The sequence below is a fragment of the Vreelandella sp. H-I2 genome, from assembly GCF_052959335.1.
The window spans coordinates 171,732-228,377 of record NZ_JBRAMC010000003.1 but is presented as its reverse complement, the minus strand read 5'-3'; the positions used below and the strand labels follow the sequence as shown (position 1 = coordinate 228,377).

Annotated in this window: 54 protein-coding genes and 1 tRNA gene (2 of these 55 running past the window's edge); 30 read left to right on the top strand and 25 right to left on the bottom strand. The window is 53.0% G+C overall.

Translation table 11 applies throughout. From position 1 onward, the window contains the following. The 8 genes from ACUVOF_RS08905 to nth all read left to right on the top strand — a co-directional run. Positions 1-1,364, top strand: partial view of a sensor domain-containing diguanylate cyclase gene (locus ACUVOF_RS08905; protein WP_447044013.1) — the 3' portion only. 175 nt of this gene lie to the left of the window's left edge; 1,364 of the gene's 1,539 nt are visible here — the last part of the coding sequence; the start codon falls outside the window, past its left edge; it ends in the stop codon at positions 1,362-1,364. Continuing rightward, positions 1,361-1,942, top strand: a complete 582-nt coding sequence (gene rsxA / locus ACUVOF_RS08900; RefSeq protein ID WP_113267954.1) for an electron transport complex subunit RsxA — start codon at positions 1,361-1,363, stop codon at positions 1,940-1,942. The genes ACUVOF_RS08905 and rsxA overlap by 4 nt, the downstream gene beginning before the upstream one ends. Before the next feature lie 12 nt (positions 1,943-1,954). Continuing rightward, on the top strand, positions 1,955-2,566 hold the full coding sequence (gene rsxB, locus ACUVOF_RS08895) for an electron transport complex subunit RsxB (protein WP_447044012.1): 612 nt from the start codon (positions 1,955-1,957) through the stop codon (positions 2,564-2,566). Next, positions 2,550-4,205: an electron transport complex subunit RsxC gene (rsxC, locus tag ACUVOF_RS08890; RefSeq protein WP_447044011.1), complete on the top strand. Its 1,656-nt coding sequence runs from the start codon at positions 2,550-2,552 to the stop codon at positions 4,203-4,205. Before rsxB ends, rsxC begins: the two co-directional genes overlap by 17 nt. Beyond that, positions 4,202-5,242, top strand: a complete 1,041-nt coding sequence (locus ACUVOF_RS08885; RefSeq protein ID WP_447044010.1) for an RnfABCDGE type electron transport complex subunit D — start codon at positions 4,202-4,204, stop codon at positions 5,240-5,242. The genes rsxC and ACUVOF_RS08885 overlap by 4 nt, the downstream gene beginning before the upstream one ends. Beyond that, positions 5,239-5,874 (top strand): electron transport complex subunit RsxG, encoded by a 636-nt coding sequence (gene rsxG, locus ACUVOF_RS08880; RefSeq protein WP_447044009.1) that lies wholly within the window; start codon positions 5,239-5,241, stop codon positions 5,872-5,874. Before ACUVOF_RS08885 ends, rsxG begins: the two co-directional genes overlap by 4 nt. Next, positions 5,871-6,572, top strand: coding sequence for an electron transport complex subunit E (locus ACUVOF_RS08875; RefSeq protein ID WP_447044008.1), 702 nt, complete (start codon positions 5,871-5,873; stop codon positions 6,570-6,572). Before rsxG ends, ACUVOF_RS08875 begins: the two co-directional genes overlap by 4 nt. Before the next feature lie 66 nt (positions 6,573-6,638). Next, positions 6,639-7,277 carry an endonuclease III gene (nth, locus tag ACUVOF_RS08870; RefSeq protein ID WP_447044007.1) on the top strand — a complete coding sequence of 213 codons (639 nt, stop codon included), beginning with the start codon at positions 6,639-6,641 and terminating at the stop codon, positions 7,275-7,277. Here nth and ACUVOF_RS08865 read toward each other — a convergent pair. Then, positions 7,274-8,344 carry a tRNA-queuosine alpha-mannosyltransferase domain-containing protein gene (locus tag ACUVOF_RS08865; protein ID WP_447044006.1) on the bottom strand — a complete coding sequence of 357 codons (1,071 nt, stop codon included), beginning with the start codon at positions 8,342-8,344 and terminating at the stop codon, positions 7,274-7,276. The genes nth and ACUVOF_RS08865 overlap by 4 nt on opposite strands. A gap of 205 nt (positions 8,345-8,549) precedes the next feature. Between ACUVOF_RS08865 and ACUVOF_RS08860 the strand changes: the two genes are divergently transcribed. Genes ACUVOF_RS08860 through ACUVOF_RS08845 form a run of 4 tightly spaced genes read left to right on the top strand, consistent with a single transcriptional unit; the run spans position 8,550 to position 13,946 of the window. Continuing rightward, positions 8,550-8,924: a response regulator transcription factor gene (locus ACUVOF_RS08860; RefSeq protein ID WP_113267962.1), complete on the top strand. Its 375-nt coding sequence runs from the start codon at positions 8,550-8,552 to the stop codon at positions 8,922-8,924. Beyond that, on the top strand, positions 8,921-10,984 hold the full coding sequence (locus ACUVOF_RS08855; RefSeq protein ID WP_447044005.1) for an exonuclease domain-containing protein: 2,064 nt from the start codon (positions 8,921-8,923) through the stop codon (positions 10,982-10,984). Before ACUVOF_RS08860 ends, ACUVOF_RS08855 begins: the two co-directional genes overlap by 4 nt. Next, complete coding sequence (locus tag ACUVOF_RS08850; RefSeq protein WP_447044004.1) at positions 10,981-11,190, top strand: hypothetical protein; 210 nt, start codon at positions 10,981-10,983, stop codon at positions 11,188-11,190. The genes ACUVOF_RS08855 and ACUVOF_RS08850 overlap by 4 nt, the downstream gene beginning before the upstream one ends. A gap of 2 nt (positions 11,191-11,192) precedes the next feature. Further along, positions 11,193-13,946 carry an ATP-binding protein gene (locus ACUVOF_RS08845; RefSeq protein WP_447044003.1) on the top strand — a complete coding sequence of 918 codons (2,754 nt, stop codon included), beginning with the start codon at positions 11,193-11,195 and terminating at the stop codon, positions 13,944-13,946. Positions 13,947-13,971: 25 nt separating this feature from the next. On the opposite strand, the gene ACUVOF_RS08840 is transcribed toward ACUVOF_RS08845, so the two are convergent. From ACUVOF_RS08840 to ACUVOF_RS08830, 3 genes are all read right to left on the bottom strand, one after another. Then, entirely contained in the window at positions 13,972-15,099 is a 1,128-nt protein-coding gene (locus ACUVOF_RS08840) for a DUF294 nucleotidyltransferase-like domain-containing protein (RefSeq protein WP_447044002.1), read from the bottom strand. A 47-nt stretch (positions 15,100-15,146) separates the two neighbouring features. Continuing rightward, on the bottom strand, positions 15,147-15,491 hold the full coding sequence (locus ACUVOF_RS08835; protein WP_447044001.1) for an HlyU family transcriptional regulator: 345 nt from the start codon (positions 15,489-15,491) through the stop codon (positions 15,147-15,149). Between the two features lie 78 nt (positions 15,492-15,569). After that, positions 15,570-16,790, bottom strand: coding sequence for an argininosuccinate synthase (locus tag ACUVOF_RS08830; protein ID WP_447044000.1), 1,221 nt, complete (start codon positions 16,788-16,790; stop codon positions 15,570-15,572). Positions 16,791-17,046: 256 nt separating this feature from the next. Here ACUVOF_RS08830 and rnt point away from each other — a divergent pair, with 256 nt between their 5' ends. Beyond that, complete coding sequence (rnt, locus tag ACUVOF_RS08825; protein WP_447043999.1) at positions 17,047-17,715, top strand: ribonuclease T; 669 nt, start codon at positions 17,047-17,049, stop codon at positions 17,713-17,715. A gap of 173 nt (positions 17,716-17,888) precedes the next feature. Further along, positions 17,889-19,148: a 6-phosphofructokinase gene (locus ACUVOF_RS08820; RefSeq protein WP_447043998.1), complete on the top strand. Its 1,260-nt coding sequence runs from the start codon at positions 17,889-17,891 to the stop codon at positions 19,146-19,148. A gap of 84 nt (positions 19,149-19,232) precedes the next feature. Here the strand turns inward: ACUVOF_RS08820 and ACUVOF_RS08815 are convergent, their stop codons facing one another. Continuing rightward, positions 19,233-20,951 (bottom strand): protein kinase domain-containing protein, encoded by a 1,719-nt coding sequence (locus ACUVOF_RS08815; protein WP_447043997.1) that lies wholly within the window; start codon positions 20,949-20,951, stop codon positions 19,233-19,235. A gap of 283 nt (positions 20,952-21,234) precedes the next feature. Here ACUVOF_RS08815 and ppa point away from each other — a divergent pair, with 283 nt between their 5' ends. The 8 genes from ppa to purH all read left to right on the top strand — a co-directional run bounded on the left by ppa (position 21,235) and on the right by purH (position 30,274). After that, entirely contained in the window at positions 21,235-21,765 is a 531-nt protein-coding gene (gene ppa / locus ACUVOF_RS08810; protein ID WP_113267970.1) for an inorganic diphosphatase, read from the top strand. Between the two features lie 180 nt (positions 21,766-21,945). Then, positions 21,946-23,805 (top strand): protein-disulfide reductase DsbD, encoded by a 1,860-nt coding sequence (gene dsbD / locus ACUVOF_RS08805; protein ID WP_447043996.1) that lies wholly within the window; start codon positions 21,946-21,948, stop codon positions 23,803-23,805. A gap of 395 nt (positions 23,806-24,200) precedes the next feature. Next, complete coding sequence (accB, locus tag ACUVOF_RS08800) at positions 24,201-24,668, top strand: acetyl-CoA carboxylase biotin carboxyl carrier protein (protein WP_447043995.1); 468 nt, start codon at positions 24,201-24,203, stop codon at positions 24,666-24,668. A 31-nt stretch (positions 24,669-24,699) separates the two neighbouring features. Beyond that, positions 24,700-26,040: an acetyl-CoA carboxylase biotin carboxylase subunit gene (accC, locus tag ACUVOF_RS08795; RefSeq protein WP_113267972.1), complete on the top strand. Its 1,341-nt coding sequence runs from the start codon at positions 24,700-24,702 to the stop codon at positions 26,038-26,040. Positions 26,041-26,188: 148 nt separating this feature from the next. Then, on the top strand, positions 26,189-27,103 hold the full coding sequence (prmA, locus tag ACUVOF_RS08790) for a 50S ribosomal protein L11 methyltransferase (RefSeq protein ID WP_447043994.1): 915 nt from the start codon (positions 26,189-26,191) through the stop codon (positions 27,101-27,103). A gap of 98 nt (positions 27,104-27,201) precedes the next feature. After that, complete coding sequence (gene dusB / locus ACUVOF_RS08785; protein ID WP_447043993.1) at positions 27,202-28,254, top strand: tRNA dihydrouridine synthase DusB; 1,053 nt, start codon at positions 27,202-27,204, stop codon at positions 28,252-28,254. After that, positions 28,251-28,607, top strand: coding sequence for a DNA-binding transcriptional regulator Fis (gene fis, locus ACUVOF_RS08780; protein ID WP_447043992.1), 357 nt, complete (start codon positions 28,251-28,253; stop codon positions 28,605-28,607). Before dusB ends, fis begins: the two co-directional genes overlap by 4 nt. Positions 28,608-28,657: 50 nt before the next feature. After that, a complete protein-coding gene (gene purH / locus ACUVOF_RS08775) occupies positions 28,658-30,274 on the top strand; it encodes a bifunctional phosphoribosylaminoimidazolecarboxamide formyltransferase/IMP cyclohydrolase (RefSeq protein ID WP_447043991.1) in 1,617 nt (538 codons plus the stop codon). A 118-nt stretch (positions 30,275-30,392) separates the two neighbouring features. Here the strand turns inward: purH and ACUVOF_RS08770 are convergent, their stop codons facing one another. Continuing rightward, positions 30,393-31,850: an NAD-dependent succinate-semialdehyde dehydrogenase gene (locus ACUVOF_RS08770; protein ID WP_447043990.1), complete on the bottom strand. Its 1,458-nt coding sequence runs from the start codon at positions 31,848-31,850 to the stop codon at positions 30,393-30,395. A gap of 119 nt (positions 31,851-31,969) precedes the next feature. Further along, complete coding sequence (folE, locus tag ACUVOF_RS08765) at positions 31,970-32,521, bottom strand: GTP cyclohydrolase I FolE (protein ID WP_447043989.1); 552 nt, start codon at positions 32,519-32,521, stop codon at positions 31,970-31,972. 328 nt (positions 32,522-32,849) lie between these two features. Between folE and ACUVOF_RS08760 the strand changes: the two genes are divergently transcribed. Continuing rightward, positions 32,850-33,431 carry a hypothetical protein gene (locus ACUVOF_RS08760; protein WP_447043988.1) on the top strand — a complete coding sequence of 194 codons (582 nt, stop codon included), beginning with the start codon at positions 32,850-32,852 and terminating at the stop codon, positions 33,429-33,431. Positions 33,432-33,464: 33 nt separating this feature from the next. Here the strand turns inward: ACUVOF_RS08760 and ACUVOF_RS08755 are convergent, their stop codons facing one another. Together ACUVOF_RS08755 and ACUVOF_RS08750 are read right to left on the bottom strand one after the other, a co-directional pair. Continuing rightward, entirely contained in the window at positions 33,465-34,439 is a 975-nt protein-coding gene (locus ACUVOF_RS08755; RefSeq protein WP_447043987.1) for a serine/threonine protein kinase, read from the bottom strand. Between the two features lie 60 nt (positions 34,440-34,499). Then, positions 34,500-35,198, bottom strand: a complete 699-nt coding sequence (locus ACUVOF_RS08750) for a double zinc ribbon domain-containing protein (protein WP_447043986.1) — start codon at positions 35,196-35,198, stop codon at positions 34,500-34,502. A gap of 98 nt (positions 35,199-35,296) precedes the next feature. Here ACUVOF_RS08750 and ACUVOF_RS08745 point away from each other — a divergent pair. From ACUVOF_RS08745 to ACUVOF_RS08735, 3 genes are all read left to right on the top strand, one after another. Then, positions 35,297-35,381, top strand: a tRNA-Leu gene (locus ACUVOF_RS08745). A gap of 493 nt (positions 35,382-35,874) precedes the next feature. After that, positions 35,875-36,366: a TIR domain-containing protein gene (locus tag ACUVOF_RS08740; protein WP_447043985.1), complete on the top strand. Its 492-nt coding sequence runs from the start codon at positions 35,875-35,877 to the stop codon at positions 36,364-36,366. 2 nt (positions 36,367-36,368) lie between these two features. Further along, entirely contained in the window at positions 36,369-37,802 is a 1,434-nt protein-coding gene (locus ACUVOF_RS08735; protein WP_447043983.1) for an SIR2 family protein, read from the top strand. 104 nt (positions 37,803-37,906) lie between these two features. Here the strand turns inward: ACUVOF_RS08735 and ACUVOF_RS08730 are convergent, their stop codons facing one another. Next, positions 37,907-38,563 carry an SOS response-associated peptidase gene (locus tag ACUVOF_RS08730; RefSeq protein WP_447043982.1) on the bottom strand — a complete coding sequence of 219 codons (657 nt, stop codon included), beginning with the start codon at positions 38,561-38,563 and terminating at the stop codon, positions 37,907-37,909. A gap of 132 nt (positions 38,564-38,695) precedes the next feature. Between ACUVOF_RS08730 and ACUVOF_RS08725 the strand changes: the two genes are divergently transcribed. From ACUVOF_RS08725 to ACUVOF_RS08710, 4 genes are read left to right on the top strand one after another with little or no spacing between them, the layout of a single operon-like run. Next, positions 38,696-38,926: a DUF1654 domain-containing protein gene (locus ACUVOF_RS08725; protein ID WP_447043980.1), complete on the top strand. Its 231-nt coding sequence runs from the start codon at positions 38,696-38,698 to the stop codon at positions 38,924-38,926. Then, positions 38,923-39,372, top strand: coding sequence for a LexA family protein (locus ACUVOF_RS08720; protein ID WP_447043979.1), 450 nt, complete (start codon positions 38,923-38,925; stop codon positions 39,370-39,372). The genes ACUVOF_RS08725 and ACUVOF_RS08720 overlap by 4 nt, the downstream gene beginning before the upstream one ends. After that, the gene (locus tag ACUVOF_RS08715) at positions 39,369-40,643 is read left to right on the top strand and encodes a Y-family DNA polymerase (protein ID WP_447043978.1); all 1,275 of its coding nucleotides are present in this window, start codon (positions 39,369-39,371) and stop codon (positions 40,641-40,643) included. The genes ACUVOF_RS08720 and ACUVOF_RS08715 overlap by 4 nt, the downstream gene beginning before the upstream one ends. A 48-nt stretch (positions 40,644-40,691) precedes the next feature. Continuing rightward, the gene (locus tag ACUVOF_RS08710) at positions 40,692-41,249 is read left to right on the top strand and encodes a hypothetical protein (protein ID WP_447043977.1); all 558 of its coding nucleotides are present in this window, start codon (positions 40,692-40,694) and stop codon (positions 41,247-41,249) included. Between the two features lie 172 nt (positions 41,250-41,421). On the opposite strand, the gene ACUVOF_RS08705 is transcribed toward ACUVOF_RS08710, so the two are convergent. The 15 genes from ACUVOF_RS08705 to ACUVOF_RS08635 form a co-directional block, all read right to left on the bottom strand. Continuing rightward, entirely contained in the window at positions 41,422-41,712 is a 291-nt protein-coding gene (locus ACUVOF_RS08705; protein WP_447043976.1) for a hypothetical protein, read from the bottom strand. Between the two features lie 257 nt (positions 41,713-41,969). Next, positions 41,970-43,796 carry a phage tail fiber protein gene (locus ACUVOF_RS08700; protein WP_447043975.1) on the bottom strand — a complete coding sequence of 609 codons (1,827 nt, stop codon included), beginning with the start codon at positions 43,794-43,796 and terminating at the stop codon, positions 41,970-41,972. Positions 43,797-43,799: 3 nt separating this feature from the next. After that, a complete protein-coding gene (locus tag ACUVOF_RS08695; RefSeq protein WP_447043974.1) occupies positions 43,800-44,621 on the bottom strand; it encodes a hypothetical protein in 822 nt (273 codons plus the stop codon). Next, positions 44,612-45,964 (bottom strand): hypothetical protein, encoded by a 1,353-nt coding sequence (locus ACUVOF_RS08690; protein WP_447043973.1) that lies wholly within the window; start codon positions 45,962-45,964, stop codon positions 44,612-44,614. Before ACUVOF_RS08690 ends, ACUVOF_RS08695 begins: the two co-directional genes overlap by 10 nt. Further along, positions 45,961-51,576: a hypothetical protein gene (locus ACUVOF_RS08685; RefSeq protein WP_447043972.1), complete on the bottom strand. Its 5,616-nt coding sequence runs from the start codon at positions 51,574-51,576 to the stop codon at positions 45,961-45,963. Before ACUVOF_RS08685 ends, ACUVOF_RS08690 begins: the two co-directional genes overlap by 4 nt. Before the next feature lie 107 nt (positions 51,577-51,683). After that, complete coding sequence (locus ACUVOF_RS08680) at positions 51,684-52,283, bottom strand: hypothetical protein (protein ID WP_447043971.1); 600 nt, start codon at positions 52,281-52,283, stop codon at positions 51,684-51,686. Between the two features lie 60 nt (positions 52,284-52,343). Continuing rightward, on the bottom strand, positions 52,344-52,736 hold the full coding sequence (locus tag ACUVOF_RS08675) for a DUF1799 domain-containing protein (protein ID WP_447043970.1): 393 nt from the start codon (positions 52,734-52,736) through the stop codon (positions 52,344-52,346). A 116-nt stretch (positions 52,737-52,852) separates the two neighbouring features. Next, complete coding sequence (locus tag ACUVOF_RS08670) at positions 52,853-53,194, bottom strand: hypothetical protein (RefSeq protein WP_447043969.1); 342 nt, start codon at positions 53,192-53,194, stop codon at positions 52,853-52,855. Between the two features lie 70 nt (positions 53,195-53,264). Continuing rightward, the gene (locus ACUVOF_RS08665) at positions 53,265-54,227 is read right to left on the bottom strand and encodes a phage tail tube protein (protein WP_447043968.1); all 963 of its coding nucleotides are present in this window, start codon (positions 54,225-54,227) and stop codon (positions 53,265-53,267) included. Further along, positions 54,220-54,414, bottom strand: coding sequence for a hypothetical protein (locus tag ACUVOF_RS08660; protein ID WP_447043967.1), 195 nt, complete (start codon positions 54,412-54,414; stop codon positions 54,220-54,222). Before ACUVOF_RS08660 ends, ACUVOF_RS08665 begins: the two co-directional genes overlap by 8 nt. Positions 54,415-54,476: 62 nt before the next feature. Continuing rightward, positions 54,477-54,875, bottom strand: a complete 399-nt coding sequence (locus ACUVOF_RS08655) for a phage tail terminator protein (protein ID WP_447043966.1) — start codon at positions 54,873-54,875, stop codon at positions 54,477-54,479. Beyond that, entirely contained in the window at positions 54,872-55,474 is a 603-nt protein-coding gene (locus ACUVOF_RS08650; RefSeq protein WP_447043965.1) for a phage tail protein, read from the bottom strand. The genes ACUVOF_RS08655 and ACUVOF_RS08650 overlap by 4 nt, the downstream gene beginning before the upstream one ends. 14 nt (positions 55,475-55,488) lie before the next feature. Further along, positions 55,489-55,788, bottom strand: coding sequence for a head-tail joining protein (locus ACUVOF_RS08645; protein WP_447043964.1), 300 nt, complete (start codon positions 55,786-55,788; stop codon positions 55,489-55,491). Continuing rightward, positions 55,788-56,084, bottom strand: coding sequence for a hypothetical protein (locus tag ACUVOF_RS08640; RefSeq protein WP_447043963.1), 297 nt, complete (start codon positions 56,082-56,084; stop codon positions 55,788-55,790). The genes ACUVOF_RS08645 and ACUVOF_RS08640 overlap by 1 nt, the downstream gene beginning before the upstream one ends. 67 nt (positions 56,085-56,151) lie before the next feature. Further along, on the bottom strand, positions 56,152-56,646 hold the final stretch of the coding sequence (locus tag ACUVOF_RS08635; RefSeq protein WP_447043962.1) for a major capsid protein. The gene runs 552 nt beyond the window's last position; only the last 495 of its 1,047 coding nucleotides appear in the window; its start codon lies off the right edge, out of view — the gene reads right to left on this strand; the stop codon is at positions 56,152-56,154.

The window sequence follows — 56,646 nt, the reverse complement described above, 5'->3', positions numbered from 1 at the left end:
CTTACGAATTTATCCAAGGCAATTACCCCGGCTATACCGATACAAATTTTAGCCAGCAGATGTTTGAAGAAATGCGCTACCAGCTAATGGTGTTTTTTAACGCAGAGGGCCAAGTCCATTTTATAGCAGGCATTAACCCTGCTACTGACCTTTACACTACCTGCCATACCATGGAGCGGGAGTGCGGTTGGGCGGAAGGGTTAATCCGACCTATGCAGGCCTCTATTGAGGAAGACCCGCAGCAAGGAAAAAGCAACCTCTATGCTGGCTCACCTCCCTTGATGGTGGCTTCTAACCCCATTTTGCGTACTGACGAAAGTGGCCCACCGCAAGGCTGGTTATTTAAAGTGAGGCCAATGGATGATGCATGGCGTGACATCATAGAAGACTACACGGGGTTACCAACTACCCTTTCTATGGTTGATGCGCCTATAGACAAAGAGGTTGCCGTTACTATTAAGGGCAATATCATCCAGGCGCAGCGCTATCTACCTACCTATCCACATAACGAACAAATCGAGCTAGGAACCCACCTTAATCGCACCAGCTATTTAGCCAGTTTAGAGACCTTTCGATACGTGCTTTTGTGGACAGCATGCTTAATGCTTTTGGTCATTGCCCTTGTCCTGTTTCTACTCGAGCGTATTATCCTGAAGCCACTGAGAACCCTTACCCAATTTACCCAGCAAGTCAGTGTCGACTCGGCCGATTCGGCCAACCTGATAAAGCGCAACGATGAAATTGGTGTATTAGCGCGTACCTTTCAGCAGCAGTTTAAACACCAAAAACAGCTTAATGCCGAGCTAATCGAGCTTTCTACCCATGACGCATTGACTGGCTTACCCAATCGCCGTTTGTTCGACCAGCGGCTGCAAGAAGTGATTAATATCGCCTTGGTCACCGGCCAACCCTTGTCGGTGATGATGCTCGATATTGATCATTTCAAATTATTTAACGACCATTACGGCCACCCAGAGGGCGATACGTGCTTGCAACGAGTAGCGCAGACAATGCATGACGTCGCCACTAACCAGGGTTTTTTTATCGCACGTACGGGCGGTGAAGAGTTTAGTGCCATGCTGCCTGCCACTTCAGCTACCCAGGCGATTGAAAAAAGCGAGGCTTTGAGTCATGCCATTGATCAATTAAAGTACCCGCACCAAGTATCGCCTGTGGCACCGCATGTCACCGTCAGCATTGGGATTAGTCAGTTTGACAGTACGGCACTTATGACCCCCACCGCTTTAATGACAGCTGCGGACCAAGCATTATACGCTGCCAAAGCCGCTGGACGGCATTGCTCCGTGGTTTATACACCTTCGCTAGCCAATACCCCATTTTCTTCTCATAATACGCCGCCATGAGTGAGCTATTTATCATTTTGATCAGCACAGCACTGGTCAACAATTTCGTGCTGGTTCAGTTTTTGGGCTTGTGTCCCTTTATGGGGGTCTCTAATAAATTAGAGTCGGCTATGGGTATGTCCCTGGCCACCACCTTTGTACTGACCCTGGCGTCAGCGGCCAGCTTCGTGGTCTACCACGGGCTGCTTGTGCCGCTGGATGTCGCTTATCTTCGCACCATTAGTTTTATTGTGGTCATCGCCGCTGTGGTGCAGTTCACTGAAATCATGGTGCGCCAGCTAAGCCCACTGTTGCATCAAGTACTGGGCATTTTCCTACCGCTCATCACGACTAACTGCGCAGTGCTGGGGGTCGCTTTGCTGTCGCTAAATCGCGAGTTGAGTTTTTTTCATACCCTCCTTTATGGGTTGGGCGCCGCGCTGGGGTTCTCGCTTATTTTGGTACTGTTTGCGGCCATGCGCGAACGCATTGCCGGGGCAGATATCCCCAAACCGTTCCAAGGTGCCGCTATTGCCATGGTGACCGCTAGCCTGATGTCGCTGGCATTTCTCGGCTTTTCCGGATTAGTACAAGGGTGAAGGCAGCGCGTAATGAGTAATACATTCGATGCTATCAGCATTCTAAGCGCCATCGCGGTACTCACCGGCTTGGGCATCGGTTTCGGTGCTCTTCTGGGGGTCGTTAGTGAACGCTTCAAACGTGAAGATAACCCACTGATAGAGCAAATTGATGCGTTATTGCCGCAAACCCAATGTGGCCAGTGCGGCTACCCAGGCTGCCGACCGTACGCAGAAGCCATTAACCAGGGTGACTCACTCAATAAATGCCCGCCAGGGGGCGAGGCGACTATCCAGGGGCTTGCCGATTTATTAGGTCGCGCAACCGAGCCTCTCGACGGTGAAGCCCAAAGCGAAGCGAAGGTGGCTTTTATTCGCGAAGCAGAGTGCATTGGTTGTACAAAATGCATTCAAGCCTGCCCGGTCGACGCGATTATTGGCGCTGCCAAATTAATGCATACCGTGATTGAAGATGAATGCACCGGCTGCGATTTGTGTTTGGACCCCTGCCCCGTCGACTGTATTGATATGCTGCCGCGAACGGCGCCACTCAGCCGCTGGCAGCCGGTTATCACACCGCCATCCAATGTTATTGTCAGTGACCGACAAGCTACGCCAGGAGGTGTTCATGTCGAGCGCCTTTGATTTTCCGGGTGGCATTTACCCTCCCGAGCGCAAGCTGCGCTCAAATCAGGCTGCACTGATTGAGGCGCCACTGCCAAAGCGAGTGGCTCTTCCACTGCAACTACATAGTGGCCAGCCCGCCACCCCCTGTGTCGCGCCGGGTGACTTGGTGAAGGTGGGCAGCGTGATTGCTAAGCGCGAAGGCATGATTTCCAGCCACTTGCATGCCAGCATCAGCGGCACGGTAGCCGACGTTAGCACCACCCAAATCACGATAGAAGGCGACGGGCGGGATGAATGGCAGCGCCTGCCTGGCCTCGACTGGCGCTATTCCGCTCCCGTTGAGCTGCTTGAGCGCTTAAACGAGAGCGGCCTTGTCGGCCTAGGCGGGGCCGGCTTTCCTACCCACATTAAAGCGCTTGCGGTGGAACAGCATCCGATTCACACCCTCGTGATCAATGCTGCTGAGTGCGAGCCTTATATTACTGCCGACGATATCACCTTGCGCCATTACGCTAGTGAAGTACTCGAAGGCGCGCAGATAATGGCCAAACTGTGTAACGCACGGCAGATCATAATTGGCATCGAGGATAATAAGCCCGCGGCCATTGAAGCCCTGAGGAGTGCACTACCGTTTAGCCAGCCGGCCCTGGTTGAGCTAAAAGTGATTCCCACTCGCTACCCCAGCGGTGGCGAGCGTCAACTGATAAAAAAATTGCTTGATCTGACAGTACCCAGTGGCGGCTTACCCGTCGATGTGGGGGTGCTTTGCCATAACCCCGGCACGCTTCTCGCGGTACTCCAGGCCATTCGCGACGGACAACCGCTGGTTTCCAGAGTGGTGACCTTGACGGGAGAAGCGGTTGCCAGCCCCGGCAACCGCTGGGTCCGCATAGGCACCTCCATAAACGAACTGCTGACGCACGCGGGGCTAAACCAAGCAACATTAAGTCAAGTGATTCAGGGCGGTCCCATGATGGGAACGCCGCTGCTGACACTGGATGCGCCGGTCACCAAACTCACCAACTGCCTGATCGCCGCAACCATTGATGAACTTCCGCTGGCACCAGAGGAATCGCCCTGCATTCGTTGTGGCGAATGCGAAAGCGTGTGCCCAGTAGCACTGTTGCCTCAGCAGCTTCACTGGTACGCACGCGCTAAAAACGACACCAAGATGGAGCACTACCATCTATTCGATTGTATTGAATGCGGTGCCTGTAGTTACGTTTGTCCAAGCCATATTCCGCTGGTTGATGATTATCGCGAGGCGAAAAGCCGTCTACGCCTGCAGCGTATTGAGGCGGAAAAAGCAGAGCACGCCAAGCACCGCTTTGAATTTCGTCAAGCGCGGCTTGCTCGCGAAGAGGCCGAAAAACAGGCGCGCAAGGCAGCTCGCCAAGCACAGCAACAGCGTCCTTCCAGCAACACCTCGGCAAGCAGTGAGAAAGTGGATTTACGCGGACTGCGAATTGCCCATGCCGCTGCCAAAGCGTCGGTTAAAAAAGCCGAAAAAAACCTTTCACGTGTGGCCCAGGAAGACCCTAAGCAGCCCCTTGATGATCTGGAAATGCAGCTTGCAACCGCGCAGGAGAACTTACGAGCAGCCGAGTTGCAGCTTGCTAAAGCACGCGAGCAGCAGCCCAGCAAGGAATCGCCATGAGTATGATGCACGCTTCACAGGTAAACGGTGGTAACGCCGCTTCTACCGTGCCCCCCACGGCGAGCTTAATGCGTTGGGTGTTTGCAGCAACCCTGCCGGGCATCGCCACGATGAGCTATTTCTTTGGCCTTGGCGTGCTCAGCAACGTGCTGTTAGCAGCAACGTTGGGTGTTGCACTTGAAGCAGCCGTGTTGCGAGTGCGCAAACGACCAATACGAATAACGATCAATGACTCAAGCGCCCTACTCACAGGTGTTCTGCTTGGCGTTTCGCTACCACCAGCCAGCCCCTGGTGGCTGATTTGCGTGGGCATGGTTGCTGCGATTGTAGTCGCCAAACAGTTGTATGGAGGTTTAGGTCATAATCCCTTCAATCCTGCCATGGTGGGTTATGCGCTGCTATTGGTGTCTTTTCCTGCCTATATGACGCTATGGGCACCACCCCAAAACATTGTGCCCACCGAGTTATGGTCTCAAATGACCGGCACGTTGCCAGCCGCTCAGCTGGATAGCCTGAGCGGTGCCACACCACTCGATGCTTTTAAGCACAAAGGTGAAGCGGTGCTTGCCAGCGAGTTCTGGGCAGCCAATCCATTGCCTGAAGGTACCCTCGGAACATGGCAAATCATCAGCTTAGCCTGGCTGCTGGGCGGTACGCTCTTATTGTACAAACGGATTATCAGCTGGCATATTCCCACCGCCATGCTCGGTAGTGTCATAGTGCTGGCCACGCTGTTTTATCTCAGCGACCCAAGCCACTTTGCTTCACCGCTTTTTCACCTGCTCACCGGGGCAACCTTGTTTGGGGCGTTCTTTATCGCCACCGACCCTGTTTCTGCAGCCACCAGCCGACGCGGTAAACTTATTTATGGCGCTGGCATTGGCGTGTTAGTCATCATTATTCGTACCTTTGGCGGCTACCCGGATGCAGTGGCGTTTGCGGTATTACTGATGAATCTGTGCGTGCCGCTGCTAGACCTTTATAGCGTGCCGCGCCCCACCGGCATATCAAAAACCTCGCCAGGAAAGCAGCCATGACGCTACACCAGGCCATGCTACGGGGGGCACTCGCGCTGGGGGCCTTTGCACTGGTAACGGCGGGCAGCATTGCATTAACGCGCGCGTTAACCGCCGAACGAATAGCGACGCACCAGTTGGCTTACCAGCACCGCCAACTTCAAGAAGTATTGCCCGAAACGTTAGCCAATATTCCCATTACCGACGTTTTGGAAAGCACCTTTACCCTTCCCAACGCAGAGGCGCTGGGGCTAGAAAAAGATACCCAGGGCTGGTCGGTAAGCGACCAGGATAGCAGTGCGGTGATTTTTCCAGTGGTGACACGGCAGGGATACAACGGCGAAATTCGGCTACTAATAGGCATTGATGAGCAGCAGCGTATTAGCGGAGTACGCGTCACCCAACATCAGGAAACGCCTGGATTGGGTGATGACATAGAACGCAGACGCAGCGACTGGATCACCGGTTTTGATGGCCTGGGATTAGATAGTTTGTCACCGTCAGGCTGGGCAGTGGCTAAAGACGGCGGTCATTTTGACGCGTTTACCGGTGCGACGATTACGCCCAGGGCCGTGGTAAACGCCGTATATAAAGCATTAGAGTACGCCGCCGAAACACCGCTACCGATTTCTTCTCAGGAGCCTACATCATGAGCCAGTGGCGCGAACTCGCCCGAAGCGGTCTTTGGTCGAATAACCCAGCTCTGGTGCAATTGCTAGGGCTCTGCCCCCTGTTGGCTGTCAGCGGCAGCATCGTCAATGCGCTCGGGCTAGCGCTTGCCACGCTGATGGTGATGGTGGGTGCCAGTACGGCTATTTCTTTGATTCGTCATCAGGTACCCACCGCCGTACGCCTGCCCGCTTTCGTGATGGTCATTGCTGCCTTTGTTACTTGCGCTGAATTGCTAATGGCCGCCTACGCCTACCCGCTCTACCAGGTACTGGGCATTTTTATTCCGCTAATTGTCACCAACTGCGCCATCCTCGGCCGTGCGGATGCCTTTGCCTCCCGTCAACCAGTGCTGCCTGCCGCCATCGATGGCTTGATGATGGGATTAGGGTTTGGCGCAGTTCTGGTATTGCTGGGCGCCCTACGAGAGTTGCTCGGCCAAGGCACGCTGTTTAGCGATATGTCGCTGCTGTTTGGGCCGCAGGCCGCTAATTGGCAGCTCACCATTGCTGACGATTATCAGTTTCTATTTTTCGTACTGCCGCCAGGGGCTTTCTTTGTGGCTGGCATGCTAATCGCCCTAAAAAATGTCATTGATCAACACAGCGTTGCTCGCGCTCGCCCTGTTACAGCTGCACCTCGCATTGAACGCCGCGTGCGAGTTACCGGTACGATTAAATAACGGCTTTTAAATAACGGTTTTTAAATTACTGCATTTGAATAACTGCATCTTAAAAAGAGACAAACCATGAATGCCCAAAAGCGTCATGAAATTTTTGCTCGCCTTCAGGCAGAGACTCCCCAACCCACTACCGAGCTCAACTGGAACACCCCCTTTGAGTTGCTGGCTGCCGTGCTGCTTTCGGCTCAAGCCACCGATGTAGGAGTCAATAAAGCCACAGCACGCCTTTATCCTGTCGCGAATACGCCTCAAGCGATCATTGATTTAGGTATCGACCAGCTTAAAGCGCATATCAAAACCATCGGCCTTTACAATACCAAGGCCGAAAATTTGATGAAAACCTGTCACATTCTAGTCGACCAGCACAGTGGCGAAGTGCCCGATACCCGGCAAGCGTTAGAAGCCTTGCCGGGTGTAGGCCGCAAAACCGCCAACGTGATTCTCAATACGGCCTTTGGTCACCCCACTATGGCAGTGGATACGCATATTTTCCGAGTTTCTAACCGCACCGGCATCGCTAAAGGCAAGAATGTGGTCGAGGTGGAGCAAAAACTGCTACGTCATGTGCCCAAAGGGTTCCTCCAAGATGCTCACCACTGGCTGATACTCCACGGGCGTTATACGTGTATAGCGCGCAAGCCACGCTGCGGCAGTTGTATCATTGAAGATCTTTGCGAATATAAAGAAAAAACAGAGATCGCTTAGCGAGCAAGTAGCAATTTTCTATATTCTTCGCGCCAAGCTGGCCACTCCCATGGCTTGGTATCTAGCGGTTCAGGACGCGCTGCAGGATCGGTTAGCCACCGATGCAGCCGCTCATACAGCCCTGCTTGAGTGCCGTCATAGCGATAAGCAGGCGGATAAAGCGCCGGAAAACAGAGCCGATCAGGCACCAGCGGCAGCGCGCCACGCTGTGCCGCTTCCATAATCGCCAAGCCCTGAAATTCATGCCATGTGGTTGAGACCACGATACCCGCGCTATCCAACAACTCTCGATACGTGTCTTCAGGTTGCGGCCCCCACGCAACGATATGCCTAGATAAACGTTGTTCAGCCTCAGCAAAAATAGCAGGCACCTGGCGGAAGCGCTGCCCCAGCACCGCAAGTTCAAACGCTACACCGGCTTCGCTTAAAGCAAACAGTACCGCGAAGAAATCGTCAGGGTTTTTGTCGTACTCCCAACGATGATTCCAAACAATACGCTGAGGCACTGTTTTTTGAATAGCCGTTTGCTGGCGAGATGTTGAGCTCTCAGAAATGGGTACTGGTAAAACCTGAGACCGCTCGCGCAGCGCTTCAAGTGGCTTCGCCGCAGGCAGGTTCTCAGGCATCTTTTTCAAGAAGCCACGCGCGCCATCAATAAAGGAGTCACGGTTGTAAGCGCTGTTAAACACCACATTATCCGCCGCTAGCGCCGTATAGAGATTGACCATTTTGGCTTCCACTTGCGACATCTGGTCGCTCGACTCAGGATAGGCGAACTGGTTTTCATGAAAATAAACGACCTTCTTCGCTCGACCAAGATGTGGAAAAAGCCCAATCAGTGTCGCTAGGTCGACCATTGAGGTAGCTAGCACGACATCATACGACTGGTTGAGGATGGCATGCTCTTTTAACATCCAGCTCAACGGATTGCCGCGAATACGCCAAGAAAAATGACGTGGTGGCAGGGCTAATAGTGTCCATGACACCTCATCCAATTGCTCCATTAAACTTTGCGCCCAATAGCGGTGGCTTACCGCTTCATAGGCTGATAATAGTAATACGCGCACTAAGAGCCCTACCTTGCTAATCAGTGAACCGCCATAACACCGTCAGCCATGGCAAAGTGGCAAGTAGTGTAACAAAGCATGTCGGTTTGCTCGCTGATGGCTATCTCACTGCCGAGCATTCGGCCAAGGTCGTCTTGGCTGACTGTCTCGATCTATCTAGACTGCAGGCATGTATCGCTAAAACAAATAAAAGCAGGAGAGTGTCATGGCTAAAGTGCTCGTCGTCGATGACGAACCTAATATTGTTTTATCGTTAGAGTTTTTGATGGAACAAGCAGGGTTTGAGGTCGTCACTGCCGAAGATGGTGAACAGGCACTGGCACGAGTGAAGGATGACCAGCCGGATCTACTCCTACTCGACATCAGCCTACCGGGCATTAGCGGTTTTGATGTGTTAGAGCGACTACGCAGCGAAGAAGCTACTGCACAACTACCCATTATTATGTTGACCGCACACGGGCGTGACGTAGAGCGCGAAAAAGGTATGGCACTAGGCGCAGATGACTACATCACCAAACCCTTTTCTACGCAATCGCTGGTGGAGAAAGTTAAAACACTGCTCATTAAGGAGCAGCCATGACACGAGGTGGGCTGCCCAAGCGCCAGCGCCTGATCGGCCTTTGGCTGTTGCTTAGCGGCGTCAGCCTACTGGGCGGTGCTGTGTTTGCCGCCTGGCTGGATACTCAGCTTGCCCCCACAGGCGCCACCCGAATAGCGCTGTGGGTAGGCAGCTTCTCTGGCGGTGCAACGATATTTCTGGTTGGTTTGTTGCTTGAGCGCATGTTGTTTACACCGCTGCGCCATTTACAGGTGCAATTAGCGCGTTTAGTCGCCAATCCCGATGCCCGTGATGAACACCCACCCGAAGGTTGGCTAAAAGGTCTGGGACCCGACTTACGTCGAGTGCGTGAAAGCTGGCGCGAGGATCGCAGCCGCCTAGCCACTGCCCATGCTGACGGTGCTCGTAGCGCGGCACGCATACGCCAGGAGCTCGAAACGCTGCTGCAAGTGCTCGAAACCCCGCTGCTACTCTGTGATCATCACCGCCGTGTGATGCTATTTAACCAGGCCGCAGAAGACTTTTTTGTCGGCAATACCGGGCTTGGCTTAGGGAAACGCCTGGAAGCCCTACTGCCCGTAGCCAGCTTGCAGCAAGCACTCAGCCAGCTGCCTAACGACGGCTCGCCTAGAGAACTTCTCGCTCCTTGTGATAACCGTTGGCTAAAAGTCATCCTGCGTCGAGTGCCAGGTAGCGACCGCGAAACGTTGTTGACCTTTAGCGACGCAACGGCGTCGTGGTCAAGCGAAATGGGCGTCAGAGCAGAGCTTGCCGATATGCTGACCCCGCTTCGCCAGCATACCGCCAGTTTGACCAGCGCCGCCGATGCGCTCATCCAGCTACGCGATCAAAACGACGCCAGCACATCTTCGTTGCGCCAACGCTTTGAGCGCGTCATCCATGAGGAAGGCGTCACATTAGGTAACAACGTAGCTAAAATTGGCCAACTGCTCGATGATATGCAGCACCAGGGCGAGCGCCTAACGCCCATGTGGTCCAACGACTTCTGGCAAGCACTGGATGAGCGCCTTGATCCCGAACACCGTTTAATCACACCGGTGGGCATGCCTGCTTGGTTTAAAGGCGACGCCCCGGCCTTGATTGCGCTATTTGATTCATTGGTTAAGCATCTCAATGCCTATCTTCCTGACAATGGGTTTGAAGGAGAGTTATGCCTGGGTAATAAACGCGTTTATCTCGACCTTATTTGGCGCGGTAAAGCGATACCCGAGCATGAACTCGCCGAGTGGCGCCAGCAGCCACTAACCTCGCTGCCGTTAACACCCAACGTTGCCGATGTACTGCGCCAACACGCCAGCGACATCTGGAGCCTAGCCGACGATGATGGCGTGCACGCCCGCCTGCGCCTTCCGCTTCCCGCGGTGGAGCGCGTCGGTGCCCCGCGGGAAACCGCTCCACCACGGCCTGAATTTCATGACTTCGGCATTGCCGACCTTCCGCCGCCGGACGAAGCGCTCGCCAGCCGTTCCCTGCGCAGCTTGGAGGTTGTGGCGTTTGATACCGAAACTACCGGCCTTGAGCTACGCCGCGGTGACACGGTCATTAGCCTTGGCGCCTGCCGCGTGGTTAACGGGCGACTCCTGGCAAGCGAAGCCTTCGATCAAAAGGTAGATCCCCAGCGGCCGATCCCGCCTGCCAGCACTGCGATTCACGGCCTTACCGATGCCGATGTGATCGGTGCACCACCGCTGGATATCGTGCTGACCCGCTTTCGCGACTATGTGGGAGAAGCCGTATTACTCGCTCATAATGCCGCCTTTGACCTACTCGCCATCAGCCATAAAGGAGTCGCCTTTGACATTCCCGTCATCGATACTCTACTGATTTCTCGTGCGTTGGACGAAGCCCTTGATGGCCATGATCTGGATAGCCTAGCCCAACGCTACGATCTGGCATTCCCGCCAGGCACCCGTCACACTGCACTGGGTGATGCCCGAGTGACCGCCGAGCTCTGGCTTGCTCTGCTGCCACGTTTAGAGGCCCGCGGCGTAGATACCCTGGAACAGCTGCTGACGCTGCAGGCCAATGCCTTTGACCGCCAGGATGCCAGTGCCTTATGAAAAGCTCAGGTCAAAAATCGCGACAAACCGAACGCTTAATGGCCTTGGTAGCGATTGCCTTACTGCTTTTCTGTCCACCACTGATTATCGTGGTAGACCGTCTTCCTTCATTTAACATGAGCTGGCTACCCCTTTATCTATTTTGCGCTTGGGCCGTTGTCATCGGCCTAACGGCTTGGTTAATGGAACACCGGGCGGGCCGCTAAGCATGCGTACTGACGCTATTATCCTGGGCACCGCCTTTGGCTATTTAGCGCTACTGTTTGTGGTGGCCGCCTGGGGTGATCGGCGGGCGGAGCAAGGTCGATCACTGATTGGCTCGCCCACGGTGTATGCGCTTTCCATTGCCGTTTACTGCACCGCCTGGACGTTCTACGGCAGTGTCGGACGAGCCGCCGAGTATGGCCCCAGTTTTTTATTAATCTACCTGGGGCCCACCCTGGCGATGCTGTTGGCTCCCTTTGTGGTTCGCAAGATGGTGCGTATTGCCGCACGCCAGAGAATCACCTCTATTGCTGACTTTATCAGTGCCCGCTACGGTAAAAGCACCGGCCTTGGGGCGCTCGTCGCCTTAATGGCTCTAATAAGCATTACCCCTTATATTGCCCTGCAGTTAAAAGCCATCACCGTTAGTCACGCAGTGCTGATTAACTATCCGCGTGCCGCCGACACCACCTTGGTCGATGAACACTTTTGGATGGATAAGTCCCTTTGGGTCGCCCTGGTACTAGCGGTCTTTATTATCCTGTTCGGCACCCGCCATCTGGATGCCAGTGAACGTCACGAAGGCATGGTGGCGGCTATAGCGGTGGAATCCATCGTTAAGTTAGTGGCTTTTATGGCCGTTGGCCTATTTGTGGTCTTTGTGATGTTTGAAGGCCCCGCCGCGCTGTTTGCTCAAGTAGCGGCAACCCCCGCGCTAGCCGACAGCATGCGGTTGGAAAGTGTCCCTGGTGGCGTCACCGGCTGGGTGGGCATGCTGGTGCTGGCCTTTTTAGCGTTTTTAACTCTGCCCCGCCAATTCCAGGTATTGGTGGTCGAGAATGTCGATGAACAGCACTTAGCCCGAGCGAGCTGGCTCTTCCCTCTCTACATGCTATTGATCAATCTGTTCGTAATCCCCATTGCGCTGGCCGGCTTGTTGCTAGGCTCAAGCGCTGGCGATCCGGACAGTTTTGTCCTGACGCTGCCGCTCTCAGCAGGCCTGGAAGGATTACCCCTTTTAGTGTTTATTGGCGGCCTCTCAGCGGCAACAGGAATGGTAATCGTCGAAACGATCGCGCTCTCTACCATGGTGAGCAACCAACTGATAATGCCGCTGCTGCTACGCTCCAAGCGGCTGCACCTGAGCACCAAAGGCGAACTAGCAGGCTGGCTATTGGGCATCAGACGCATCGCTATCGTGCTGATTTTACTCCTTGGCTATCTTTACCATGCATTAATCGGCGACTCCTATAGCCTAGTGACCATTGGGCTGGTTTCCTTTGCCGGGGCGGCACAGTTTGCCCCAGCGCTACTGATTGGCCTTTACTGGCGTGGTGCCACTCGCCAGGGCGCCACTACCGGCTTAATCGCTGGCTTCTTAATCTGGTGTTATACCTTGCTGTTACCCGGGTTTGCCCAATCGGGTTGGCTGGATGCGTCACTGTTGATAGAGGGCCCATGGGGAATTGCCTGGCTGATACCCTATGGCTTATTCGGGCTCGCAGAGTGGGATATTTATACCCATTCACTGTTATGGAGCATGTTAGCCAACGTAGGACTCCTAGTGGGCGTATCACTGTTTACGCGCCCTACTCGGCTTGAGCAGACCCAGGCGGCGCTGTTCACCGAAGCGATGCACCCCAACCTGCAAACCACGTCGCTATCGACATCGCTATGGCGCGGGCAAACGACTCAGGGGGCGCTAAAAGAATTACTTATTCGCTATTTAGGCAGTCAAACTACCCGCCGAGTGTTTAGCCATAGCAACAAAAGTACCTATTCTGCTGATGAGCCCGCTACCGCCGAGCTGATTACACGTGCCGAGCAGGCACTCGCGGGTTCGCTGGGCAGTGCGTCAGCACGCGTGTTGATTAACTCGGTTGTCCGCGGTGAGGCGCTGGATATCGAGTCGATTCTTAGCATCCTGGATACCACCTCGCAAACGTTGGAATACAATCGTCGTTTGGAGCAGAAGTCCCAAGAATTGGTGCAAATCGGGGAGGAGTTACGCAGTGCTAATGAGCGCCTGCGCGAGCTAGACCGTCTAAAGGATGAGTTTGTGGCCATGGTGAGCCATGAGCTGCGCACTCCACTCACGTCCATCCGTGCTTTTGCTGAGATTTTACGCGATAGCGGGCAACTACCAGAGGACAAACGCCAGCACTTTCTTGGCGTCATTGTTCATGAAAGCCAGCGGCTATCTCGATTAATAGAAGAAATCCTGGATCTTGCCCGCTTGGAAAGCGGTCGTTTAACGCTGAACCCAGTCCCCCTCGATCTTGCTGCCCTCACCCGTCACAGCATTGATGCCATTGCGCATCTCCATGAAGAGCAAGGAATCGAGTTAATCGTCAGCTTAGAAGCGGACCCAGCAATGGTGATTGGCGACCAAGACCGCTTGGAGCAAGTAATCATCAACCTGCTTGATAACGCTGGCAAGTTTGCCGATCGCCATCAACCAAAAGTGCACGTCACCCTTTATCGCCATCGTCACCACTTCCGTTTAAGCGTAGAGGATAACGGTGCTGGCATTAGCGACGAAGAGCGTGAACGCGTGTTTGAGAAATTCCATCAAATACAGCAAGACGACGATATTCCAAGGGGACGGCCAAGAGGCAGTGGTTTAGGGCTGCCGATTAGCCGGGGTATCATCGCCCACTTGGGCGGAAGGCTGTGGGTGGAAGATGCCAAAACGCTGGGGGGCGCCTGCTTGACACTTGAGTTGCCCGATGCGCCGGATGAGGCAAATTCTGCTTAATCAGCCATTGCTTTCACAGCCACCTCTAGGCTTTTATTACTTGCTGAGCAAACGCTCGAATCTGCTGAAGGTCGAATTTAAGCAACAGGCGCTGGTCTTCGCGCAAACGGCGCAGATCAACCCAGCCATCGGCGGCTTGGCCACGAGCTTTGTTATATCGTTGCTGATCCAGAATGTGCTGTTGCAGGCGTTCAAATGCCACAATGAGTAGCTCTGCTTGAGCAACCGGGAGTACCTTCTCCTCCCGGCTAAGCATGACCAAACGCTCTCGAGTCGCTATAGTGCGCAGACCTTGTCGAACGCAGAGCAAACGCGCGGCGCTAATCAACGGCATCAAGCCTTGATGCTTTAGGTTAATAGCGTGGCCATGGGGTGCATCGAAATGTGGGCTCGAAGCGACTCGTCCAAAGCGATCCAGCGCTACCGGCAACTCCTCTAGTAGCGCCGCCATTTCAGCCATAAACAGTGATGCTTTCGGGAGTATGGAAGCGATGTGCTCGCCCAGTTGCACCGCAAGCGCTGAACTACCAGCGACCGGCGAAAAATCGAGCAGTATATTGGTCTGCTGAACGCGTTTCACCCGCCGGTCAGCACTCCATATTTCTAGTTGTGCTTGCCACTCACTTAACCGTTTTCGCCACATCGGCCAGCGCGCCATGACATGCCCATGGCAGAGCGGGATACCGGCCTTATCCAGACGCTGAGTAAATCGCTCGCCTAGTGACTGAAAAAAACCATCGATCTCGACGTGACGATGGTCAGGGTAGTCATCTATGATCAGCGCATTATCCTGGTCGGGGCCAAGCAGGCTCTCAAAGCGCGCCGCCGAGCCTAATAGCAGCACACAATAATCCACGGGAGGTTTCCCCCACCCCTGCGCCTCCATCTCGCTTAACGATAGCGCAATTGCCTGGCGATAAAGCAACGCATTGTGGTCACTGATAATTTGCGCAATACGCCAAGCAGGCAGATCGTAATGCGCCAGTGTTTCGACCAACGGCAGTTGCCACGCATAAGCGTCGGCTAATGAGATCTGAGGAGAAGACAGCTTTGAGAAAAGATGCTGTAACGGCGCGTTGAGTGCCTGAGTATCTAGGTAGCCATGCTCGTTAAAGAGAGCACGCCAGGGTGAGGCTTGGTGTACAACACGCATGCGCCTCTCCTTCATTCAATATTGCATTGTTCAATATTGTATTGGCTTTACTGCCCTTTTTCGCTATCGCTTTCGCTGGCGCGACGCGGGTCAGGCGCAAACATTGCCTCACCCACTTCATCAATATAGCGCTGGGATTTAGTGACCATCATGGTATCGCAAGCTTCGCGTGCGGGCAGCATGTCGGAACGCTCAAAGCGATGTTCGAGCATTTCACCAGAAGCGTCAGGCTTGCGGATCCAGCCGCTTACACGGTACTGGCCGCTCTTATCGTCCGGCTGAGAGACAATCTCGTAGCCCTTATATTCCACAGGTTCAGCAGCCTTAGTGGTCGCGCCTGAAGGGGCTTGTCGCTCGCTACCAAAGAGACCGAAAAATAGTTTTTTTAACATAGTGGCTCCTCTGCTTGTAGGGCGGCGATTCGTACTCGCCGCCCTAGCAAGATGTGGGCTTTTTATCAGCTAATGTTACTAGCTTTGTTTACGCCCTTTACCTGCAGCAATACGCAAACGCAGCGCGTTCAGCTTGATAAAGCCTTCGGCATCTTTCTGATTGTAAGCGCCAGCATCGTCCTCAAACGTAGCGATTGATTCATCAAACAGCGATTCATCAGACTTGCGGCCGACCACGGTAGCGTTACCTTTGTAGAGCTTCATGCGCACCACACCCGCGACATTCTTTTGGGTTTCGTCAATCGCTGCCTGCAGCATACGACGCTCAGGGCTCCACCAATAGCCGTTGTAGATCACTTCTGCATATTTCGGCATTAGCTGATCTTTCAAATGGGCCTCTTCGCGGTCCAAGGTCAGCGACTCAATGGCGCGGTGAGCACGCAACATAATGGTGCCCCCTGGCGTTTCGTAGCAGCCACGTGACTTCATACCCACATAGCGGTTTTCAACAATATCCAACCGACCAATGCCGTTGTCGCCACCTAGCTTATTGAGTTTTTCGAGCACTTCATGGGCTTTTAGCGATTCGCCGTCGATGGCGACGATATCACCCTTTTCAAACGTCAGCTCGACATAAGTCGGCTGATCGGGTGCGGCTTCAGGCGAAACACTCCAACGCCACATATCGTCTTCTGCTTCGGCCCACGGGTCTTCCAAAATACCGCCCTCGTAAGAGATATGCAGTAAGTTGGCATCCATGGAGTAAGGCGATTTTTTCTTTTTATTAGAAAAATCGACCGGAATTTTATGCTCTTCGCAGTACGCCATCAGCTTTTCACGCGAGGTTAAATCCCACTCACGCCAAGGGGCAATCACTTTTACGCCCGGCTTAAGCGCATAGCCGCCAAGCTCAAAGCGTACTTGGTCGTTACCTTTACCCGTCGCACCGTGAGAAATAGCATCGGCACCGGTTTCATTAGCGATTTCGATCAAGCGTTTGGCGATCAATGGCCGGGCGATAGACGTACCCAGCAGGTACTCACCTTCATAAATAGTGTTAGCGCGGAACATCGGATAAACGTAGTCACGTACGAACTCTTCGCGTAGATCTTCGATATAGATCTCTTTGACGCCAAGGGCTTGTGCCTTGGTACGCGCTGGTTCGACTTCTTCGCCCTGACCGATGTCGGCAGTAAAAGTCACTACCTCGCAGTTGTAGGTTTCTTGCAACCACTTAACGATAACGGATGTGTCCAGGCCGCCTGAATATGCCAGCACAACCTTTTTGACATCGGACATTCTTTGCTCCTCGTTGATCATAAAACGTTCATTTGTAAAAAAAACACTCACCACTCGCGCTAGGCTGGTGCGATAGCGCTTTGAAATCGCTCTTTGATACAGAGCTTGAGTATAGCGTTCTCATTGCTCAGCGAACACCGTCAACGACGCCTGGGGGCTAAAGCTGCTAGAATCACACCATTCAAAGCGGTGGCTTACCGCTTCTGTCGATTGATGACTCGCTTTACTATTACTCGCTTTAAACAAGGAGAGCTGCATGAGCGAGGCAATTGCCCGCGAATTAATGGCCCAACGTTTTCGCAGTTACCTGCCGGTGGTCGTTGATTTAGAAACAGGGGGATTTAATGCCCAAGGTGATGCCGTACTCGAGATTGCCGCCGTTACGCTGACCATGGACCCGGAAGGCAACCTGCTTCCAGATGCCACCTATGCTTACCATATTATCCCCTTTGAGGGAGCAAACGTTGAGCAGTCGGCACTTGATTTTACGGGCATTAATCTAGACGATCCGCTGCGCAGCCAGGTAGCGCTAAGCGAAGCTGAAGCACTGGGTGAAATTTTTCGACCCATACGAAAATCCATCAAAGCCCACGACTGCACGCGCGCCATTTTAGTCGGCCATAATGCAGCATTCGATCAAGGCTTCTTAAACGCAGCCGTCAATCGGTGTGGCATTAAGCGAAACCCTTTTCACCCTTTTTCAAGTTTTGACACGGCCTCGCTTGCAGGCCTGGTATATGGTCAAACGGTACTTGCGCGGGCCTGTCGTGCCGCTGGCATTGAATTTGATAACAAAGCGGCTCACTCCGCCCGTTACGACACCGAGCGCACCGCTGAGCTATTTTGCGCTATGGTCAATCGTTATAAAGATCTAGGTGGCTGGCAGCTTGCCCAGCGCGAACAAGAAATGGACGGCACCGAATGAGTCAATAAGGCAACGATAGTGCTACAGGTGCAGCCCTCTTGGCTTTACGCTACACTTCGTTACCTTGCGCTAACACACGTCAGAGCATCCTGCCAAGCTATTTGCACTTATGCTTGGCTAACACTTATTGCGACCCTTTTACTCTACCCATTTTCAGGAGATGAGACGTTTCCATGGCCCAGCATAATGCCTTTTACGCCCAATCCGGTGGCGTCACCGCCGTGATCAACGCCAGCGCCTGCGGCGTTATCGAAGCCTGCCGTCAAGCACCCGATCAAATTGGCAAGGTTTACGCCGGTCACAACGGCATTATCGGCGCTTTAACGGAAGACCTGATTGATGTTACCCAGGAGAGCGATGAGTCCATTGCAGCACTGCGACATACGCCGGGGGGTGCTTTCGGTTCCTGCCGCTATAAGCTGAAAGACATTGACACCCACCGCACGCAGTACGAGCGTTTAATTGAAGTATTCAAAGCGCACGATATTCGCTACTTTTTTTATAACGGTGGCGGCGACAGTGCCGATACCTGCCTAAAGGTTTCTCAACTCTCCGAAAAGCTTGGCTACCCACTCACCGCAATTCACGTGCCTAAAACCGTGGATAACGATCTGCCCATTACTGACAACAGTCCTGGCTTTGGCAGCGTTGCCAAGTACATTGCTACTTCTACATTGGAAGCGTCGTTAGATATTGCGTCCATGTGCGCCACCTCTACCAAGGTGTTTGTGCTTGAGGTAATGGGCCGACACGCGGGTTGGATTGCTGCTGCCGGTGGCTTAGCGGGCCAGGCGGAGGGCGAGCCCCCGCATATGATTATCTTCCCAGAAATCCCGTTTAACCGTAAAGCGGCCATGGCGCGGGTTGAAGAGAGCGTTAAACAATTTGGCTACTGCGTCATTGTGGTGTCTGAAGGTGCACGCTACGAAGATGGCACTTTTTTGGCCGATGCAGGCAATACCGACGCCTTTGGTCATCGCCAGTTAGGCGGCGTCGCGCCAACGCTAGCGGGGATGATCAAGCAGGATTTAGGCTACAAGTACCACTGGGCGGTCGCTGATTATCTCCAGCGCGCTGCGCGCCACCTTGCCTCTAAAACCGACGTTGAACAAGCCTATGCAGTGGGCCGTGAAGCGGTAACATTGGCATTGGCGGGCAAAAACGCCATGATGCCAGCCATTCGTCGTATTTCTCAGTCGCCCTACCATTGGGACGTTATTTCTGCCCCGCTTTCCCAGGTAGCCAACAAAGAGAAATTTATGCCCCGCGACTTTATCAGTGAAAATGGGTTTGGCATTACCCAGCCTTGCCGGGACTACCTCTCCCCGCTCATTCAGGGCGAAGATTTCCCGCCGTTTGAAAACGGGCTACCTAAAGTGGCTAAGTTAAAATTAGCCAAGGTCGAACGCAAGCTGCCTACGTTTACGCTATAAGCCGCTAACGCAGCAAAACTAAAAATAGCTGCAATAAAAACGGGGCGATGACATTATTCATCGCCCCGTTTAATAAGCTTAACGTTAACGCAGCAGCCAGGAAAGCACGAGCAGCAGCAACAAAATTCCCGCCACCCCCTGCCAAAAACGCCGCGGTTCCTGACGACTTTCTTCCCCTCGGTTTGTCGCTCGACCAAGCGGCACCCTAAGTGCATGCAAGAATTCGGACATACGCCTAAACCGCAGTGCCCGCTGAGGGTCCAGGGCGCGACGTAAAGCATCATCTAATGCCGGTGAAATTTCTGGATTAGTGGTACGCGCACTTCGATAGGTCAACTCTTCGAGATCTGTATGACTACGCAGCCGATTGGGGGTCAGCGTATAGGGCAAAGTGCCCGTTAGTAGCCAGTAGGTAGTAGAGGCAAGCGAGTATTGATCACTGCGCCGGCTAACACTGTCGGCCAACGCATACTCAGGAGCGGTGTGCTCATTAAAACCAATCTGCCGGAGCAACTCGCCTGAGTGCCGATGCCCTTCGCCATCACGCATATGGCAGGCACTAAAATCGGTAAGCACCAGCTTGCCGTGTGGGTCGATTAAAATGTTATCGGGATTGATCTGTTGATGAATGATTTCCCGGTGATGCAGCGCCTGCACCGCCTTGCCGAGTTGATTCGCGATATCCAGGCGCTGAGTTAAGCTCGCTTGAGGATGCCGTTCCGCCCACTGGCGCAACGTCTCGCCTTCAATATGTTGCATCAGATAATAGAGATAACGGCGTGGCCTTGACGGCTCCATCACCTTGACGACAAACGGTGAATTGACCCGCTCTACCACCCACTGCTGAAGTAGGAAGTGCTCTAGGTAGGCGTTGCGCAACGAAAGCTCTGGGCTGGGCGCCTTCATCACCATTTCACGTTCGCTATGCACATCGCGAACACGATATACACGCGACTGCGCTGTTCGAGATAGAACAGCGAGAACTTCCAGACCATCTAAACGCTCACCCGGCGAGAGCTCAGGCGGAATAGGCAAGTCACCATAGAGCTGCCCTGGATGTTCGGTGACCTCTTCAGGTAACTCATCGATTCTTACCAATTGAAAGCAGAACTGATCACCGCCGTAGCCTCGCTCTTGAGCACGCTGCTTCGCCTCATTAGCTAAGCGCTCACAGGCGGCATCCAGATCACTGGCGTCTTGGCGAATCAAACGTACATAATCGGAGGGAAGCAGCGTGCCGCGCACGCCCTGTGTGGTGAACAGAAATAGGTCGCCCTGCTTAAGGGTGATGTGGGTGTAATCGATATCAACACTACCGTCCATGCCCAGGGCCCGCGACGGGTAACGGTAGCCACCCAGATCGGTAACATGGTCGCGACTTAATTGCTCAAACTCAGCGCCGCGCAAACGAAACACTAGCGTATCGCCCATATGAAACAGATGCGCTTCGCGGCCACGAAACACCATCGCTGACATAGATGAAACGAAACTACCCTCTTTCACATGCTGGCTTTGGCTGTAGCACCAGCTATTAAGCGCACGCAGTACACGGGTGGCTGACGTTTTAACATCCCAATGATCAGGGGTTGAGAAGTAGTCGGCCAGGAAACCCCGCACGCTTAAATCACCGGCTTGCTTGGCCATGGTATTGCGTGAAATGGAGTCGCTGATAATTGCACAACCCCCTTTGGCGCTTAGTAGCGGCGCTTCTGGAAAGCGAACCGACATAGAACTTCGGTGCAGACGCCTGTCGGGTGCGACAAACGCTTGACCATAACTGATGAGCAACTGGGCGTGCGACAAGTCATCCTCCTAGGCTGCCGACTCGATCGAAAGACATCACTTTCCTCCACTACTTTCCTCCAACAGCGCTTATGATACACGCAGCCGGGTAGATAGGATGCTCACCAAACGTCTCTATCGTTTTCTTAGTCTTTTAAAGTGGCCCGGTTTACCACTGTCGGCCAACCTATGTCGCATTGGTAATCGGGCAGTCATGTTCGTATAATTCTTCGCCATCAACGACTCTAAATCGATTGCCTAATCACTGCACGACTCTAGCCACAGCACTATCAAGGAATCAACGATGAACTTCGATAATATCCCCGCTGGAAAGGATCTCCCTAACGACGTTTACGTGGTGATCGAAATTCCAGCCAACCACGATCCGATCAAATACGAAATTGATAAAGACATGGGCGCATTACTGGTTGACCGCTTTATGGCCACCCCCATGTTTTACCCTGCCAACTATGGCTTTATCCCGCACACCCTGGCAGATGATGGCGACGCTCTAGATGCGCTGGTCGTTACCCCGCACCCGGTTCAAGCTGGCAGCATTATTCGCGCTCGTCCGGTAGGTATTTTGAACATGACCGACGAAGCCGGTGAAGATGCAAAACTAATCTGCGTGCCCCACGCAAAACTTAGCTCGCTCTACGACGACATCCAGGAGGTCACTGACCTGCCTGAGCTGCTGCGCCAGCAGATCGCCCACTTCTTTGAGAACTACAAAGATCTTGAAAAAGGCAAATGGGTGAAAGTCGAGTCTTGGGAAGGTGCCGACGCGGCGCGCAAGGCAATCGAAAAATCTGTTATCGCCTACGAAAAAGCGTAACAGTTCTGGATTTGCTGTTTTGCAGCTAATGAGGCCGCCTATATAGGCGGCTTTTTTTTGTTACCAGGATTAACACACCATTAGCGACCGCGTCACCTCACCGCAGCTTATACGCGTAGGGTCTAAGGTTGCGGTATGCTATTTGCCTTTGCTTGCGATGCCATTGATTAAGGACGCACCGTGTTACTTCTTAAACGTCTGAGCCTGTTTCCTTTACTTGTTTTTATTCTTGGCTGGCTACCGCTGAGTGCGCATGCCCAGTGGTTTGGCTCATCCAGTAGTCAAGACGAATTTTTACCGGTCATGGAAGCCTTCCAGCCAACCGCTTGGCACGATGGGGAGAGGCTTTTTATTGGCATCGATATCGCTGATGAATACTACCTTTATCGCCATCAGCTTGCGGTTACCAGCCAAACTGAACGCGTCTCGCTGGGCGAGCCCAGCCTCCCCAAAGGCACCTTCACTAACGACGAGTTCATGGGCGATGTATACATCTTCCGGAATCAGGTGGTGTTCGAAGTTCCGCTGGAAGCGCCTTATTCCGGCCCTCTTAACATTACGCTAACCTTTCAAGGCTGTGCAGATGCCGGTCTCTGCTATCCGCCGGAACAAACGAACCTACAGGCCAGCGAAACACAGCCCCCCAGCCAATTTGCCAATTGGGACACCGAAAACAGCACAGCCACCGACGAGGTTGCTAACGCGACACAAAGTGCTTTCACCGCGCCCCAAAGTGAAGACAGCCGTTTTAGCGCGTTAATCAGCGATACCAGCCTGCCACTGGCATTAGGGCTGTTTTTTATCGCGGGTTTAGGATTAACCTTTACCCCCTGCGTATTACCGATGATCCCGATTCTCTCATCGATGGTAGTGGGCCAGAACCCCACACGCCCGCGCGCCTTTGCACTCTCTCTAAGTTATGTACTGGGTATGGCGCTGACCTACGCATTGGTCGGTGTATTAATGGGGCTGTTTGGCGCAGGTCTTAATCTTCAGGCCCGCTTGCAGTCGGCGCCGGTCTTAATCACTTTTGCTGTGCTATTCACGCTCTTTGCACTAGCGATGTTCGGGGTATTTAACCTTAACCTTTCGCCTCGCTTGGCTAACCGCATTGATGCTTGGCAAGCTCGGGCGCAACGCAGTGGCCCGGCGGGACTAGCCGTAGCAGGTGCCCTTTCAGTGTTAGTCGTATCGCCCTGCGTGACTGCGCCTTTAGCGGGGGCGCTGGTGTTTATCTCCTCGACTGGCGATGCGGTCATAGGCGGTACGGCGCTGTTGGCACTGGCGCTTGGTATGGGCGTTCCCCTGCTCTTAGTCGGCACCTTTGGTGCTACGTTATTGCCACGTTCAGGCGCTTGGATGAATGGCGTAAAAATTGCTTTTGGGCTGCTGCTCTTGGGCGTGGCGATTTGGATGATAGAGCGCTTGGTGGCCGCCCCCGTCGCACTTTTATTATGGGCAGCGTTGGCGATTGGCACGGCCCTTGTCTTAGGAGCGTTGAATTTCAATCAGCCCCAAGGGTGGCCACGGGCACGCCAAACGCTTGGCATCATGCTGTTAGCGTGGGGGGTAGTGCTGATATTTGGGGCCGCGCAAGGGAATAACAATCCTCTGCGCCCCCTGGCTGCCACGGCCAGTTTTTCTGGCCAATCCCAGCAGGAAGCACTCGATTTCATTGAAATAGATAACCTAATCGCACTCGAAAAGGCAATTGCTGAAGCCGATAGCATTAACCAGCCAGTATTTGTTCACTTTACTGCCGACTGGTGTATTTCATGCAAGCTTCTGGAGCGAGACGTCTATCCCGACCCGCGCGTCACTGCTACGCTAAATGATTACACGCTGATTGCCGCCGATGTCACCCATACGGATTCACAAAGCCGTCAGCTGCTTGAAAAATTCAACCTGTTTGGCCCTCCCAGCCTCCTCTTTTTTAGCCAGGGAGAAGAAATTCGCAATGCGCGTATACAGGGCGAAGTAACAGTCGATCAGTTACTTGAACACCTCGAATCGGTTAGCCAGTGGCTAGCAAGCAGCTAAGTTCTCACAGACTATTTTAAAGACAATCTGAAAGACTATTTTAAAGACTATCTCAAAAGCACATTGCAGCGCAGGAGCGGACTAATGTCGCGAATATCGTCAAACAGTTGTTTAATTTGCGGCTACACACTGTTTTTTGCGCTGGCTCAGGCTGTTGCTGGACATCCTCGCACTTTTTCGGCAAACTTCGCTCCCATATTAGCTAAAAACTTCCTTTTTTGGGGGTGAGAACAGGGTAACGTTCGCTAACATGCAGCGTTCTCTTCGTTTTTAATTCTGGTTTACTGCGCTTTTTTATAAGTACTGCGCAGCGTCGCATAGGCCCGCCGTTAGGCTGGGTTCGCTCTGTGACTATTTCTCACAACCTACTTTTACGACATTGATAGGGCCATGCCATGGATATCCGCAAAGTTAAGAAACTGATTGAGCTGCTCGAAGAATCTAATATTAGCGAGATTGAAATTCAGGAAGGCGAAGAGTCAGTCCGTATCAGCCGCCACCCTAACGGCGCTTCGTGGCAGCCACAACCGATGCCACACTATGCGCAGCAGCCCAGCTATGCACCTTCTGCAGGCGCTCCAGTAGTGTCCTCTACTACTGAAGCAGAGCCTCAAGGCGCCAGCTACCGTGGCGAAGCGGTTAACTCGCCGATGGTAGGCACCTTTTACCGCAGCCCAGCGCCAGGTGCCAAGTCGTTTGTGGAAGTCGGTGATAGCGTCAAGCAAGGCGACACTATATGCATCATTGAAGCCATGAAAATGATGAACCAAATCGAAGCTGACCGTGACGGTGTGGTGGAAGCCATCCTAGTGGAAGATGGCGAACCAGTAGAGTTCGATCAACCCATGATCGTTATCGCTTAATCTTTCATTTTCAACACGGGTGGATTCTCCCATGCTGGACAAGGTACTTATAGCGAACCGCGGCGAGATTGCCCTTCGTATTCTACGGGCCTGCAAAGAACTGGGCATTAAAACCGTAGCGGTACATTCCAAAGCTGATCGCGAACTCATGCATGTTCGCCTGGCGGATGAAGCCGTGTGTATTGGACCGGCATCGTCAGCGCAGTCTTACTTAAATATCCCGGCATTGATCAGTGCAGCCGAAGTCACTGACTCTTCCGCCATTCACCCGGGCTATGGCTTTCTGTCTGAAAACGCCAACTTTGCTGAACAGGTTGAGCGCTCTGGATTTACCTTTATTGGCCCACGCGCCGAGACGATCCGCCTAATGGGCGATAAAGTCAGTGCGATTCAATCAATGAAGGAAGCCGGTGTTCCCACAGTGCCTGGCTCTGATGGTCCTTTGGGCGATGATGACGCCACTAATTTAGACACCGCACGTCGCATTGGTTATCCAGTGATCATTAAAGCAGCCTCTGGTGGCGGTGGCCGCGGGATGCGCGTGGTGCACTCTGAAGGTCATCTGCTATCGGCGATTACGGTTACCCGTACCGAAGCGCACGCCGCCTTTGGTGATGGCACGGTTTATATGGAGAAATTCCTTGAAAAGCCGCGCCACGTAGAAGTGCAAGTGCTTGCTGATGGACAGGGCAACGCTATTCATCTCTATGACCGTGACTGTTCGCTGCAACGCCGTCACCAAAAAGTACTTGAAGAAGCCCCGGCTCCTGGACTTGATCCTGACGCCCGCGCCCAAGTCCTTGAGGCGTGCCGCCAAGCGTGCATTAAGATCAATTATCGTGGTGCTGGCACCTTTGAGTTTCTGTACGAAGACGGTGAGTATTTCTTCATTGAGATGAATACCCGCGTTCAAGTTGAACACCCTGTGACGGAAATGGTGACCGGCGTAGATATCGTCAAAGAGCAGCTACGCATTGCCTCTGGTTTGCCGCTGTCGATTCGCCAGGAAGATGTGCAACTTAATGGACACGCCTTTGAGTGCCGGATTAACGCCGAAGACTCACGTACTTTTATGCCTTCCCCTGGCAAAGTAACGTTGTTTCACGCACCGGGTGGCCTAGGTGTTCGTATGGATTCGCATCTCTATACCGGCTACACCGTACCGCCTCATTACGACTCTCTGATTGGTAAGCTAATCACTTGGGGCGCTGATCGTGAAATAGCTCTGACGCGGATGCGCAATGCGCTCGACGAGTTACTGGTGGAAGGCATTAAAACCAATATTGACCTACAAAAAGATTTGGTTCGTGACAGCTACTTCCGTCAAGGCGGCGTCAACATTCACTACCTGGAAAAGAAACTCAGCGCTTAATACCGCCCTTACGCCCTTTTCCAATACTAAGTTAAGTGTAATGCCCAGCGGGGTGGCCATGCCCACCCCGCGCTTGTCTTTACTGTTCTTATCTCTACTGTACTTGCCTCTACTGTACTGTCTTTAATTCGTCTTGCGGAGAATCTTCATGCCCTGGCTTCAACTCAAAGCTCATGTCGCCCCCGAGCAGGCAGAGTTCCTCGAAGAGCTGTTGCTTGACGAAGGTGCGACAGCAATCGGCCTTCAGGATGCCCACGATGATCCGGTATTTGAGCCCGAGCGCGGCACGACACCGCTGTGGGAAGACACTATCCTTACCGGCCTCTACGACGACCTAGAGGGCATCGCAAGCATGCTGGAGCGTATTGAGGCAGCGTGGTCTGAGCAGATGCCAGGAGAACCCTGCCCGGCCATCGAGTATGAGTTGCTAGCAGACCGCGACTGGGAGCGCGAGTGGATGGATGATTTTACGCCACTACGCATGGGACAACGCCTTTGGATCGTACCCAGCTGGCATGAGCCCCCTGAAGCCGATGCGGTGAATTTAATTCTCGATCCTGGCCTTGCCTTTGGTACTGGCACGCACCCGACCACAGCGTTGTGCCTGGAATGGTTGGATGAATTGGCAGTTGCAGGCCACCTAGCACAGCAAACTATTTTAGACGTCGGCTGCGGTTCGGGCATTCTTGCCATTGCTGCACTTAAGTTGGGCGCCAACCATGCCGACGCGACTGATATTGACCCTCAAGCACTGCAGGCCAGCCGCGATAATGCGGAGCGTAACGGCATTGCCGAGGAAGATTTAAATCTTTATTACCCTGAACAGTTAAACGATGGTGGCGGCTATCCCATCGTAACTGCCAATATTTTGGCTGGCCCATTGGTCGAATTAGCACCGATGATTGCAGGGCACGTGGCCCCAGGCGGCCGTATCGCACTATCCGGTATTTTAGCCAACCAAGCCGACGATGTTCATCAGGCCTATGCGGCGCAGGGAATCATGATGAATGAACCGTTGATCCGTGAAGGCTGGGTGCGGCTAAGTGGCCAACGTCCGCGTTAAAGCGGCAATCCGCCTTCACCCTGTCGCCGAGTAGGCGTATCATACGCCTCCTTGAACGCACCTACTCGCCGCCAGCACAGTATATAAAGCCCGACGCCATGACTTTAACCGCACGACCAGCCACCCCAGGCCCAGCCACTATTGGTCCGTTTACATTACCTAATCGGGTAATTCTCGCGCCCATGGCCGGCGTTACCGACCGCCCTTTTCGTCAGCTATGTCGACGGCTGGGTGCTGGCTGGGTGGTGGGCGAAATGGTGACGGCGGATCCTAGCCTCTGGCATACACGTAAGTCTCAGCTGCGCATGGATCACCGTGGCGAGCCTGACCCGCGCGTGGTACAAATCGCTGGAGGCGACGCTGAGATGCTCGCTCAGGCGGCACGCTTGAATGCTGAGCTAGGCGCACAGATTATTGATATCAATATGGGCTGCCCCGCCAAGAAAGTGTGCAATAAAGCCGCTGGGTCTGCGCTGCTTCGCGATGAAACCCTGGTCGCCGACATTCTCGACGCTGTAGTATCAGCGGTCGATATTCCAGTAACGCTGAAAATTCGTACGGGCTGGTGCGCTGATTCGAACAATGCGCTGCGTATTGCCAGGCTTGCCGAGTCAGCAGGCATTCAAGCGTTAGCCATACATGGCCGTCATCGCCAGCAGCGCTATACTGGACAGGCAGAGTACGACACGATTGCCGAGATAAAATCTCGCCTCTCGATACCCATGATTGCCAACGGCGACATAACAAGCCCCGAAAAAGCCGCCGAGGTACTCGCGTATACAGGTGCTGATGCAGTAATGGTTGGCCGTGGCGCTCAAGGCAACCCATGGATCTTTCAACAGATTAGCCATTATCTTCACTATGGAGAAAAGATGGCTTTGCCCACGCTGGCGGAGCGTCAGCAGGTACTTCTTGGGCACGTGGAAGCGTTACACGATTTTTACGGTACGACCATGGGAGTGCGCATCGCGCGTAAACATGTTGGCTGGTACATCAATGATGACCCCCGTTTTACGCAGCCTCAGCAGCGCACGCTTAAGCAGCAGTTCAATGCGTTAGCGTCACCTGAAACGCAATTTGATTGGATCAACGACGTAATGGCCCCTGGCGCCGCCATGCGTCTGCTAGCCAAAGGAAGCTATGCTGCATGACTGAACGCGATCTTCTCTCTAGCGACGACTACCCCAGCGACGCCTATCCCAGCGAGAGCTATGCCCCTCTAGCGGGCACGCTAGCTGACCCTGCCATTGCTAGCTCGCCGCCACAGCCCCTTCGCGAGGCAGTAGAAATGGCTATGCGCCGCTATTTCGAGCATCTAGACGGCAGTCAGGCTACCGACCTTTATGCCATGGTGATGGCTGAAGTCGAGGCACCTCTACTCGCCTGCGTCCTAGAGCACACCGACGGCAACCAGACCCGGGCTGCTGATGTCCTTGGCCTGAACCGCGGCACCCTGCGCAAAAAACTCAAGCTGTACGGACTTATCGAAGGTGACGCCCCGTAACCCTGGGGCGTCGTTGTTTTTAATTCTCGACTCTGCACAAGAGCACTCTAATGGCTGATAACCCTCTAATGGCTGATAATCCCTCTCAGACTGATAGCAATACCGCTCCCGTTCGCCGTGCGCTTTTGAGCGTTTCTGATAAAACCGGCATTGTGGAGTTCGCCCGCGGACTCACTGAGCACGGGGTTGAACTTCTCTCCACTGGAGGCACCTTTCGTCTATTGCAGGAAAACGCCATTGCGGTGAAAGAAGTCTCTGAGCACACCGGCTTTCCAGAAATTATGGATGGCCGCGTTAAAACGTTACATCCGAAAATTCACGGCGGCATTCTGGCCCGTCGCGGCCAAGATGACACGGTCATGGTCGAAAACGACATCACCCCGATTGATATGGTAGTCGTCAATCTCTATCCCTTTGCTGCCACCGTTGCCAAGCCAGATTGCACGCTTGAAGAAGCCATCGAGAATATCGATATTGGGGGCCCTACCATGGTCCGCGCCTGCGCCAAAAATCACGCCTACACCACTATTGTGGTCAATAGCAGTGATTACGCCCGGGTACTTGGCGAGCTGGCCGCCCAGGATGGTCACGTTAGTCGCGCCACACGTTTCGACTTAGCGGTAAAAGCATTTGAGCACACCGCGGGCTACGATGGTGCGATTGCCGATTACCTAGGACGCAAGGTAAGCACTGCCGATGAGGTATTCCCACGCACCTTCAATCTGCAGCTAGATAAGAAGCAGGACATGCGTTATGGCGAAAATCCGCATCAGCAGGCAGCCTTCTACGTCGATCCCCAGGCAAGCGAACCCAGCGTTGCTACGGCAAAAATGCTTCAGGGCAAACCACTCTCATATAACAACGTGGCCGATACTGACGCCGCCTTTGAATGTGTGAAAGCCTTTAGTGAGACGGCCTGCGTTATTGTTAAGCACGCCAACCCCTGCGGCGTGGCCATTGGCGCCACCGCCTTAGCCGCTTACGACAAAGCCTTTGCCACCGACCCTACTAGCGCGTTTGGCGGCATTATCGCTTTCAATACGCCACTGGACGCCGAAACCGCCCAGGCGATTATTGACCGCCAGTTCGTCGAGGTGATTATTGCTCCCGGCATCAGCGACGAAGCCGCCGCCATCGTGGCTAATAAGCAAAACGTTCGCTTGCTGGATGTCAGTGCTCACTGGCCCGGCGAACAGCAGCCTGCGTGGGACTTTAAGCGCGTAAACGGCGGCTTGCTGGTACAAGAGCGCGACGACAGCATGGTGACCCGCGACGACCTGACCGTGGTCAGCCAGCGCGCACCCAGCGAACAAGAACTACGCGACCTTGCTTTTGCTTGGCGGGTGGCCAAATTTGTTAAATCCAACGCCATTGTGTATGCCAAAGAGGGCCAAACCGTGGGTGTTGGCGCAGGGCAAATGAGCCGAGTGTATTCCGCTAAAATAGCCGGTATTAAAGCCGCTGACGAAGGGCTTTCTGTTCCCGGCTCAGTGATGGCGTCTGATGCGTTCTTCCCCTTCCGCGATGGCATCGATGCTGCCGCAGCGGCAGGTATTACTGCTGTTATTCAGCCAGGCGGTTCCATGCGTGATCAGGAAGTCATCGACGCCGCCAACGAAGCAGGCATTGCCATGGTATTTACCGGCATGCGCCACTTCCGCCACTAAACGTAAAATTTTCAATATATTACTAAACGGTAATAAAAAAGCCCCACCGGCACTCTTTGGGTAAGAGCGGCCGCTGGGGCTTTTTACATTATTATTTCAATAAAAGGGAGAGAAAGGTTTAGCCAAGATCAATACACAGATACTTGGTTTCCAGATACTCTTCCAAGCCCTGGTGGCCACCCTCGCGACCCAAACCTGAGGCTTTCACACCTCCAAACGGCGCAGTGGCATTGGAAATAGCTCCCGTATTGATACCCACCATACCGTACTCCAGCGCCTCGGCTACGCGCCATACGCGGGCAAGGTCTCGGGAATAGAAATAGGACGCCAATCCATACTGGGTATCATTGGCCATTTCAATCGCGGTTTCCTCATCGTCAAACGGGAAGACAGCGGCTAGCGGGCCAAACGTTTCTTCGTGAGCCACCTTCATCTTATCGGTTGCAAAACTGATCAGTGTCGGTGTGAAAAAATTACCGCCCAACGGATGCGGATGGCCGCCTAAAAGTAACTCAGCACCATGATCAATGGCATCCTGTACATGCTCACTGACTTTTTTAACGCCATTTTCATCGATCAACGGCCCGATATTAATATTCGGCTTGGTACCATCGCCTACATGCAGCTCACTGTTCATGGCGACCGCCAGCTTTTCACAAAAAGCGTTAATCACGCTGGACTGCACTAAAAAGCGGTTAGTACAAATACACGTTTGCCCGGCATTACGGAATTTGGCGGCCATAGCCCCTTCTACCGCAGCATCTAAATCGGCATCTTCAAAGACGATAAAGGGGGCATTGCCACCCAACTCCAGCGAAATCTTCTGCACGTGCTCAGCCGCTTGCGCCATCAGCTTCCGGCCCACTTCGGTAGACCCCGTAAAGGTGATTTTGCGCACTTTCGGTGACTGAGTCATGGCTTGCGCAATATCGCTCGCGCTGCCTGGCACCACGTTAAATACGCCGCGCGGAATGCCGGCACGCTCGGCCAACAACGCCAGGGCGGTGGCTGAAAAAGGTGTTTGGCTAGCGGGCTTAACCACGATGGTACATCCTGCCGCCAGCGCAGCCCCGGCTTTACGCGTGATCATAGCGGCGGGGAAATTCCAAGGGGTAATCGCGCCAACAACACCGACAGGCTGTTTAGTAACGACGATACGTTGATTGGCTTTACCCGCGGGAATCGTTTCACCGTAAACACGCCGTGCCTCTTCGGCAAACCAGCGTATAAAGCTAGCCGCATAGGCAATTTCGCCCGCCGCCTCTTTGAGTGGTTTGCCCTGCTCGTAGGTCATAAGCATCGCAAGATCCTGCTGATGTTCTAGCATTAGATCGTGCCACTTCAGCAGTAAATCGGCGCGCTCTTGGGCGGTGAGGGCCCGCCACGCGGGTAGCGCAGCATCCGCCGCATCAATCGCCCGCTCGGTCTCGGCTTTCCCCAACCGAGGGATATCGCCAATCGACTCCCCGGTTGCGGGGTTCAATACCGTAATCTGCTCGCCGCTATCCGCTGCAACCCAGCTGCCGTCTATATAGGCAAACGGACAATACAGCTGCGTTTCTTTAAGCGCTTCCATGTCAGACTCCTGACCACAATAATGGTCTTATAGGCTCATTAACATCTTCATGCTAGGACGAAACACCCCTTTAGACCAAGTATGCGGCGTGCTTTACTAGCCAATTACCCAGGGCGGATTCAGCTAATGAGCATTAAAAATTCATGTCGGGTCGCTTGGTTGCTACGAAACCCACCCAGCATTACCGATGATGTCATGCTGGAATTTTGTTTTTCTACTCCGCGCATCATCATGCATAAATGACGTGCCTCAATAACCACAGCAACCCCTTTGGCCTGGGTGACTTCCTGAACTGCTTCAGCGATTTCACGCGTTAGGTTCTCTTGGATTTGCATGCGGCGAGCATACATATCGACGATGCGAGCAAACTTAGATAGCCCTAGCACTTTGCCGTTGGGCAGATAAGCAATATGGCATTTACCAATGAAGGGCAAAAGATGATGCTCGCACATTGAGTAGAGCTCGATGTCTTTTACCAGCACCATTTCATCCGTTTCTGATTCAAACACCGCACCGTTAATAATGGTTTCTAGCGACTGCGAATAGCCGGCATTCAAAAACTGCATGGCCTTGGCCGCACGTTTTGGTGTATCTCGCAGCCCTTCACGATTAGGGTCTTCGCCAAGTGCTGAAATTATCTGGCGATAGTGCTCGGCGATATCATCGGACATATTTAGCCTCATCAATAGCTATCTCAAAAACGATGCGCAATCGCACTCAAGCGGCCACTTCGGCCTATAGCCCTGTGCGCATAAAATCATCATTAAAGCGACGTTAAACAACGTCATCTCTACTTATATTATACAAAAGATATACCTTACAAAATTACCGCACAACAGTTTATAAATAGTGTGCGTATTTTACCGCAAATAGCCCGCCAATGGCTCCTTACCTGCGGCAGAGCGACGCGTAGCTCACTTTGCAACCCAGGAGCCTGTGCTATGATAAATTGTTTTAGTTTACAGCCTTTATTGCAGGCGCCAACATTGAGAGTTCACTATGTCATTTAAGCCAACACCATTTTGGTTAACCGCTATCGTGGCCCCTTTTCTCGCTACGCCCCTATACGCTGAGGAAGCGGAAGCGGAAGCCACGTTTTCTGTGCCTAATGAAGCGACCGTAGGTGTTGAGGTTGTTGAGGAGCTTGCGTTTGAGTCAAGCCAGGCACGCCTTAATGAGATTTTACTGCATCCTACTCAAGCAACGGGGGCTTCGCACTCGCTACCTGAATATTGCGTCATTGTAGGTAATGCGCAATTAGTGGATGAACGCATTCGCGTTACCACCCAAGAAGCCACATGCATTGAAACCCATGACGATGACAGCGATATATTCACAGGCGAGTTTAGTGCCAGCGCGTATGCAGAGGATGGTCAGTACGGTATCGCTTGCACAGATACCCCCTGTACCCTTTCACCTGGGCAAACGTTCCTCCTTACCCTGGATGAACCCGTTGAAATTAAAGAGCTAGACAATCCTTCCGCAGAACTCAATGAGCAACGCCGCCAAGTTAACGGAGAAGGCATCGACAACCCTGTGCCTCGCGAAGAAGCCGTGCCTGATCCAGGTTTACAAGAATGAACCAGAGCCAACTAACGCTGCAATAAAGCTGGCTTATGCCAACCAGCGTGGATGTTCTAATTGCAGGCACTGCTGTTCTAGTTGGCGGATATGCTGATCCCAATAGCCACTATCCGCCAGCCAGGGAAATGCGCGTGGAAAAGCGGGATCATCCCAACGCGAGACCAGCCACGCTGAGTGTCTAATCAAGCGATAACTTCGTAGCGGCTCGATCAACGACATCTGCTCAGTAGGAAATGAGCATGTTTCTTCATACCCTTCGGTAATTTCACTCAGATAAGATCGCCATCCCTGAGGATCATCAGTGGGTAGTAGCATCCAGATATCCTGTATGGCTGGCGCTGTGAGACAGTCGTCAAAATCGACAAGAGTAAATTGCTCGTCAAGACCCAGCACATTGCCCAAATGACAATCTCCGTGGCAACGAATCATATTGCTGGCGGGCACATTATGTTTGGTAAGGTGCTGATACACTTTAGCAATCACTCGGTCATAGGCCCTGCGCTGATGACAAGTCATCCAATGGCTAGCTAGCACGCGTTGCTGTGCATCCAGGATGCCACTCGCCATTTCTAAACGAGGACGATGCTGAAAGGCTTTTTTAGCCGACACTTTATGTAGCCGCCCTAGCACCTCACCCATTGCAAACAAGTGCGATGGATTATCTAACTCGGGCGCCTGACCGGGGCAATGAGGAAACAGCGCAAATCGATAAGTCTTAAAATAGTGTAATGACTCGCCCGCCTGATCACGCCAAGGCGCCACTACCGGCACCTGATGATCAGCAAGCTCCTGTAGAAAATCGTGTTCCTCCTGTATCGCCATATCCGACCAGCGGTCAGGGCGATAAAACTTTACGATCCAATTCTTGCCCTCGTCATCACGAAACATCAGCACACGATTTTCGTAACTATTCAATGCAAAGGGCTCGCCTGCTGGCCAAACATTGAGCGACTCTACTGCAGACATTACTAAATCGGGCGAAAGAGAGCTAAACGGGTGTGACATAGGTCACTCCTGGGTTGGCAAAAAGGCTTTTGAATATGCTAAAGGGCTATTCTATCAACCCTAACCTAGAGGTGTCCGTGCAGCCGCCCAAATATCAACACGCTGCGCACCTGCCTCTAGCGCAGCACTTGCTAATGCATGCCCTGTGGCGCCCGTGGTGACTACATCATCGACTATCACTAAATGCGCTGGCGGCGGCGATTCAAATACAAAAGCACCCGCCAGGTTGGCAGCCCGTTGTTGGCGATTCAGCGTTCGCTGAGAGCGAGAATCTTTTATTCGCCTTCCAGTAACGATAGGCATACCAAGCTGTTGGCTGAGCTGCTCGGCTAACCAGTGTGATTGATTAAATCCTCGCGTGCGGGCATGCGAAGGGTGCATCGGTACCGACACTAGAGCGTCACCCATGACTGTCGGCGGGGTTAATAACATTAAATTGCATAACAGTGTGCCCGCCCGCGGGGAGGCATGGAACTTAAAATCATGCACTAGCACTTTAATCCCCCCTTGGTACAACAGCCCAGCCTGCGTGGTCGAAAACGCTGGTAGTTCTATTAAGCAATGCCCGCATAAGGGAGTTTCATGCGCCACTGGTTCGCCGCATTGTCGGCAGGCATGAACGTTCCACGGCAACTCATCCAAACAGGTCGCGCACCACCCTCGCCCTGCTAGCGCCGGCGCTAAACAAAAGGCGCAATAACCTGGCATGGCTTGCTTGATCCAATGACTTCCCCGCTGCAGCCATTGTTTTAAAACCATGCTTCCTCCTCGCTGTTAATGTTGTAATTAACGATGCATAAAAATGGAAATCTATGATTGACTTCTACTACAAAATTGATAGTATACGCATCGTCTTAGCGGATGTGGTGGAATTGGTAGACACGCTAGATTTAGGTTCTAGTGCCGTAAGGTGTGGGAGTTCGAGTCTCCCCATCCGCACCAATTACTTGTTATATTTCAATCTCTTAACTTTATCCCCTTCCCTGATTTAGTCACCATACAGCCTGTTTTGGGCATAATATGGTCAGCTTTTTGGTCCGTTTTTTTATCCTTCAGTATACTCCCTCCAGCTTGTCTAATTGATCCAATCATTTCAATTTCTACTTGAAACGAATATTCGCTGAAGCTTTTTATCGATTGTTGCTTATATTAATTGGCATTCTATCTGATTGCATTCGCCCCCATCTGCCTGATCCCAAGCTCCCATGCAGCGAGTCAAGCAACAGTATTTTTGGAATCCCTCCAGCTAGCTCATCCTGACCGTGCATGTGATTCACGCGCGTTCTATTTTCTTTTGTCTGTGCTGGGACAAATGAACAATGAAAGTAATACTTTTGGCTTGCTTTCTTAAATTTTATTTGCAAACAAACATCTTGAAAGCTAAAAATGAAGGATACCTAAAATTTTTGTTCCGCTAATTTTGAGGAAACCTCACATGGCTCGGAAAGTATTTTATAGCTTTCATTTTCAGAACGATTATTGGAGAACATCACAAGTTAGGCAGATTGGTGCATTAGAGGGAAACCAGGTTTTAAGCTCAAATTCTTGGGAAGAAGTAAAGCAGAAAGGCGATTCAGCCATAAAAAAATGGATCGATGATAATCTAAAAGGTAAGTCATGTCTCATAGTTTTAGTTGGCGAAGACACTGCAGATAGAAAATACGTTAAATATGAAATACAAAAAGCATGGGAAATGAATAAAGGCATTGTCGGAATACGCATAGACAAGCTTCTTGATAATTCTTCATTGCAAGGCATTCCGGGCCCAAATCCATTTAATAGTTTTAATCTAGACGGAACACTCCTATCTCAAATCGTTAGGTTATATGATCCTAATGGCGCTGATAGCAAAGCAGCTTATAATTCAATTTCCTCTAATATTGAAGGCTGGGTTGAAGAGGCCATAAAAATCCGGAATAAATATTAAATATGAGTAACAAAGATCGCTTTTTAAAAGACTTTTCCAGAGCAGTATCTGATGATGCTGCTGCAGTTTTTGTTGGTGCCGGCGTATCTATGGGCGCCGGCTACCCTTCATGGAAAGAACTTTTACAAGAAATAGGTGATGAACTAGAAGTCAATACTAATGATGTATACGATTTAGCAGCACTTGCACAATGGAGTGTATCAAATTCAGTAGGTAGAACTCGAATAAACACCGTTATAAGGGATCATATTGATATAGACCACCCTATACCTGACGTGTTGCACTCCCTGGCACGCCTCCCAATCAGAAATATATGGACAACTAATTATGACAAATTAATAGAGAGGTCTTACTCAGAAATAAATAGACCAGTAGATGCTATTTCTACTACTGATCAATTAGCTTTAAGGCCTAAACCGGGTGCGGTAAGATTATTTAAAATGCATGGTTCAATTGACAATATTGAACAAGTTGTAATATCAACAGATGACTATGAACTTTATAAATTGAAAAGAGGAGCATTCTTACCACTTTTACATGCGCACATGAGCAGCTTCTCAATGTTATTCATGGGCTTAAGTTTTACTGATCCTAACATCAAGCATGTGCTTTCATTAATTAGAGAAAATTTTGCTGATTCTCCTCCCGAGCATTTCGCTATAGTTCGCCCACCTCAAAAAAATGATTATGAATATGAAAATGAGTTCAATGCTCGGTTAACTCAGCATAAATATTGGGCTAAAGACTTAAAGAGATATGGGTTATTGGTAGTTGAAATTGATGATTATAGCGAAATAGATGGCATAATGTATCAAATCGAGAGACGTGTAGCTAGCCAAAGAATTTGGATAAGTGGCAGTTGTCCAACTAATGATTTTGACAATGAAAAACAAAAGTACATTTCACAGGTTAGCAGCGAAATAGGTACTGAACTTGGTAAAAAAGGTCTCTCTCTTGTTACTGGATTCGGTCTTACTGTTGGCTCTGCTTCGATGGCTGGCTTCTTACAAGCTCTACAAAAGAAAGGGATCTGGGATTTAGAACGCAGGCTCATAGCTCGCCCTTTTCCTCAACCCCTTTTGGGCTCTGAACCAAACAGATCTCAGTGGACTATGCTCAGGAAGGAGATGGCTCGTTTATCAGGGGTCGTCATCGTAATAGGGGGGATGAAGCTAGAGGACGGTCAAATTGTAATTGCAACAGGTGTCATTGAAGAGATTCAACTTGCTAAGGAACAAGATGCATTCATATTACCAATTGGTTCCACAGGTGGTGCTGCAGAGAAAATAGCGAAAACTCTAATAGAAGACCGCTCTTACCCGCATATACCTAGCAAAGCGGATCTAAAAGAGCTATTAAAAGACATCACTCCTAATGCAATAGCGATAAAGATTATAGATATACTAAATAAAAAAGGGTTTCTAGGCCAGAAATGAAACGACAACTTAAGATAGAAAATGATTCTTATAATTAGGTTAATAAGAATTAAATATATTGTTAACTTCAAGTCTATGCCCATACTCGTTTAGTGATGAAAAGTTTAAGCCGGATTTATCAACTCCTCCCCTTGCCCCTCAGCCGGCTTATTGACTGCCGTGCTCACAGGCCAATGCTCAATCAGATCGGCATTGATGTGATGAACTAGGCTGCGAATGGCTTCCCGATCGGTCACATCAGGTGCCAGCCAGTGCTCCAAACTATCGTCATCCAGTATCAGTGGCATGCGGTCATGCACCTCTGCAGCACTCCCCCTCCCGGGCTCGGTGACAATCGCACAGCCCATGCTGCCATCATCACGCTCGGCGAAGATGCCGGCAAAGAACAGCGGTTCTCGATCCTTGCGGCAGATGTAATGCGGCTGTTTGGGCTTTGAATCCTTGATCCACTCATACCAGCCGTCTGCAGGTATCAGACATCGATACTTTGCAAATGCGTTTTTGAAGTAGCCGTTGGTCGCCACCGTCTCTACCCGGGCATTGATGGGCTGGTTACCATTGCCTTTTGCCCACTTCGGGCGATACCCCCACCACATCTCACCAACGATTGGCGCCTCGTTTTCTGAGACCTGATGAATCGCAGCAATCCATGTACCTGGTGCCACGTTATAGCGGGGTGCTGGCTGGCGTTCAGGCATAGTGGCACCGACCACGTTGGCCAGCTTATCTAGCGGGGTGAATAAAGCGAATCGTCCACACATGCTTGAATGATAGCTGAAAAATAGCAATTCGCAGCAAGCGCTTACATATGTGTACTTGCAGTCAACGATACTGATCGCTTATCTTCCCTCCTTTATTACTGTATATATCACCAGTCATTTAAGGAGGCGCTTATGTCTAAATCATATGAGCAATTAGTTAAACGCGTGCAGAAAGAGATCGGTAGCCCAGGGGCGCAGTCAAAGCAGTGTGTCGAGATCCGCCGCCGGGAAGATGATAGCGCTGACGACTGGGCACAGATGCTAGAAGACTTGGGTACAGTTGAGAACGTTACGATGATCCCGCTGGATGATACCTCCGAGCACATTCGGCTGCGCTGGAACCCTGAGGAGAGCATGGCATGAGTATGCACCTCTCCATTTTGGGTCGCGTTGATACCACTGCCCCACCGCTTAAGCTGCCCCTTGCCGCCGGCGAGGTGCGCACCGGCTTCCCCTCCCCAGCTGATGACTATCTGGAAGCTGAGCTAGATCTCGTCGCTCATCTCATCCAGCATCCCAGCGCGACATATTTCTTGAGGGCAAAAGGCACGTCGATGATTGGGGTCGGTATTTATGATGGCGATCTACTCATTGTCGATCGCTCGCTTAAGCCCAAGCCAGGTCACATCATCATCATGAGTGTGGATGGAGAGCTAACTTGCAAGCGTTACGACATCATGGGCAACCGGCATTACCTATTCGCCGCCAATCCTGAGTTCCGACCGATACCCTTAGAGGGCCGTGAGTGCCAAGTGTGGGGCGTGGTCACGCATAACATTCATTCGTTGGCACCAGGGTTCTCGGTATGATTGCCCTAGTCGACTGCAATAATTTTTATGTGTCATGCGAGCGTGTATTTAATCCGAAGCTGGAAGGTCGCCCCGTTGGGGTGATGTCGAATAACGATGGCTGTGTTGTTGCCAGGTCAGCAGAAATTAAGCAGCTGGGTGTGCCAATGGGCATGCCGGCGCATCAAATCGACCCACATATCAGACGACAGTGCATTTTGCTGAGCTCAAACTACGCGCTTTACGGCGACATGAGCCGCCGCGTAACTGACGTACTTTCACAGCACACGCCGCATGTTGATGTTTATTCGATAGATGAATCGTTCCTATCCTTTGAAGGGTTCGAACCCGACTCCCTCGAGGAACGGTGCCAGGAAATGCGGCACCAGGTGCGCCGTGATACCGGCATACCGGTAAGCGTAGGTCTAAGCACCAGTAAAACACTCGCGAAAATTGCGAACCACCGCGCCAAGAAAGAACCCCACTTTAACGGCGTAGCCATTATGCATCCAGACAGCGACGATACTCGCGCCTTCCTCGAGCAACTTCCTGTCACGGAAATCTGGGGCGTCGCTGGCCGCAGTGCTGCCCGCCTACGCACGCTGGGAATAGAAAACGCCTGGCAGTTGCGGGAAGCCGCGCCCAAGCACCTCAGAAAGCATTTCAGCGTGGTGATGGAGCGCATCGTTTATGAACTCCGCGGTGAGGACTGCATCTCGCTCGATGATATGGACCAGCCGAAACAGCAGATCATGGTAAGCCGTAGTTTTGGACGCCTGACAAATAACAGAGCAGATCTTCACGAAGCGATTCGCGTCCACACTTCACGTGCTGGCGAGAAGCTACGTACGCAATCAGGCTTGGCTAGAGCCATTATGGTGTTTGTCCGAACGAACAAATTCAGGCAGGACCTGCCCAGCCACAACAAATCGCTAGTGGTACCGTTACCTCACCCGACTGACGACAGCCGAGAGTTAGTGAGAGCTGCCATTGCAGGGCTGGAGAGAATATTCAAGGAAGGGATCTGGTTCCAAAAATGCGGCGTAATGTTGATGGACCTCTGCGACCACGATAATGAGCAGCTAGGCCTACTGGCTGAGCCTGTGAGCGATGAACAGCGTGAACGCAATGAACGCCTAATGGCGACGATGGATAAGCTTAACAGAGAGCACGGCAAGAACACGGTGCGGTTGGGGATGCCGCGCAAGGTTAATGCGTGGGAATTGCGTTGTGAACATAGGACGCCTAGGTATACTACGAGGTGGGATGAATTAGCTGAGGTAAAGTCGTGAGGGGGCACTTACGGATAATCCCGCAAAACCATTTAAGGAATAGTTCTAATGAGTTCAGATATTGTTGTTGCTATCGTGTCAATAGTACCCGGCGCCTGTGCATTAATTTGGAATGTTTGGGATTACACTAAAGATAAAAAACCAAAATTAGAAATGATATGTCCATACAGCGCATTAATTACTGATGAAGACATCGACACTAAGCAGCATAAACAAGTTGTGTGCATACAAGCAAAGATAGCTAACTTTAGAAAAGCTCCCCTGGTACCTTACTGGCATACTTTAAAAGTCAGGGTGCTTACTACTGATGGCTGGAAAGATGACTGCAAAATAAACTCACATAGTACCCCACCTATCCTTACCAATCGCCATGTTCAGGTTGAGGGCTATGTCGGCCTAGGCCACATACCTTATTTCTCAATGCATGACATAACTCCGATAACACATGAATCTCCTTATGCTCGACTAATACCAATAACGGTTGATTCAATACCTAACTTGCATAACATCCGTGAAATTGAGTTTCAATTCAATGACAGCTTGAAAAGATTAATTACTGTCAGATCAGATCTTAGAATAATGAATTTACCTACAAAACCTGAATAAGTTTTCAATGAGCCGTCCTTGGCATTCATGACTCCTTTCGTACTCCCCATCTTCCATGAGTGACGCATCCGTCATGCTTAATCAGCGGCGCTCCTGGCGTCACAATCTCAGCGTAGCAGTGACCATAGTGAGATTATGTAAGAGATCAACCACGGTTTATGTAAGAGATCGCCTACAAGTATTCGACCAGAACCCACGCAAGCCCAGCGCTCACGACTGCGGGCGCAATCATATCTAGCACAAAGCTTTTAAAACCCCACACCCTAGGATCAAAACCACCCCACCAGGGCATGCTTTCCCGTTTCCCGGTACCTAGGTTCTCAATCCATCTGTATTCCGCCTGAGTCCATTCGTGGCTAGCCCAAAAAACGGCCATGATTAGCCATGCCAGCCAGGGATTAATGCCTAACAAAAACGCTGCCAGCATGGCAGCACAGCTTATGGGTATGTGCGTATATTTCATGCATCACCTATTTATAGGCACAAAAAAACGCCCCACTACGGGGGCGTTTGAACTCGTGCCTTCCTGGCTTGTGGCCGCTCATCCTGAGCGAGACATCCGTTTCTAACGCGGCTTCCTGCCGCCGACATAATTACCTTAGTAGATGACAAATTGTTGATCAACCCGAGTTTAGATAAATTCGTAATGAGCATATGCAGACCAAAACACAGGCACAAAAAAACCGCTCAAGGCGGTGGGGGGTATTGCGGGGTGGGCTCTTAGAATTCGAGCGTCAGGGCATGCCTGAACAATTCGTCTGCCTGTTCAGGCGTTAATTCCAGAATCCCCAGCAGCTCGATAATCGTCGGGCTCATGCGGCGGAACTCTTGCGCCTCTGCCCATGCGCGTTTGGTCTTTCGGCCTTCGGGGGTGTCGGGCATGTTGGTTATGATCGTTTCGACTTGATCTAAATAACCAAAGTCGTCAAGCGATTGCAGTGCCTGTAAGCGGCTGACTGCAGTCGCTGCCCGCCAACGATCTAGTTGCTCGATGCGGGCCTGCTCTTGCTGCTCGGGCGTTAACGCGGGCGTCTCCTCAACATCATCAGGGTGGTCGTTTGTCGGCGGCGGTGGCATGCTCAAGCGCAGATCGACCCAGCGACCGGCGGGAATATCCATCGGCGCATCTGCAATCACATCACCCGTAGCAGCATCGACCGTTTTTGAGAACGTGCGCACAGTGATAGTGCCATCGTCTGCTTGTTCAGTTTCAACAACACAAAGCCGGTTGCCGTTACTGTCCTGGGGCACCTCAACCGTCCAGCCATTCACAGCAAAACCAAGCGACCCGATAACGGTGTAAACCCCCACCGCATCATGTGATGCTGTGACCCCTTGCGCTTCACCATTAGCAGCGCCCGCGCCCGCTTCCTTAAATTTCTGCTCTTCACTAACTGCCGTGACTGAATCATTGGACAAGCGGAAAATAGGCGAGGCTGATTTAATAAAACCATTTGAATCAATCGTGGTATTAGCAGTGCTCCGAACCTCGGCAAATCCTATTTCCGCTCCGGCAGAGGTTGACCGATACCACATCCTGTTACCCCGAAGGAGCAGCTGACTAACAGACAGCGAATTTGCTCGTGTCTGAATCATTGAACCTACAAAAGGGGTGAGCGGCCAATACGCTGAAACCTGCCTGCTGTTATCGGCGCGCCAAAAACCATTGCTAGAATCGCCATTGTCAATATTCACGCCATTAGGGCTATAATTATCAGCAGCCCCTACCCCATACGCCCCTTTTAGTAACAAATCAGGGCCGTCTCCAATAACACCGCGACCCGCTACATTAATAATTTGCAGTGCCGTTTGAAGCGCCTGCAAATCACCAATATCTGCACCTGATAACGCATCAACATAGGCTAACGCTTTGAGGTTATCTTTCTGCTCGTACTGCGTGTGTGGGTCCTCTTCGGTAACGTGATTGCTGACAGCGGCATCAGCCGCGCCTTGGCTTTCACTCGCGGCGATTTCGGCTGCTGACTGGGCAGTCTCTGCGCCGCCTCGCGCTTGCTCGGCTAACGTGCGCTCTTCGCCTGCAGTGGTCGCCGCCTGCTGGCTGGCTGTCTTGGCATCCTCTACCGCCTGCAGGTCGCCGTAGAGCGCTTCGGCGTCGTCCTTCGCTTGAATCGAGGCATTAGCGGCACTGCTAGAAGCGGCGGCGGCATCGGTAGCGGTTTGCGTGTCCTCGGCCACCGCTTGCCGGTCTGTCGCTACCTGCTGGGCGTTGGCATCCACTTCCCCGGCGGTGGTGTCGATAGCGCTTTTTTGCTGGTCAACGTGGGTGCGGTCATCGGCAACGGCTTGCTTATCGAGCGCGATCTGCTCGGCGTCCGAGCTTGCGGCCTGGGCGGCCTGCTGGGTGTCGGTCTTTTGACTCTCCATTGTTTGCAGGTCTTCGTTAATGCTGTCAGTCATCGCGGTTAGCGAGTTACCAAACTGCTCTAACGCTGCATTGACGCCGTTCTGCTTTGTGATGACTGCGGCCCGATCATTAACGACAAAATTAAACTGGCTAAAATTGGGTACTGTGGGAGCTGTGGCCATGCCTTATACCTCTATCATTTTTTGCTGGGATTTCCAGTTATTGAAATAGTTGTGCGTGTGGCCATAGTTACCGTCACGCCGGGCCACGAAAGCGTGTTCCGCCTCTAACGCGTCGCCCTGCTCGGGGTAGAGATTGATATAAATATCCTGCCGCTTGCCGACTTTCAGCAGCTCGCGGCTTAGCTCGCCAAGCCCTTCACGCTCCAAGTAATCAAGATCAAAGGTCAGCACCCGCGCCATACCGTCGCCTATCGTGCGCAGCGAGTTACCTTCCGTTCGCTTATGCTCGGCAAAATCTTGCCATTCCAAGCTCACCCCATAGCTAGTGTTCATTTTTGGCGAGTAATACAACCCGGCAATGATCCGCGACACCTCGATGTAACCATCAGGATTGTTGCTGTCTTCGATAGTGATGCGGTAACGGGTCGCCAGCGTGGCCGTTGTCCACACAACATGGTGCGTGTTAGGGAATTCGGTTAGATCCTGCGCGCCCCATGGGTCTACGCCCGCTCGCCATACGCCCAAGGGAATAAGAGACGACGCGAAAATAACACCTGAGTCGTAAACCACGTCATCCTCCATCAGGTATTCAATACGTATCGTGCCCGCTGAGGTCAGATTGTGGTTGTAAACCACTACGGCGGATAAAAAATCAGGGTCGGGTAACGCGCATTCAATCACCTGCGGCGCTGTGTCTACTGAGCGCCATATTTTTGAACGCCCGCTACGCTGGGTGTAGCTCACGGGCAACGCCTCGCTAGTGGCGGTGAGCGTCGCTGTGTCGTGAAAATTGTTAATGATCATGCGCAGGTTGCTCAAAGCCATATCTCCATATCAGTGGTGCCCCGCGTGGGCGAACGGGAAACGCTAGCGATACGCCCAACGCGCCCCGCTAAACGCGAATGATCAACGGCAATGGCCATGGCCACGCGCACCGGGGGCAGAAACGCTTTAAGGCTCCACGTTTCACGGCGTTGAGCGCGCAACGCTAGCAAGCGGTCGCGCTCGGTGGCCGCGTCGTCGGCGTTCTGAATCACGCTGTTAACCTCTTCGCGCTTCGCTAGTGGGTAATCGTCTACCGCTTGGGTAGCGCGGCTCTCCCGCCATTCAGTGCGCAGGCGCGATGCTTCGCCGGGGCTGTTTGCTTCAACGGCCCCGGCAACAGTGGATAACGGCGAATAGTTGCGACCCCAGCGCAGCGTTAAGCCCTTCCAGGGCGACTCAGTAGACGCCAAGCGAATCTGATCGACTTCAATATCATCAACGTCTAGCGTTATGTCTGCCTCGGTCGGCAACACCCGCTGGCGAACCGTCAGCGCGCCTACGGCGTTGCGATACCAGTAAGCGCCCAGCCCCTCGCACAGCTCGTCGAGGATCTGCGCCCCCGTTACTTCACCGTTGTAATACAGCCCCACCGTGTAGCCGGGCAGCGCTATATCACCCAGCGCTACGCCGTAATGCGCGGCCACCCATTCCACGATTTTCAGCGGCGTGTTGTGCTGCTCTTCAATGTCTACCGTGAGCGTGCCTATCAGCCCATTGCTCAGCACAAAGGCACCGCTAGAAAGCTCCTTTGTGTGGGCTATGGGGTTGCCGTTATCCTTCGGGTTAAGCGCTGTTACGGGCAGGAATGACGCTTTAAAACGGTAGGGGTCGGGGGTTAGCAAGTACGCAGGGGCGTTGTAAACGCTACCCAGCGTCAGCGGCACCGGGCCTGCATCGTCGGGTAGCTGGCCCGTGTCGATGCGCTCATCAAAAACGCTGCTTTCGTCTTCCATGACAAACGCCAGCACACCCTTACGCGCATCGGATATGCCGCCGTTACGCCCTTGGGCAAGCAAACGAAAATCATCACGCGACCACTCCGGCCCACCCAAATACAACTTGATGGGATGGCCCTGCCAGGCATTGGCTACCCAGTGGGTTATTTCGCCATCGTCTTGCAGGGCTACTTCACCGAAACCCACCAGCCCATCAATGCGCGTCGATATATCAACAGCAGCATTTAAGCAGTCGTCATACACGCGGTTAGGGTCGGTGTCGGTAGGCTTTGAGATAAACGGCCCGGTGGCCACGTACTCAACGCCTCCGGCGTGGTGTAAATGGGCAAGCAGCACCCGGCTAGCGGAAAGATCCGCTAGCCATCTTTCATACTCTTGATCACTCATGGTGTGCGCACCTTCAAACGGGCGGCGCTTGTCGCGGCGCGTTGCTCTTCAAGCTGTGCAATACGCTGCTGCTCGGCGCGGCTGGCACTGCTTGCCACGGCGTTAGCGGTATTGCCGGTGTTGGTTTTAACGTCACCCAACAGACGGTTAATATCGCTGCGCAGCTGCTTGTTTTCGTTGCGCAGGTCATTAAGCACCTGCACCACGTCCGCGTTGCCCAACTGCGGGAACTGGGGCAGTGGCATATCAGGCATGGGCAGGTCGCGGGGGCCGTAGTCTTTAATACCCAGCCCATCACTACCCATGTGCAGGGGTACAATCGCCTCCGGCCCCGCTTCGCCCATTAGCCCCATATTGAAATGGGTAGGTTCTGAAACGATGCTGTTGGTGAACACCCCGCCTTTAGCGAACGGCGCTGCTTTGCCGGTTAGCGCTTTGTACTCCTGACGCAACCCGGCAAGGCTTTGCTGGGATTCCTGCATATCCCTTATCGCGTTGGCGATCGTATCCGTATTGCCATAAGCCCAATCCGCGCCCGATGCACGATGCCCCTCGCGGCGTTCATCCTTGAGCCCTTCAAACTGGCCATCTGACAGCTTGGCTAAATCACGCGCAGAGTAGTAATCCCAAAGGTTCTCAAAGCTATCAGCCCAGCCGTCATACTCCCGACTAACTGAATCTTTGGCGCTGCCTTTAAAAGCACCCAGAGACGACTTAACAGCGCTCCCCTCGCTAACAAGGTCTTTCGCCTGCTGCTGTTTTGCCGCCTCCTGTGCCGCCTTACGTTCCTGCTCGATGCGCTCACGCTCGGCCTTTTCAGCGGCTATGCGCGCCTTCTCGATTTTGGCGACCTCGGCTTGTGCCACGCCTAGCGCATTAATCGAGTCTTTCAGGCTCACCATTGTTGAGTTAAGCCCGACAAACTGGTCGGTGGTGCGCGACATTTCAGAGACAAGCCCATCAAGCGAATTCAGCTGTTCACGCGCCCTATCTTCCAGGGTCTTGGTGTTGTCCTCGGTGCCTTCGCTTGTGCCGTAAATCGATGCAAGCGCCGACTCGATAGACAAATCACCATCCACCACCCGCGCCATTAACGCGTTAATTTCGCTGTCAGTGGCTTTGCCTTCCAGGGCATCAAACAACGCTGTGCGGATCTCCTCGGCTAGATACTCCTCTGAGCTGATTTGATCCGGCAGCGCTTCAAGCGCCCCCAACACCTCCTCTTGAATCGACTGAAACGCGCCGCCGCTGGCAAACATCGCCTCGCCTGCGCTCAAATACTGGTCGGCATACTGGGTGATTGACTGCAGCGCGGCACGGTCGCCGGACTGCGCAAGTTCCAACTGGCGGCTGAACTGGTCGCCGGACTCGGCTAGGTTCATGCCCGGCGTGCCGCCGGTGGCGTTCTGCTGGTCTATCCAGCCGCTGATATTGCCCAGCGTGTTGCTCAACTCACCACGCACCCGCGACAACTCAGAAACGTAATTCTGTGCGGCCTGGGTGGCTTTTTGCTGAGCGGCGTATTCATCCTCAAGCGCCCAGATACGTAGCTGGTGTGGCCGTAGGCTTTCATCAATTGTCGCTAACTCGCGCTCGCGTTCCATCGCTAACGCGGCCTCACTGTCGCCCAGCAGGGCCAGTAACTGGCGTTGCTGATCGTAGGATTGGCTGTCGAACGCCTGCCACGCCTTGAGCGCAGCATCTTCGGCGGTGGCCATCACATCGCGCGCGGCGCTTAGCTCACTGCTCAACCGCTCAGCAGCGCTTTGAACGTCACCCATATCTGTGACCAAATCAGCAAACGCGGGCGCCAGCTGCAGCAGCTGGGCATAGTTACGTTGCCCCGCTGCTGTGTTGAGGTTTTGCGCTTCCACTAAATCGCGGTAGCCGCTGCGGGTTTCTGGCAACTGCATACCGATGGTTGCGAGCGATTTAGCTAGATCATTCTGCAGATACGCGGCGCGCTCACCTTCGCTCAGGAAGTTATCGAAGTAGTTGGATTGCAGGCTGGTGAGGTTTTCGATACCCCCGACCATATCGGCAATGCTGCCAGCGGCCTCAAATGCACCAGCGCCGGTGGCGTCGAACTGCAGGTTCAAGCGCTCCATGCCGCTGGCCAGCACGTCATGTGCTTGCTGGGCTACCTGGGCTTGCTGAACCACTTCCTCAATGCTGCCGGAAAGCCCTTGCACAAACTGCCCAAAGTCACCGCCCATGGCTTCCAGCGCTGCGCGGGGGCGTTCGTTTAGTGCAAACTCGACAATATCAGCAGCACTACGGCTAGAGGTTTCCAAGCCCTGTACAGCGCTACGCATCAGGTCCAGCTCTTCCGGGCTACGGGCGATGCTGGCTACCAAGTTATCCATTTCAACGGCGGCGTTAGTTAGCTCTTCCGCCCAGTCTTTGTCACCGGTGCCCGCCCGCTGTAAGCGCTTGGTGCCTTGGTCACGAAAACCGGTAAACCCTAACGCGCTTTCGCCGTAGAAACGCCCGGTGCTTTGATGCTCGAAAACGCCATCTTTACCCGCGCCCTCGCTTCGGTTGAGCGTTGCAGTGGTGCCAAAGCGACCGCTAAACGGGGTTTCACCCCCGCCAAACAGCCCACTAATACCACTAACGATACCGTCAACAATCCCTAGCCCAAGCACGTTATCAGCAAGCAAGGCGCCACCGACCCACGGCATGGTCGCACTGGCGGCGCCCATAAAGCCACCGCCCGCCTGCGCAGCACCGGCAGCGGCACTGCCCGCCCAGCCGCCATAAGCACCGGTAGCAGATCCGGCAAACGTACCCGCGCTATAGCCAGCGGCAGCGGTTGAGGCACCGCCGCCCAGCAGGGCAGCGCCCGAGCTATACAGATTCTTAGCCGCGCCAATGGTGTTGCTGAAATTCAAGCCACCACCGGCGCCCTGCTGGCCACCGGCGCCTATCCCGAGCATGCCCTGCAAATCTGCTGTTAGGCCAACGGTTAACGGGCGGGTGATGAGCGCATGCGCCACTTCCGCCACGCCATCCATAACGATGTTTTTAAACTGGTCTACCGCATCGCCGGTGCCATCTAGCCAGCCGCGCCAGAAGTCTTTCCCTGCATCGTCCATGCGTTCAACGCTGCGATTCCACGCGGTGGCCATCGCAGCAAAAGTGCCTTCCGACTCCAGCGCTAGACGATACTGAGCCTCTTCCACTTCGGCCATCATGCGGGCGTATTGCTGCGCGCTAATAGCGTTAGTATCAAACGCCTGCTGTATCGCCCGCTCATCAGCAGCCAACTGCTTGGCTTTCTGCTGCTGCCTGTCGTACTGACCCACCAGGGCTTTCAGCTCTTTTTCGTACTCTTCGGCACCGGTGGCAGAACGTTTGTACTGCTCAGCGCTCCAGCGCAGCGCAGCCCCGTAACGCTCTTCGGTAATCGTGCCTTCGGCCAGCGCCCTGTCCAGGGTGTCCAGCCGCCCAAGGTAGATTTCGTAATCTTTCAGCAGGGGGTCCATTTCCTGTTGAATACCGACCAGGGCATTTGCATGGTTCTCAGCCGCACGTACCTGCTCTTGCGCTGCGCGCTGTGCTTCGGATGCCGCAGTACGCGCAGCATCAGCAGCTTCTTTTTGAAATTCTTTTTGACGCTCGATCTGATCCTGTTGAGCGGCTAGCACTAGCGTTGTTGCACGGCGGATAGGATCGACAATCCCTAGCGCATCAAGCTCACGCGCAGCAGCGCCAGCCGCCGAGGGGTCATTCAAAGCCGCTACGCTTTCACGTAATTTTTGGTTGTACTGTTCCCACTTATCGAGCGCTTCGGTGCTGGGAGTATTGGCATTTATCTGGCTGCCGGTTTCTGCAGCAGCGTCACCCACATCGCTGAACGTTGAAGTTAGCACAACCAATCGACTGCCAAGCTCGTCAGCAGCCAGGCGACCTTCACTGTAGTCTGCCGCTAATAGCCGCAGGTCACGCATCACGCTATCAGGAATTTCTAACTGTTCCTGTAGCCTGGTGAGCATGCCGTCGAGGCTTTGGGCGCCGCTTTCTACCGCTTCAAATCCAGCGCTCACTTCATCGAAAAACTCACGGGCTTCCGCGCCAGTGGTATTTTCAAAGCCTAGGCTGAGGATTTCTTCGCGAATTTTAGACAATGCACGGCGGGCCTTGTCGGCTTCTTCCTCTTGGCGATCGCCCCAACGGATAAGCGCCGCTTGCTGGCTTTCAGCCGTCAGCTCCTTGAAGCTGCTGATAACATCTTCAAGAGGTTCTTCAAGACTCACCAGCGATGTAGAGACATCATCGCTACTATCGCGGAACATAAAGAATGCGGTGGCCGCTAACGTGGCCACGCCTAATGGGCCGCCTATCAATGCGTAAGCGCTTGAAGCAGCCCGAGCCGCAACGGTGGCTCGTTGAGTAGCCGACGCGTTCGCATTCACTGCAACGGTATGTTGCGCCGTTGCCGCCACCGCCCGTTGGCGAGCAGCACCAAGCCGCGCGAGCGCAGCAGCATGGGCATCAGTACCCTTGGTCGCCTGCGCTTCGGCGATCGCACGGCCTAACAGCCGTTTTTCGGTTGCGACCTCTGCAGCAGCTCTTCGCACAGCCATTTGCATCGAGCGCTCATCCGCTGCGGCGGCGGCTGCACTGGCGGCGTTTCGCTCGATCATTTGTCGGGTTGACGCTACTATTGAAGCGGCGTACCGTCCCGCCATTACAGCAGCAGTCAGCGTGGCTACATCTTTAACCTCATTCAGAATACTGGCAGCGCCGCCAGACTCCTGAATGAAATCGGTGAGGCTGCTGGTAACAGTAGCTAACCCAGGGCCTAGATCGGCAACGATCTGGTTGGTGAGCCCCTGCGCAGTGCCACTTAGCTGCGCCATGGCACGGTTAGCTTCGATCGCGCTTTCGATGTCCATGTTCGACATCGAGACACCCAGCGCGTCCGCCTCATTGGTATATTCACGCAACAGGGCTGCGTTGTTCTCAAGTAGCGGTAACAAACGCGTTGCATCGTTACCTAGGCGTTCTAGGTAACTGATTTGTTCGCCACGGTTATCAAGCGTGCTGATAGCCTCTGCAATCTTCAGCAGTTGCTGATCAGGCGCGAGGCGCTGCATTTCTTCAATGCGGAGATTGAGGTTTTCAAACAGTGCCGCGGCTTCACCGGTGCCTTCTGCGCTGAACTCACCAATGCGCTCAGCAACGTCTTTCAAAATATCGCCCATCTGGCCGCCGCTTAGCCCAGCCAGTTTGGCGGCATAATCCCAGGCTTGCAGCTCACCGGTGGACATGCCAATGCTCTTTGCGAGGGCATCCGTATCCGCAATCAAGCGGGCCTGATTGATAATACTGCCCGCACCAAAGGCAGTAGCCAGCGCAGCCGCTACACCGGTGGCATTGGTGCGCAGTACCGCAAGCCCACGACTAGCCTCTGTAGCGCCACGGTCGATAGTGGATAGCTGACGCCCCGTCTGCTTTACGTCAGTGCCTAAGCGCTTAGACTGACGCGAAGTCCGATCAAAGGTTTGATTGAGTTTGCCCAGCTCATCGTCGGTGGCGCGTACGGCACGAATACCGCCGCTGGCATCGCCGGTAATGATCAAGCCGGTTTTGTATTGCTGGGCCATATAGCCACCTTAAATTACGGGCATAAAGAAGCCCGCACGCGGCGGGCATGTTAAATTCCGGGCATCAAAAAACCCGCCGTGGCGGGCCTTTTATATAAGTGTAAAGATTATCTACTTAGGGTCATGTGAAGGCGCAAATCTGAGCTGACCTTCGCAATGATGGTTACTCGTTCACCTGCTGGTTTCGTAAACATGAAGCTGTTTTCACCTACTTTCAGTACGGAATTAACATCTCTGCTGGCTGCAATGTCGTGCCCATTTATCTCTGTAAGTCTCCAGTCAACATAGGCTTTATCAAACAAAGGCGATTTATCTGATATTTTTACAACCTTTGGGCCGTTATCACTTTTAGATGCATTTGGCACATCCGCATCTGGATTATTTAGGGATTCGTTTTTTTCATTCGGCTGTACATCAGGCTGTAGCCCCAATAGCAAGCAGGAATTCTTATAAATTGCATTAACCATGCTGAACAGCGCCGCTAGCATCACAGCACTAATCGCTTGTCCAATACCCAGAGACCATATGAAAACATTCACTTCTCTTACAGTCTCAACTCGTCCAAATCTATTTTCACGCGGCACCTCAATAAACCCTGCCATGGCGATGACAGCAATCCCTCCGATGCATGCAAGTATTGCCAAGAGCCAGGCAAACGTTACCCAGCCAGACCACCGTTCTCTATCCGACATATTTTGTGCTGACATAAGGCCCTCTTCAAATTATTGATCCCAAGCCAGCTTAGCCGAATTAAGGAACTGTAGCACCTAAGCCACAAAGGCCCCATCACCCCGATAGCTAGCAGGCAGATCCATCACGTTCATTAGCTCTTGAAAGTTCATGCGCTGCTTTTCTTCTTTCAGATAATTCAGTTCGGTGCTGATTTGAATCACCTCTGTAACCTTCGCCTGCTCTTCGGCTTCCTGCTCTGCTAAATGGCTTTGCTCATTCATCGCGGCAAGCGCGCCCGCTTCGATGTGCTGGATCTGCACTAGCAGCTGATCCTGTTCGTCATAATCCAACCGGGCAAATTTTGGGTGACCGTAAAGCGAGGTGTAGTCAATGCCCAGCCGTTGCCCGCCTGCCATGCCGATGACCATGCGCCACTGGGTGCGCATTGCTAAGAACAGTTCCAGCGCTGGCCAGTGTTCTTCCCACACCTCGTAGTGTTTGGACGCTTCGATGATCTCAGCGTCTTTCAGCCCCCAGCGGTCAGCATCTTTCTTACGCTGGTCGCTGGGGGCGGGGCCGCTGGCCCACCACTGGCCAGCGCCGGTTAGTTTTTTGCCGCGGCCTGATTACGGCCTTCTTGCGCGGCAAACCAGCTGAGGATTAGCGGGCGGCGAATGTAGGTTTCTTGCATGAGCTGTTCAACCAGTGCTTTATCAAACGGCAAATCCTTCTTGTCTTCGCCTTTGATACCGCTGACGTTCACTAGGTCTTCCAGTAGATCCTCGTCCTTTTTCTTGCCAGCTTGCTGTGCATCAACAATGGAACGGTAGGCGTCCCACTTATGCAGCTTCCATTCGGCCTGAATAGTGGCTGGTTTCTTTTCGCCTGGTACTTGCACGGGTACGTCGACGGTGGTGGTTTCGATTTTCTTAAGAATCAGGGCCATGGTGTGTTCCTTTAATTGACACAAATAAGTACGCCGCCTGATAGGCGGCGCTTTGGGGTTGGGTTAGGTGTTAGCGAAATACGTAGCGATAATCTCCGTCGCCCTCAGGCGCGGAGAGCAGCCGGGTATCCATGGTGCAGTGAGTAATGCCCTGCACTTCAGTTTCCGCATAATTCGATAGCTGCACGCGAGTGGCTTCAAAATCAACGATGTTGCCGGCGATTTTATTGTGGGTGAACGTCACTGCGTCCACCACCGTTCCATTGTGAGATTCAACCTTTTCGAAGATGTTGAAGTCTGCAAGCCTGGGTTTCTGGATGTTGACCTGCCCCATTGCTTGGCGAGCAGTAAGGTGAACACCTTCGTAATTAACCAAGTTGCGGTGTTCTACCTGACCCGCCATATCAAAAGACCAAGATTGCATGGGTGCTGGGTAGCCAAACAGCATAAACGTACTGTTCTGCTTATTGACCGGCACCTCACCCGCTTGCGGTGCTTTAGCAGCACCTGTAGGAGGGGCTTGCGTGGTGGGTCGCTGGTAGAGCCCTGTTAAGCTGAAATCGAAGTACGGCATACCCTTGGCATCAGTTGTGCGGGTAACGGTGCCCCGCACGCCCGGCAATACCTGTAGCTCGTCATCATCCGACCACCAGAGAAGTGAAACTGAGGTGAAGTCTCTAGATACTGGCTCGTAGATAACTTTCTCTTCACCCTCAGTTACATCGATCTCCTCACTATGGCCTGCACACAACATCAACGGCCAATACGACGGCGGCACACCGGGCGTTCCTGATCCTGCATAGGGTACGCGAATCGTGCGTGTAGAATACGGGGCGACATTGATTTGCTCATTAGCACCAAAGCCAGGCTTCATGCGTTCGCGCTCAACGGTATCACCCTGGTAAACGCCGGGTGACTCTTTAGTCATTACATCGAAAAACACGGCATCGGTCAGGTCTTCTGGCGTAACACCGTACTCATCTTCGATGATGGCCGCGACGGTCAGTAGTCGCCATAATAGTGGATCACTCATTGCCCTTTACCTCTTGCTTGTCCGCTGCCTTGGCGGGCTTCGATGCTGCGGTATCAGTTTTCACCGGCACCGCAACAGCTGGTGGCTGGGCCGCTTTTGCGGGTTGCTTTGTGGGCGCGGGCTTGGTGCGGTGCACTAGCACGCGTTCGCCGTTACGAATCTCGTAGCGACCTCCTTGGCTTGGCATGGCTTTTCTCCAGGCAAAAAAAACCCGCACGCGGCGGGGATTGTTGAGTTGGTTAATTAGGGCTAATTACGCAGCCAGGTATCAGTAGTCCAGAATTCTCGCCACCAGATAAGGTCGCCGCGGATATCGACGTTCTCGCCACCCAGGTACTGCATAGGGTTATGGTGCTCGGTAAAGCCATGCCCCATGAGACATCCCCGAAGGGCTTGCCGCTGGGCTTTAAAGTCAGCGCGCTTGCACACTAGCCAAATGCCATACGTTAGCCGTATCTGCTGCACGGGCCGGATTGTTTCGGCATCGCCGCTAGCAGTATCTTTCGCAAGATATGCAAGCGCCGCGGGGGTTTGTTGGTCAAAGTTATTGATAGGTTCGGCGAAAGTGGCATCTTCTATCGTCGCCATTCCGGGGCATTTTTCCCGTAGCAGGGTGATCAAATCGTTAATTACATCAGGATCATTCATGCGAGTCCTACCTTTTTGTTGAGCAGGTAATCCATGCGGTCATTGAACTGCTGAGGCAAATCCTTCCTAACCAGCTCTTGTGCCGCTTCAATCACCTGAGGGCTATCCACCATTTCAGGGATCGATGGCCCAAACCGCTTGATGGGTTGGCTTTGTGGGTCGCTACGCTCCTTACGCCTTAGAATATGCCCTTTGGCTAGCCAACCGCCCTGCACCTGCTGACGGCCTTTATCTTTACGCACTCGCACGGTAACGCCACGCCTGCGGGCTAAACTGCCCTTGCGAGGGCCACTTTGCACCCGGCGCTTAGGATTCACCGATACCCAGCGTTCAGACGGTTTAAATTGCACCAAAGGCAACCGGCGACCTGTATAGAGAATGGCGCGGTCTACATCGCGAAGATAACGCTCTATCTTTAGCCGCTTGCGAATATCGCCCGCGCTCACGGTGTAACGTTGGCGAGTGTCTTTACTGATCTGGGTGGCAGCCTTTTTAGCGGTAGCGTTCACCGCCCAACCCAGCGCCTTCTCAACATCTTTCGGGTCGAAACGCTGCCTAAGTTGTTGCAACTCCCGAATATCAAATTGCAGGTTTGGCATACCTCCCCCTTCCGTTACGACACCCACAACCGCCGCTCAAACCCGTCATCTTCCAGAATCTGTTGAACGGTCCAGGTGCGCCCCGGCACGGCAATCGTATCGCCCTGCCGCGACGTGGCCGCGTCCGCGACCAGCACTGAAATGGTGGTGACGTGCATGGCGACTTGATCCTGGTCGTACACCTCGTAACCGCGATCAAGCACGACATAAAGTTCAGGTGATGAAGATTCGCTGCCTTGGTAGGCAGCGAGCTTTCCCGCGTCGCGGTACATTTCGATAAGACCCGCTAGGATCTCATCATCAAAGGCGCTCATTACTCGCCACCTGAACCGCCACCAGTACCGGTGCCTTCACCCTGGCCGCCACCCTCGCCACCATTGCCATCGCCACCGGTACCACCCGGTGGTGTCTCAGGCGGAGTCGGTGACCGCTTGGCTTTACTGGTGCCTTTTCCCTTTGCAGGGGCGCCCAGCTCAGCGATTACGCCCGCATCCACCAGGCGCTTCTCTTCCGTGGCATCTTTCGGCTTGTAGGGCTCGCCTTGTTTGGCCAGCACCTCTTTGCCCTTTTCGATTTGCCCACGCGCTACCACATATTGTTTAGCTGCCATGACAACCTCCGCTGCTTATCTAGGATTGACTGCCCACAAACAAATCACCCCGCACTTGGCGGGGTGGTTAGACGACCTTGGCGTAGACGAAGGCGTCAGGTTCGTGGAAGCCAGGAATCGGCGCCGATTGCATCATCAGCCAGCGAACACCGGGATCCTTTTCAGTCCAACTTTTCGGGTAGCGATCGACATCAAATAGACCGCCTTCGATGGCTTCCACATCTTCGATAGCCCCATACAGCATGGAGTTGCGGCTCGAAGTGGTGCCCACGATCAAACCGCCTGCAGGAATCATCGGCTCATCTTCCAGAGCGCCTTCATCCTCTTCACCATCCGTATCCGGCGTGAACCATTCGTCATATGAGTACAGGTCAAGGCCAGGGTCATTGATGTAACCCAGGTAGGTGACACCATCCGGCAGTTGCTCTGGCTTGATCATGCCCATATCTACGCGGCGGGTATTGAGTTTTTCCAATACCTTTTCGTTACTCAGGAAGGCATCCGCCGCTTCAGCGCTCATTACACAGGCATTGGCAGTACGGCCACTCTTCTTGGAAACACG

What these genes read in the sequence shown, in the direction of transcription:
- rsxC (WP_447044011.1), top strand. Translation starts at nt 2,550, where the DNA reads ATGTCGAGCGCCTTTGATTTTCCGGGTGGCATTTACCCTCCCGAGCGC.
- ACUVOF_RS08885 (WP_447044010.1), top strand. Translation starts at nt 4,202, where the DNA reads ATGAGTATGATGCACGCTTCACAGGTAAACGGTGGTAACGCCGCTTCT.
- accB (WP_447043995.1), top strand. Translation starts at nt 24,201, where the DNA reads ATGGATATCCGCAAAGTTAAGAAACTGATTGAGCTGCTCGAAGAATCT.
- folE (WP_447043989.1), bottom strand. Translation starts at nt 32,521, where the DNA reads ATGTCCGATGATATCGCCGAGCACTATCGCCAGATAATTTCAGCACTT.
- ACUVOF_RS08690 (WP_447043973.1), bottom strand. Translation starts at nt 45,964, where the DNA reads ATGAGTGATCAAGAGTATGAAAGATGGCTAGCGGATCTTTCCGCTAGC.
- prmA (WP_447043994.1), top strand. Translation starts at nt 26,189, where the DNA reads ATGCCCTGGCTTCAACTCAAAGCTCATGTCGCCCCCGAGCAGGCAGAG.
- ACUVOF_RS08715 (WP_447043978.1), top strand. Translation starts at nt 39,369, where the DNA reads ATGATTGCCCTAGTCGACTGCAATAATTTTTATGTGTCATGCGAGCGT.
- nth (WP_447044007.1), top strand. Translation starts at nt 6,639, where the DNA reads ATGAATGCCCAAAAGCGTCATGAAATTTTTGCTCGCCTTCAGGCAGAG.
- ACUVOF_RS08850 (WP_447044004.1), top strand. Translation starts at nt 10,981, where the DNA reads ATGAAAAGCTCAGGTCAAAAATCGCGACAAACCGAACGCTTAATGGCC.
- dusB (WP_447043993.1), top strand. Translation starts at nt 27,202, where the DNA reads ATGACTTTAACCGCACGACCAGCCACCCCAGGCCCAGCCACTATTGGT.
- rnt (WP_447043999.1), top strand. Translation starts at nt 17,047, where the DNA reads ATGAGCGAGGCAATTGCCCGCGAATTAATGGCCCAACGTTTTCGCAGT.
- fis (WP_447043992.1), top strand. Translation starts at nt 28,251, where the DNA reads ATGACTGAACGCGATCTTCTCTCTAGCGACGACTACCCCAGCGACGCC.
- ACUVOF_RS08840 (WP_447044002.1), bottom strand. Translation starts at nt 15,099, where the DNA reads ATGCGTGTTGTACACCAAGCCTCACCCTGGCGTGCTCTCTTTAACGAG.
- ACUVOF_RS08875 (WP_447044008.1), top strand. Translation starts at nt 5,871, where the DNA reads ATGAGCCAGTGGCGCGAACTCGCCCGAAGCGGTCTTTGGTCGAATAAC.
- ACUVOF_RS08655 (WP_447043966.1), bottom strand. Translation starts at nt 54,875, where the DNA reads ATGAATGATCCTGATGTAATTAACGATTTGATCACCCTGCTACGGGAA.
- ACUVOF_RS08695 (WP_447043974.1), bottom strand. Translation starts at nt 44,621, where the DNA reads ATGGCTTTGAGCAACCTGCGCATGATCATTAACAATTTTCACGACACA.
- ACUVOF_RS08755 (WP_447043987.1), bottom strand. Translation starts at nt 34,439, where the DNA reads ATGTCACACCCGTTTAGCTCTCTTTCGCCCGATTTAGTAATGTCTGCA.
- ACUVOF_RS08645 (WP_447043964.1), bottom strand. Translation starts at nt 55,788, where the DNA reads ATGAGCGCCTTTGATGATGAGATCCTAGCGGGTCTTATCGAAATGTAC.
- rsxG (WP_447044009.1), top strand. Translation starts at nt 5,239, where the DNA reads ATGACGCTACACCAGGCCATGCTACGGGGGGCACTCGCGCTGGGGGCC.
- ACUVOF_RS08640 (WP_447043963.1), bottom strand. Translation starts at nt 56,084, where the DNA reads ATGGCAGCTAAACAATATGTGGTAGCGCGTGGGCAAATCGAAAAGGGC.
- ACUVOF_RS08835 (WP_447044001.1), bottom strand. Translation starts at nt 15,491, where the DNA reads ATGTTAAAAAAACTATTTTTCGGTCTCTTTGGTAGCGAGCGACAAGCC.
- ACUVOF_RS08660 (WP_447043967.1), bottom strand. Translation starts at nt 54,414, where the DNA reads ATGCCAAGCCAAGGAGGTCGCTACGAGATTCGTAACGGCGAACGCGTG.
- ACUVOF_RS08710 (WP_447043977.1), top strand. Translation starts at nt 40,692, where the DNA reads ATGAGTTCAGATATTGTTGTTGCTATCGTGTCAATAGTACCCGGCGCC.
- ACUVOF_RS08750 (WP_447043986.1), bottom strand. Translation starts at nt 35,198, where the DNA reads ATGGTTTTAAAACAATGGCTGCAGCGGGGAAGTCATTGGATCAAGCAA.
- ACUVOF_RS08680 (WP_447043971.1), bottom strand. Translation starts at nt 52,283, where the DNA reads ATGTCAGCACAAAATATGTCGGATAGAGAACGGTGGTCTGGCTGGGTA.
- ACUVOF_RS08770 (WP_447043990.1), bottom strand. Translation starts at nt 31,850, where the DNA reads ATGGAAGCGCTTAAAGAAACGCAGCTGTATTGTCCGTTTGCCTATATA.
- ACUVOF_RS08700 (WP_447043975.1), bottom strand. Translation starts at nt 43,796, where the DNA reads ATGGCCACAGCTCCCACAGTACCCAATTTTAGCCAGTTTAATTTTGTC.
- ACUVOF_RS08685 (WP_447043972.1), bottom strand. Translation starts at nt 51,576, where the DNA reads ATGGCCCAGCAATACAAAACCGGCTTGATCATTACCGGCGATGCCAGC.
- purH (WP_447043991.1), top strand. Translation starts at nt 28,658, where the DNA reads ATGGCTGATAACCCTCTAATGGCTGATAATCCCTCTCAGACTGATAGC.
- ACUVOF_RS08740 (WP_447043985.1), top strand. Translation starts at nt 35,875, where the DNA reads ATGGCTCGGAAAGTATTTTATAGCTTTCATTTTCAGAACGATTATTGG.
- accC (WP_113267972.1), top strand. Translation starts at nt 24,700, where the DNA reads ATGCTGGACAAGGTACTTATAGCGAACCGCGGCGAGATTGCCCTTCGT.
- ACUVOF_RS08855 (WP_447044005.1), top strand. Translation starts at nt 8,921, where the DNA reads ATGACACGAGGTGGGCTGCCCAAGCGCCAGCGCCTGATCGGCCTTTGG.
- rsxB (WP_447044012.1), top strand. Translation starts at nt 1,955, where the DNA reads ATGAGTAATACATTCGATGCTATCAGCATTCTAAGCGCCATCGCGGTA.
- rsxA (WP_113267954.1), top strand. Translation starts at nt 1,361, where the DNA reads ATGAGTGAGCTATTTATCATTTTGATCAGCACAGCACTGGTCAACAAT.
- ACUVOF_RS08730 (WP_447043982.1), bottom strand. Translation starts at nt 38,563, where the DNA reads ATGTGTGGACGATTCGCTTTATTCACCCCGCTAGATAAGCTGGCCAAC.
- ppa (WP_113267970.1), top strand. Translation starts at nt 21,235, where the DNA reads ATGAACTTCGATAATATCCCCGCTGGAAAGGATCTCCCTAACGACGTT.
- ACUVOF_RS08665 (WP_447043968.1), bottom strand. Translation starts at nt 54,227, where the DNA reads ATGAGTGATCCACTATTATGGCGACTACTGACCGTCGCGGCCATCATC.
- ACUVOF_RS08735 (WP_447043983.1), top strand. Translation starts at nt 36,369, where the DNA reads ATGAGTAACAAAGATCGCTTTTTAAAAGACTTTTCCAGAGCAGTATCT.
- ACUVOF_RS08860 (WP_113267962.1), top strand. Translation starts at nt 8,550, where the DNA reads ATGGCTAAAGTGCTCGTCGTCGATGACGAACCTAATATTGTTTTATCG.
- ACUVOF_RS08830 (WP_447044000.1), bottom strand. Translation starts at nt 16,790, where the DNA reads ATGTCCGATGTCAAAAAGGTTGTGCTGGCATATTCAGGCGGCCTGGAC.
- ACUVOF_RS08760 (WP_447043988.1), top strand. Translation starts at nt 32,850, where the DNA reads ATGTCATTTAAGCCAACACCATTTTGGTTAACCGCTATCGTGGCCCCT.
- ACUVOF_RS08820 (WP_447043998.1), top strand. Translation starts at nt 17,889, where the DNA reads ATGGCCCAGCATAATGCCTTTTACGCCCAATCCGGTGGCGTCACCGCC.
- ACUVOF_RS08705 (WP_447043976.1), bottom strand. Translation starts at nt 41,712, where the DNA reads ATGAAATATACGCACATACCCATAAGCTGTGCTGCCATGCTGGCAGCG.
- ACUVOF_RS08650 (WP_447043965.1), bottom strand. Translation starts at nt 55,474, where the DNA reads ATGCCAAACCTGCAATTTGATATTCGGGAGTTGCAACAACTTAGGCAG.
- ACUVOF_RS08845 (WP_447044003.1), top strand. Translation starts at nt 11,193, where the DNA reads ATGCGTACTGACGCTATTATCCTGGGCACCGCCTTTGGCTATTTAGCG.
- ACUVOF_RS08725 (WP_447043980.1), top strand. Translation starts at nt 38,696, where the DNA reads ATGTCTAAATCATATGAGCAATTAGTTAAACGCGTGCAGAAAGAGATC.
- ACUVOF_RS08670 (WP_447043969.1), bottom strand. Translation starts at nt 53,194, where the DNA reads ATGGCCCTGATTCTTAAGAAAATCGAAACCACCACCGTCGACGTACCC.
- ACUVOF_RS08720 (WP_447043979.1), top strand. Translation starts at nt 38,923, where the DNA reads ATGAGTATGCACCTCTCCATTTTGGGTCGCGTTGATACCACTGCCCCA.